The sequence below is a fragment of the Streptomyces sp. SYSU D01066-1 genome, from assembly GCF_054956795.1.
Window position 1 is genome coordinate 130538 of record NZ_JBUDHV010000004.1, and the last position, 56600, is coordinate 187137.

The 56600-nt window shown below is 72.5% G+C and carries 50 protein-coding genes and 1 tRNA gene (1 of these 51 cut by a window edge); 28 read left to right on the top strand and 23 right to left on the bottom strand.

Translation table 11 applies throughout. The annotated features are described in order from the left end of the window. Positions 1-55: 55 nt before the first annotated feature. From ACY1JF_RS05960 to ACY1JF_RS05970, 3 genes are all read right to left on the bottom strand, one after another. Positions 56-946 (bottom strand): cellulose-binding protein, encoded by an 891-nt coding sequence (locus ACY1JF_RS05960; RefSeq protein ID WP_462703912.1) that lies wholly within the window; start codon positions 944-946, stop codon positions 56-58. A gap of 98 nt (positions 947-1044) precedes the next feature. After that, complete coding sequence (locus tag ACY1JF_RS05965) at positions 1045-3441, bottom strand: SUKH-4 family immunity protein (RefSeq protein WP_462703913.1); 2397 nt, start codon at positions 3439-3441, stop codon at positions 1045-1047. Positions 3442-3448: 7 nt separating this feature from the next. After that, the gene (locus ACY1JF_RS05970; RefSeq protein ID WP_462703914.1) at positions 3449-4477 is read right to left on the bottom strand and encodes an SMI1/KNR4 family protein; all 1029 of its coding nucleotides are present in this window, start codon (positions 4475-4477) and stop codon (positions 3449-3451) included. Positions 4478-4871: 394 nt separating this feature from the next. On the opposite strand from ACY1JF_RS05970, the gene ACY1JF_RS05975 reads away from it, so the two are divergent. Further along, positions 4872-5402: a YwqJ-related putative deaminase gene (locus ACY1JF_RS05975; protein WP_462703915.1), complete on the top strand. Its 531-nt coding sequence runs from the start codon at positions 4872-4874 to the stop codon at positions 5400-5402. 40 nt (positions 5403-5442) lie between these two features. After that, positions 5443-5943: an SUKH-3 domain-containing protein gene (locus tag ACY1JF_RS05980; RefSeq protein WP_462703916.1), complete on the top strand. Its 501-nt coding sequence runs from the start codon at positions 5443-5445 to the stop codon at positions 5941-5943. Between the two features lie 7 nt (positions 5944-5950). Here the strand turns inward: ACY1JF_RS05980 and ACY1JF_RS05985 are convergent, their stop codons facing one another. Then, positions 5951-7267, bottom strand: coding sequence for a sensor histidine kinase (locus ACY1JF_RS05985; RefSeq protein ID WP_462703917.1), 1317 nt, complete (start codon positions 7265-7267; stop codon positions 5951-5953). A 168-nt stretch (positions 7268-7435) separates the two neighbouring features. On the opposite strand from ACY1JF_RS05985, the gene ACY1JF_RS05990 reads away from it, so the two are divergent. The 7 genes from ACY1JF_RS05990 to ACY1JF_RS06020 all read left to right on the top strand — a co-directional run bounded on the left by ACY1JF_RS05990 (position 7436) and on the right by ACY1JF_RS06020 (position 13221). Beyond that, positions 7436-8299, top strand: a complete 864-nt coding sequence (locus tag ACY1JF_RS05990) for a helix-turn-helix domain-containing protein (RefSeq protein ID WP_462703918.1) — start codon at positions 7436-7438, stop codon at positions 8297-8299. 14 nt (positions 8300-8313) lie between these two features. Continuing rightward, positions 8314-8390 (top strand) — tRNA-Gln (locus tag ACY1JF_RS05995). 131 nt (positions 8391-8521) lie between these two features. Next, positions 8522-9970 (top strand): bifunctional UDP-N-acetylglucosamine diphosphorylase/glucosamine-1-phosphate N-acetyltransferase GlmU, encoded by a 1449-nt coding sequence (gene glmU, locus ACY1JF_RS06000; protein ID WP_462703919.1) that lies wholly within the window; start codon positions 8522-8524, stop codon positions 9968-9970. A gap of 111 nt (positions 9971-10081) precedes the next feature. After that, a complete protein-coding gene (locus ACY1JF_RS06005; RefSeq protein ID WP_462703920.1) occupies positions 10082-11056 on the top strand; it encodes a ribose-phosphate diphosphokinase in 975 nt (324 codons plus the stop codon). Between the two features lie 193 nt (positions 11057-11249). Then, complete coding sequence (locus ACY1JF_RS06010) at positions 11250-11840, top strand: 50S ribosomal protein L25/general stress protein Ctc (RefSeq protein ID WP_462703921.1); 591 nt, start codon at positions 11250-11252, stop codon at positions 11838-11840. A gap of 182 nt (positions 11841-12022) precedes the next feature. After that, positions 12023-12625 (top strand): aminoacyl-tRNA hydrolase, encoded by a 603-nt coding sequence (gene pth, locus ACY1JF_RS06015; protein WP_462703922.1) that lies wholly within the window; start codon positions 12023-12025, stop codon positions 12623-12625. Positions 12626-12717: 92 nt separating this feature from the next. Beyond that, positions 12718-13221, top strand: a complete 504-nt coding sequence (locus ACY1JF_RS06020; RefSeq protein WP_462703923.1) for a hypothetical protein — start codon at positions 12718-12720, stop codon at positions 13219-13221. A gap of 51 nt (positions 13222-13272) precedes the next feature. On the opposite strand, the gene ppc is transcribed toward ACY1JF_RS06020, so the two are convergent. Then, the gene (ppc, locus tag ACY1JF_RS06025; protein WP_462703924.1) at positions 13273-16011 is read right to left on the bottom strand and encodes a phosphoenolpyruvate carboxylase; all 2739 of its coding nucleotides are present in this window, start codon (positions 16009-16011) and stop codon (positions 13273-13275) included. Between the two features lie 292 nt (positions 16012-16303). Between ppc and ACY1JF_RS06030 the strand changes: the two genes are divergently transcribed. Next, complete coding sequence (locus tag ACY1JF_RS06030) at positions 16304-17323, top strand: acyl-CoA desaturase (protein ID WP_462703925.1); 1020 nt, start codon at positions 16304-16306, stop codon at positions 17321-17323. Continuing rightward, positions 17320-17997, top strand: a complete 678-nt coding sequence (locus ACY1JF_RS06035; protein WP_462703926.1) for a TetR family transcriptional regulator — start codon at positions 17320-17322, stop codon at positions 17995-17997. The genes ACY1JF_RS06030 and ACY1JF_RS06035 overlap by 4 nt, the downstream gene beginning before the upstream one ends. A 568-nt stretch (positions 17998-18565) precedes the next feature. Here ACY1JF_RS06035 and ACY1JF_RS06040 read toward each other — a convergent pair. Further along, positions 18566-19381, bottom strand: coding sequence for a trans-aconitate 2-methyltransferase (locus tag ACY1JF_RS06040; protein ID WP_462703927.1), 816 nt, complete (start codon positions 19379-19381; stop codon positions 18566-18568). Positions 19382-19503: 122 nt separating this feature from the next. Between ACY1JF_RS06040 and ACY1JF_RS06045 the strand changes: the two genes are divergently transcribed. After that, complete coding sequence (locus ACY1JF_RS06045) at positions 19504-20001, top strand: MarR family winged helix-turn-helix transcriptional regulator (RefSeq protein WP_462703928.1); 498 nt, start codon at positions 19504-19506, stop codon at positions 19999-20001. Between the two features lie 123 nt (positions 20002-20124). Here ACY1JF_RS06045 and ACY1JF_RS06050 read toward each other — a convergent pair whose 3' ends face one another. Continuing rightward, a complete protein-coding gene (locus tag ACY1JF_RS06050; RefSeq protein ID WP_462703929.1) occupies positions 20125-20898 on the bottom strand; it encodes a LuxR C-terminal-related transcriptional regulator in 774 nt (257 codons plus the stop codon). A 355-nt stretch (positions 20899-21253) separates the two neighbouring features. Here ACY1JF_RS06050 and ACY1JF_RS06055 point away from each other — a divergent pair, with 355 nt between their 5' ends. Next, positions 21254-21709: a GNAT family N-acetyltransferase gene (locus ACY1JF_RS06055; protein WP_462703930.1), complete on the top strand. Its 456-nt coding sequence runs from the start codon at positions 21254-21256 to the stop codon at positions 21707-21709. A 15-nt stretch (positions 21710-21724) separates the two neighbouring features. Here ACY1JF_RS06055 and galK read toward each other — a convergent pair whose 3' ends face one another. Genes galK through galT form a run of 3 tightly spaced genes read right to left on the bottom strand, consistent with a single transcriptional unit; the run spans position 21725 to position 24937 of the window. After that, the gene (gene galK, locus ACY1JF_RS06060; RefSeq protein WP_462703931.1) at positions 21725-22888 is read right to left on the bottom strand and encodes a galactokinase; all 1164 of its coding nucleotides are present in this window, start codon (positions 22886-22888) and stop codon (positions 21725-21727) included. A 28-nt stretch (positions 22889-22916) separates the two neighbouring features. Further along, on the bottom strand, positions 22917-23879 hold the full coding sequence (galE, locus tag ACY1JF_RS06065; RefSeq protein ID WP_462703932.1) for a UDP-glucose 4-epimerase GalE: 963 nt from the start codon (positions 23877-23879) through the stop codon (positions 22917-22919). Continuing rightward, a complete protein-coding gene (galT, locus tag ACY1JF_RS06070) occupies positions 23876-24937 on the bottom strand; it encodes a galactose-1-phosphate uridylyltransferase (RefSeq protein ID WP_462703933.1) in 1062 nt (353 codons plus the stop codon). Before galT ends, galE begins: the two co-directional genes overlap by 4 nt. A 183-nt stretch (positions 24938-25120) precedes the next feature. Between galT and ACY1JF_RS06075 the strand changes: the two genes are divergently transcribed. From ACY1JF_RS06075 to ACY1JF_RS06095, 5 genes are all read left to right on the top strand, one after another. Then, positions 25121-26800, top strand: coding sequence for a sodium:solute symporter family protein (locus tag ACY1JF_RS06075; protein ID WP_462703934.1), 1680 nt, complete (start codon positions 25121-25123; stop codon positions 26798-26800). A gap of 21 nt (positions 26801-26821) precedes the next feature. Further along, on the top strand, positions 26822-27139 hold the full coding sequence (locus tag ACY1JF_RS06080; RefSeq protein WP_462703935.1) for a hypothetical protein: 318 nt from the start codon (positions 26822-26824) through the stop codon (positions 27137-27139). Between the two features lie 430 nt (positions 27140-27569). Beyond that, positions 27570-27893 (top strand): hypothetical protein, encoded by a 324-nt coding sequence (locus ACY1JF_RS06085; RefSeq protein WP_462703936.1) that lies wholly within the window; start codon positions 27570-27572, stop codon positions 27891-27893. After that, positions 27890-29032, top strand: coding sequence for a WXG100 family type VII secretion target (locus ACY1JF_RS06090; protein WP_462703937.1), 1143 nt, complete (start codon positions 27890-27892; stop codon positions 29030-29032). Before ACY1JF_RS06085 ends, ACY1JF_RS06090 begins: the two co-directional genes overlap by 4 nt. A gap of 7 nt (positions 29033-29039) precedes the next feature. After that, a complete protein-coding gene (locus tag ACY1JF_RS06095) occupies positions 29040-30458 on the top strand; it encodes a hypothetical protein (RefSeq protein ID WP_462703938.1) in 1419 nt (472 codons plus the stop codon). Between the two features lie 107 nt (positions 30459-30565). Here the strand turns inward: ACY1JF_RS06095 and ACY1JF_RS06100 are convergent, their stop codons facing one another. Beyond that, positions 30566-31246, bottom strand: a complete 681-nt coding sequence (locus ACY1JF_RS06100; protein ID WP_462703939.1) for a helix-turn-helix transcriptional regulator — start codon at positions 31244-31246, stop codon at positions 30566-30568. Between the two features lie 140 nt (positions 31247-31386). Continuing rightward, on the bottom strand, positions 31387-33195 hold the full coding sequence (locus tag ACY1JF_RS06105) for an ABC-F family ATP-binding cassette domain-containing protein (RefSeq protein WP_462703940.1): 1809 nt from the start codon (positions 33193-33195) through the stop codon (positions 31387-31389). Between the two features lie 155 nt (positions 33196-33350). On the opposite strand from ACY1JF_RS06105, the gene ACY1JF_RS06110 reads away from it, so the two are divergent. Further along, the gene (locus tag ACY1JF_RS06110) at positions 33351-33950 is read left to right on the top strand and encodes a Uma2 family endonuclease (RefSeq protein WP_462703941.1); all 600 of its coding nucleotides are present in this window, start codon (positions 33351-33353) and stop codon (positions 33948-33950) included. Between the two features lies 1 nt (position 33951). Here the strand turns inward: ACY1JF_RS06110 and ACY1JF_RS06115 are convergent, their stop codons facing one another. The 5 genes from ACY1JF_RS06115 to rsmI form a co-directional block, all read right to left on the bottom strand. Further along, positions 33952-34845, bottom strand: a complete 894-nt coding sequence (locus tag ACY1JF_RS06115; protein ID WP_462703942.1) for a 4-(cytidine 5'-diphospho)-2-C-methyl-D-erythritol kinase — start codon at positions 34843-34845, stop codon at positions 33952-33954. 124 nt (positions 34846-34969) lie between these two features. Then, positions 34970-35833 (bottom strand): 16S rRNA (adenine(1518)-N(6)/adenine(1519)-N(6))-dimethyltransferase RsmA, encoded by an 864-nt coding sequence (gene rsmA / locus ACY1JF_RS06120; RefSeq protein WP_462703943.1) that lies wholly within the window; start codon positions 35831-35833, stop codon positions 34970-34972. A 43-nt stretch (positions 35834-35876) separates the two neighbouring features. Then, positions 35877-36761, bottom strand: coding sequence for a TatD family hydrolase (locus ACY1JF_RS06125; protein WP_462703944.1), 885 nt, complete (start codon positions 36759-36761; stop codon positions 35877-35879). Positions 36762-36784: 23 nt separating this feature from the next. After that, complete coding sequence (locus tag ACY1JF_RS06130) at positions 36785-37174, bottom strand: hypothetical protein (protein WP_462703945.1); 390 nt, start codon at positions 37172-37174, stop codon at positions 36785-36787. Between the two features lie 421 nt (positions 37175-37595). After that, positions 37596-38465 carry a 16S rRNA (cytidine(1402)-2'-O)-methyltransferase gene (gene rsmI / locus ACY1JF_RS06135; RefSeq protein WP_462703946.1) on the bottom strand — a complete coding sequence of 290 codons (870 nt, stop codon included), beginning with the start codon at positions 38463-38465 and terminating at the stop codon, positions 37596-37598. A 61-nt stretch (positions 38466-38526) separates the two neighbouring features. Here rsmI and ACY1JF_RS06140 point away from each other — a divergent pair, with 61 nt between their 5' ends. From ACY1JF_RS06140 to ACY1JF_RS06150, 3 genes are all read left to right on the top strand, one after another. After that, a complete protein-coding gene (locus tag ACY1JF_RS06140; protein WP_462703947.1) occupies positions 38527-40278 on the top strand; it encodes a dolichyl-phosphate-mannose--protein mannosyltransferase in 1752 nt (583 codons plus the stop codon). Between the two features lie 142 nt (positions 40279-40420). Continuing rightward, a complete protein-coding gene (locus ACY1JF_RS06145) occupies positions 40421-42034 on the top strand; it encodes a penicillin-binding transpeptidase domain-containing protein (protein ID WP_462703948.1) in 1614 nt (537 codons plus the stop codon). A 77-nt stretch (positions 42035-42111) separates the two neighbouring features. After that, positions 42112-43782, top strand: a complete 1671-nt coding sequence (locus ACY1JF_RS06150; RefSeq protein ID WP_462703949.1) for a penicillin-binding transpeptidase domain-containing protein — start codon at positions 42112-42114, stop codon at positions 43780-43782. 4 nt (positions 43783-43786) lie between these two features. Here the strand turns inward: ACY1JF_RS06150 and ACY1JF_RS06155 are convergent, their stop codons facing one another. Continuing rightward, a complete protein-coding gene (locus ACY1JF_RS06155) occupies positions 43787-44158 on the bottom strand; it encodes an SsgA family sporulation/cell division regulator (RefSeq protein WP_462703950.1) in 372 nt (123 codons plus the stop codon). A 148-nt stretch (positions 44159-44306) separates the two neighbouring features. On the opposite strand from ACY1JF_RS06155, the gene ACY1JF_RS06160 reads away from it, so the two are divergent. The 4 genes from ACY1JF_RS06160 to ACY1JF_RS06175 all read left to right on the top strand — a co-directional run bounded on the left by ACY1JF_RS06160 (position 44307) and on the right by ACY1JF_RS06175 (position 48351). Continuing rightward, the gene (locus ACY1JF_RS06160) at positions 44307-45389 is read left to right on the top strand and encodes an energy-coupling factor ABC transporter permease (protein ID WP_462703951.1); all 1083 of its coding nucleotides are present in this window, start codon (positions 44307-44309) and stop codon (positions 45387-45389) included. Position 45390: 1 nt separating this feature from the next. After that, positions 45391-46152, top strand: coding sequence for a cobalt ECF transporter T component CbiQ (gene cbiQ / locus ACY1JF_RS06165; RefSeq protein WP_462703952.1), 762 nt, complete (start codon positions 45391-45393; stop codon positions 46150-46152). After that, positions 46140-46895, top strand: coding sequence for an energy-coupling factor ABC transporter ATP-binding protein (locus ACY1JF_RS06170; RefSeq protein ID WP_462703953.1), 756 nt, complete (start codon positions 46140-46142; stop codon positions 46893-46895). Before cbiQ ends, ACY1JF_RS06170 begins: the two co-directional genes overlap by 13 nt. 280 nt (positions 46896-47175) lie before the next feature. Then, positions 47176-48351 (top strand): serine hydrolase domain-containing protein, encoded by a 1176-nt coding sequence (locus ACY1JF_RS06175; RefSeq protein ID WP_462704054.1) that lies wholly within the window; start codon positions 47176-47178, stop codon positions 48349-48351. Positions 48352-48368: 17 nt separating this feature from the next. Here ACY1JF_RS06175 and ACY1JF_RS06180 read toward each other — a convergent pair whose 3' ends face one another. Together ACY1JF_RS06180 and ACY1JF_RS06185 are read right to left on the bottom strand one after the other, a co-directional pair. Then, a complete protein-coding gene (locus ACY1JF_RS06180; RefSeq protein ID WP_462703954.1) occupies positions 48369-48644 on the bottom strand; it encodes a DUF1876 domain-containing protein in 276 nt (91 codons plus the stop codon). A gap of 171 nt (positions 48645-48815) precedes the next feature. Then, complete coding sequence (locus tag ACY1JF_RS06185) at positions 48816-49415, bottom strand: TetR/AcrR family transcriptional regulator (protein ID WP_462703955.1); 600 nt, start codon at positions 49413-49415, stop codon at positions 48816-48818. A 195-nt stretch (positions 49416-49610) separates the two neighbouring features. On the opposite strand from ACY1JF_RS06185, the gene ACY1JF_RS06190 reads away from it, so the two are divergent. Then, entirely contained in the window at positions 49611-53081 is a 3471-nt protein-coding gene (locus ACY1JF_RS06190; RefSeq protein ID WP_462703956.1) for a S41 family peptidase, read from the top strand. Positions 53082-53158: 77 nt separating this feature from the next. Here ACY1JF_RS06190 and ACY1JF_RS06195 read toward each other — a convergent pair whose 3' ends face one another. The 3 genes from ACY1JF_RS06195 to ACY1JF_RS06205 form a co-directional block, all read right to left on the bottom strand. Beyond that, positions 53159-53341 (bottom strand): hypothetical protein, encoded by a 183-nt coding sequence (locus ACY1JF_RS06195; protein ID WP_462703957.1) that lies wholly within the window; start codon positions 53339-53341, stop codon positions 53159-53161. Positions 53342-53435: 94 nt separating this feature from the next. Next, the gene (locus ACY1JF_RS06200) at positions 53436-54320 is read right to left on the bottom strand and encodes an SDR family oxidoreductase (RefSeq protein ID WP_462703958.1); all 885 of its coding nucleotides are present in this window, start codon (positions 54318-54320) and stop codon (positions 53436-53438) included. Further along, complete coding sequence (locus ACY1JF_RS06205; RefSeq protein WP_462703959.1) at positions 54317-55861, bottom strand: flavin-containing monooxygenase; 1545 nt, start codon at positions 55859-55861, stop codon at positions 54317-54319. Before ACY1JF_RS06205 ends, ACY1JF_RS06200 begins: the two co-directional genes overlap by 4 nt. Positions 55862-55994: 133 nt before the next feature. Here ACY1JF_RS06205 and ACY1JF_RS06210 point away from each other — a divergent pair, with 133 nt between their 5' ends. Next, positions 55995-56600, top strand: the 5' portion of a protein-coding gene (locus ACY1JF_RS06210) for a MerR family transcriptional regulator (RefSeq protein WP_462703960.1). Its footprint extends 48 nt past the window's final position; only the first 606 of its 654 coding nucleotides appear in the window; its start codon is at positions 55995-55997; its stop codon lies off the right edge, out of view.

Genomic DNA, 56600 nt, shown 5'->3' on the forward strand with positions numbered 1-56600 from the left:
CGACTTACCGGGACCGGCAGGTCACACGGACCAACAGCCCGCACGGGCCGACAGGTCACCGCGCGACCCGCCCCGTCAGCGCGCTCAGGCGGCTGCGGACCCGGTCCGTCTGCGCCTGGACGTGGTCCCACCGCTCCCCGTGCTCGCGCAGCACCCGCTCCGTCTCCCGGGCGACCCGCTCCTCGTACGCACGGGCCCCGGCGAGCACCTCGGCCGCCCGGGCCCGTGCCTCCTCCGGCAGCCGCCGCGCCACCTCCTCGGCGTCGGCCAGGTCCCGTCCGGCGTCGGCCAGCAGCCGCTCGGCGCGCGCCAGCAGTTCCGCGTGGTGCGCGTCCACCGCCGCGGCGCGCTCGGCGTCCTCCCGTTCGGCCGCCGCCCACCGCTCCTCGTGCTCCCCGGCCTGTTCGGCGAGCACGCCGGCGGTGCGCCGCCGCGCCTCGCGCAGTACGCCCAGCGCCTCACCGCGCCCCGCCTTCACCTCCCGCCGGGTCCCGATCCGCACCTCGTCGGCCTCGGCCCGCGCCGCGAGCAGCCGCCGCCCGGCCCACGCGTCGGCCTCGGCGCGTACGGCGTCGGCGTGCGCCCGCGCGGACTCCGCCACGCCGGCCGCGTACGTCCGCGCCTCCTCCACCAGGCGTTCGCCGTCCCTCCGCGCCCGCTCGCGCAGGGCGTCGGCCTCTTCCCGCGCGCGCTGGAACAAGGCGTGCGCGCCCCCGCCGAGCGCCTGGTAGGTCTGCGGAGCCAGTCCGGCCACCGTTTCGCGCAGCCCGGCCAGTTCCTCCTCCATCTTCCGGGCCAGCACAGTGAGCCGGGCGGCCCTCTCCCAGGCGGCGTCACGCTCCTCGAAGAGGGCCGCGGCACACACGTCGACCTGCTCGGGCCGGTAACCGCGCCCTCGTACGGTCACGAAGCCGTGGGCCGGCGCCGATGCGCTCGCGCTGCTCATACGGAAACCCCTGTTCGCCCGACATCACATACCAAACGGACGAAAGGGACTTTAGGGATTAGAGGTAAGTATTCATAATGTGACACTCCGTGCGGGGCCTACAGCAACCCGTCCCACATCTCCTCCAGCAGCACCGACCACCAGCTCTCCGGAGAACCGAGCGCCACCGCGTCCAACGCGGCCAACTGCGCCTGGAAATCCACCGTCCAGCGGCCCGCCTGCTCCTGGTTCAACCCGTACCTCAGCCGCCACATCCGCCCCAGCAGCGCCAGACAGCGCGCGAACTCCGGCAGCCCCGTGTTCACGAACTGCGGCGGCACCGACGCACCACCCGGCCCGGCCTCCACCGGCACCGCCACGATGTTCGCCGTCCCGTACTGCACGCAGATCGCCTTGCCGAAGTCACTGCCCACGACCAGGTACGACCCGGCGTCCGGGGCCGGCCGGACCCCCCGCTCCGCCGCCAGCTCCGCCAGCGTCGGCACCGGACGGCCCGGCTGCGCCTGTGCCCAGAAGAACGGCCCCATGTCCACCGGCAGCCCGGCCACCACCAGCGTGTGCGCCACCACCGGCGGCACGCCCTGCCGGTCCACCGCCGCCTGCTCGAACCGGAACACCCCCGGCCCGAACGCCGCCGCCAGCTCCTGCCCGATCCCCTCCGGCGGCACCGGCGGGGCCGGCGGCACCGGCGGCAACGGCGCGCGCACCGGCGCCGGACGCGCCGGACCGTCCGCCACCTGGTGCAACTCGCCCTGATGGCTCAGCAGCTGGGCCATGCCCTGCTGCCGGCTCGCGTGATCCGTGCCGTACGGCGCGATCGACGTGATCCGCGCCTGCGGCCACTGCTCCCGGATCATCCGCGCGCAGTACGCGCCCGGCAGCTCACAGGACTCCAGCTCCGTGTGCAGCTCCAGCACCTGGTCCGGCGGCACGTTCATGGCCCGCAGCTCGTGGTAGATCTGCCACTCCGGGTGCGGGGTGCCCGGCGCGGACCGCCGGATCAGCTGCTGCTCGGAACCGTCCTGCGCCCGGTAGCGCAGCACCGCCTGGTAACCGGGACCGACGGTCGGCTGCCCGACGGGCCGCGGCGGATACCCGTACGCCGGCGGCGGCACGGCGGCCCCGGGCACCGGCTGGGGATGAGGCTGCGGCTGGGGCGGCGGCTGGAACTGCGGCTGCGGCTGCCCGGGCGGGGGCACGGCCCCTTGCGGATGCGGATGCGGGTGCGGCTGCGGTGGGGCAGGGGGCGGTACGGCGCCCTGCCCCACCGGCTGCGGTGCGCTCGGCGGCATGCCGGGGGCGTGCGGGGGCGGGGGCGGAGGCGGGGGTACGCCGGGGCCGCCCGGGGGCGCGGCCAGCACGGTGGGGGCGTGGTGAACACCGGCCTGCGCCCCCGCGTCACCGGGCACGCCGGGGGCGGCGGGCGGGTGCGGCACACCGGGGGAGTGCGGCGGAGCACCCGGCACCGGCGGTGCGGGCGGGCTCCCCGGCCGCGCGCCGGCCGCCGCCTGCGGAGGCAGCGGCACGCCCGGTACCGAAGGAGGCGACGGCGTACCCGACCCGGCCGCCTCCCCCGTACCCGTACCTGCCCCCGCCCCGTGCGTCCGCGGCGGTCCACCGCCCCGCGTCAGCCGTGCCGTACCGGCGTCCGCGATCGCCCCGGCGGGCTCGGCACCGTCGGCGTCGATGGCGCCGGCGGTGTCATCGTCGTTCGACTGCGACGCGAACACGGTCTCGGGCAGCGGAACGGAACGGTCCTCACCACCGTCCGCGTTGGTGTCGGTCCCGGCCCAAGGCGTGGCCCCGGGCGGCGCGACCGGCCCTCCGGCCACCCCGCCACCCACACTTCCGCCGACCCCGCCTGCCCCGCCGGTCCCACTGCCCCCACCGGGCCGACTGCCCCCGCCAGTCCCACTGGTACCACCGGCCCCGCCAATACCCCCATTCCCACTGCCCCCGCCAACACCGTCAGCACCGTCGGTACCGTCCGCGCCCCCACCCGCGACCGGCCACGCCGCCCCACTCGCCGGAGAAGCGGCCGACGAACCCACCGGACCGGACGGCTCCGCCGACTCCGCCGAGCCCGCCCCACCGGCCCCCGCCCCGCCCCCGCGCCGCCGGTCCGCGATCCCCAGCTTGTCCGCCGCCTCCTGCAACCACTCCGGCGGACTCAGCAGGAACGACGTCTGATTCAGATCCGCCCGTACCGCCGGCACCGGCCCGGCGACCACCTCCGAGCGGCCGTACTCCTCCTCGTACCGGCGGATCACCTCACCCACCGGCAACGCGGGCCACAGCGTCGCGTCCCCGCTGTCCCGGGCGATCACCAACCGCTGCGCACCGCCGTCCGCACCCGGCCCGCCCTCCCGGTCCTCACCCCACACCACGAACCCGAGCCCGAACTCCCGCACCCGCACCTCACGGTGCCGGTACGCCGGAACGTCCCCGTTGATCCACTCCTCGGCGCGCTCCTGCGCCTGCGCGAACGTCACCATCGCCAGCTCACTCTCCCGCAGCGGACGCGGCCGACACCGGCACCGCCCGCGCGAACCCGCCGTCCACCATCAGATCCGCCACCGTCTCCAACTCCGGCGGCGACCCCGCCAGCCGCGACAGGAACGCGTCGAAGTCCTCACCGCACGGCAGCAGCAACCGCTCCGCCCGCTCGGCCGGCGACCACCCCGGATCGACGTCCCGCGCGTCGTCGTACGCGCAGAACCACACCGAACCGGCCCGCTCACCCCTCACCTTCACCGCCAGCAGCCCGCCCTGCACGAACGCGACACCCAGGTAGTCCTTGGTCAGATGGTCCCGCAGACACTTGTTGACGTAGACCAGGTCATTGACCGCCGCCTCGTCCCGCACCGTGAAGAACGGCTGGTCGACCAGCAGCCCCAGCTCCGCGTCCAGCGCCGTCCCCACCGGCGCGCAGCCCCCCGCCGCCTTCAGGAACGACCGGTACGCACCCGGCAACCGGTACCCGAGGTCCTCCTCCACCCCCAGCACCTGCTGCTCCGACACCGCCACCCCCGACTTCGGCAGCCCGAAGTGCGCCGGACGCGTCTCCGCCAACGGCCGCGTCCCCCGCTTGCCCTGGTCCACCGCCGCCGTGGCGATCCCGCCGTGGTGCCGCAGCAACGCCTTCACCTCCACCGGCACCAGCTCCAGCCGCCGCGACCCCACCACGTGGTGCCACGTCCAGCCGTGCGGCGTCGCCACCGCCGGCACCGTGTCCCACAGCTCGTGCCCCGACGCGGACAACGCCGCGTTCGCCGACACGTAGTCCGTCAGCCGCAGCTCGTCGACACCGAACCCGCCCGGCGGCTCCGCGATCTCCGCTGCCGCCCGCGCGTACGGCGAGAAATCCGGGTAACCGCTCCCGTCCACCCGCACCCCCCTCGGGTGACGCGCGGCCCGCACCGGATCCGGGAAATGCACGACCTGCCCGGCATAGGCCGCGTTCGGCGGCACGACCCGTCCCTCAACCTGACGGCCGGGAGGAACCCCCAGCCCGAGCCGGCCTGTCGTCATGGCGGTTGCCCCCTGCGGCGTATGTCCGCCGGTCATCCCCGCGGACGCTGTCTCTGACTGTCTGGAGCTGATGTCGAAGTGTCTTGAACTGACCTGGAGTTGCATGGAGCTGACGTGGAGCTGTGTGAACCTGTATGGAGTTGTACGGAGCCGTCCGAAAACGCGTCCGGAACTGCCCGGATCACCGCGGCACACACGGTGGCGACAGCCTATGCGGTACGACGACACCGGTCACCGGCACCGACGGCCGATCCCCCCGCTTCCGTGACCAGCCGTCACGTACTGGTAACAGTCCGCCCATAACCGGGCGTGTCGCCACGCCCCAGCTTCCCCACCCGCCACGCCATTTGGCAGTCTGTGACCACCGGGGGAGGTTCAGGAGGGGATGACGATCATGAACGCGACACAGACGGGACACCGGACGACCACGTCCGACGACCCCCGGACCGGCGACCCCCGCATCGGCTGGAGCAGCGCCGAAACCCCCCACGCACCCATCCTGCGCCACCGCCGCGACGGCATACTCCCCACCGTCGCCGCCGCCCTCTCCGTCCGCGGCACCACCCTCACCGGCACCGCCGCCCGCGGCGACACACCCCCCGCCCTGCACCCCCTCGTACAGGACTTCCTCGACACCCTCACCAGCTCACAACGCGACCGCTTCACCGGCCGCTGCGCCGAGACCATCCTCATCTCCCGGCACCTCACCACCGCCGACGCCACCCGCAGCAAACGCGCCGCCCGCCGCCCCATGAGCAACGGCGAAGCCCGCAAAGCCCTCAAACACGCCAAACTCACCACCCGCCACATCCGCGAGGACGGCGACCCCCTGCACGGCACCTTCGCCGCACCCTGCCGCACCTGCATCGCCCTCAGCGCCCACTTCGGCGTCCGCATCGTCGACCCCACACCGACCACCGGCTGACCCCACCCGCACCCCCCGCACGGACGACGAACGAAGACCCATGCACCCCGACCGCACCAAGACCAGCACCACCCGATTCCCCGTCCCCGTCGACGCCGCCCTGCGCGACGCCGGCTGGCACCCCGGACGCTGGGACATCAAACAAGCCGAATACTGGGCCGACACCCTCCGCGGCCACACCTCACCCGCCGGCCACCGCCACACCGTCTTCCCCGCCGCCGTCGAAGCCTGGGCCGAATTCGGCGGCCTCACCCTCACCCCCACCGGACCCGGCCGCCAGATCGCCCCCGCCACCCTCCACCTCGACCCCCTGCACGGCCTCCACCTCGCCCGCACCCTCGGCGACCTCGGCCGCGCCCTCGACACCGAGGTCACCCCCCTCGGCACCGAGACCGACACCCAGGCCCTCCTCGCCATCGACACCCACGGCCGCGTCTACGCCCTCGACCACACCGGCGACTGGTACCTCGGCCCCGACATCGACCACGCCCTCGGCGCCCTCGTCACCGGCACCGCACCCACCCGCCTCAGCACCGTCTGACCCACCCCTACGCGGAAACCACCGCCGGAATCACCGCCGACACCCGAAAACCCCCCGCGTCCGTCGGCCCCGACACGAACACCCCGCCCAGCGCCGCGACCCGCTCCCTCATCCCCACCAGACCATTGCCCCCCGACGGCAGCCCCACCGCCGACGCCGACGCCGGCTCCGGCGGCGGATCGTTCTCCACCTGCATCGCGATCTCCGACGCCCGATGCGCCAGACGCACGTACGTCTTCGCACCCGCCGCGTGCTTGTGCGCGTTCGTCAACGCCTCCTGCACCACCCGGAACGCCGTCCGCTCCACCACCGGCGCATACGACCGCGACTCCCCCTGCACCGACAGGTCCACCACCATCCCGGCCGCCACCGACTGCCCCACCAACTCGCCCAGCTCCGACAACGACGGCCCCTCCCCGTCCGCCTCGGCCACCCGCGAAGCCGCCGCCGCGGCCGCCGCCCCCACCGCAGCCAACGGCACCGACGCCCGCTCCCGCGCCACCTGCCCCCCACTGCGCAGCACCCCGAGCATCTCCCGCAACTCCGTCAGCGCCTGCCGCCCCATGTCCCCCACCAACGCGGCGTTCCTCACCGCCTTCTCCGGATCCTTCCGCGCCACCGCCTGAAGCGCGGCGGCATGCACCACCATCAGACTCACCCGATGCGCGACCACGTCATGCATCTCCCGCGCGATCCGCGTCCGCTCCTCATTGCGCGCCCACTCGGCCCGCTCCTCCGCCCGCTCCGCCAGCAACTGCAGCTCCCGCTCCAGATCGTCCGCCCGCTCCCGCAGACTCTCCATCAACCGCCGCCGCGCCCCCACATACAGCCCCAGCAGCACCGGAGGCGCCGTCAGCCCGAGCGACGTCGCCACGGCGGCGAACGGCACGAACCAGTCGCCGATCCCCAACTCCCCCCGCGCCATGTCCTGCCGCACCCGCACGAACGTCACGATCAACGTCCCCAGCAGCGACATCCCCGCCAGCGACCCGATGATCCGGCGCGGCAGCTCACACGCCGCCAGCGTGTACAGACCGACGATCCCCATCAGGAAGCCCATCTGCGCCGGCGTGACGGCGATCGCCACCAGCACCACCGCGACCGGCCACTTCCGCCGCACCAGCAGCACCGAACCGGCCAGCAGACCGAACAGCACCCCCGCCGCGACCGGAATCCCCGCGTCCCACGCGAACGGAACCCCCTCCGCCGCGCACTCCAGCGCCGACACCACCGCGAGGCCCGCATCGAGCACCGCACCGCGCCGCCGCTCCCACCACCAAGGCCCACCCCGGACCGTCACCTGCATGTCCCCCGTCGTGGTCATGGCTCCAGCCTACGGGCGCACGGCGGCGCATTTCCGGGGAGTTTCGACGGATTGGGCTCCACCACGGAGGGTGACAGTACGGTAGCGATACGACGCGATATCCCTCGAACGCGTGAACCGATCACCGACCGCCCCCGGAGCCCCACATTCCGCCCGGACGGTTTTCCCATGACCACACACCCACAGGGCAAGTACGCCGACTTCGAGGGCTTGAGGGAGAAGGCGGTCGCGCTGCGCCGCGCGGGCTACAGCCTTCGGCAGATCAGGGACGAGTTGAAGGTGTTCAACAACGAGATCCTCAATCAGCTGGTGAAGGGGGAACCGCCGCCGGCCTGGACGAAGCGCCCGAACGCTAAGGACGACTTGAGGGCAAAAGCGCGTGAGCTGCGACTTCAAGGATGGACGTACGACCAGATCGAGGCGGAACTGGGATGTTCCAGGAGTTCTGTCTCGCTATGGGTCAGGGACCTCCCCCGGCCCGAGCCCCGTTACACGCCGGAGGAACAACGGGAACTCATGAACGAGGGCCTGGCCAGGCGCCGCGCGGCGGAGGACGAGGAGCGCCAGCGAACAAGAGCAGAAGCCCACCGAGAAGCAAGCGACCTGACAGACCACGAACTCTTCGTGGCGGGGGTCGCGCTCTACTGGGCCGAGGGCTCAAAGAGCAAACCGTACGACCGCCGGGAACGCGCCGTCTTCGTGAACAGCGACCCTGGAGTGATCCAGACCTACCTCGCCTGGCTGGACCTGCTCGACGTGGACCGGGAACGTCTGGGCTTCAGGCTGCTGATCCATGAGTCTGCCGACATCGACGCGGCACACAGGTTCTGGGCGGAGATCGCTGGCATCGACGCCTCGGCCTTCGCGCGGCCGACACTCAAGAAGCACAACCCGAAGACGGTCCGCAAGAACACCGGGGACGGCTACCACGGCTGCCTCGTCATCGTCGTGGCCCGCAGCGCCCAGTTGTACAACCGCATTGAGGGCTGGTGGAGCGGAATCGTGGCCCACGCACAAGGACGTCTCCGGTAAGGTCTGAAGCGCGATCCCCCGTGGTGTAACCAGGCAGCACACCAAGTTTTGGTCTTGGCAGGTCAAGGTTCGAATCCTTGCGGGGGAGCCACAGCGCACAAAACCCAAGTTCGGGCCCTGACCCTCGGCATACAGCCCCGTCAGGGCCCGCACCCATGTCCCCCACAAATCCCCCCGGTATCCTGCGGATGTCCACCCCCACCCACAGCCGAAGGGCATCCCGTGAGCGCCAACCGCCCGGCAGCCGTCGTCGTTCTCGCAGCGGGTGAGGGCACCCGTATGAAGTCGGCCACCCCGAAGGTCCTGCACGACATCTGCGGCCGTTCCCTCGTGGGCCACGTGCTCGCCGCCGCCGGCGAGCTGGACCCCGAGAACCTGGTCGTCGTCGTCGGGCACGCCCGCGAACAGGTCACCGCCCACCTCGCCGAGGTCGCCCCCGCCGTCCGCACCGCCGTCCAGGAGCAGCAGAACGGCACCGGGCACGCCGTGCGGATGGGGCTGGAGGAGCTGGGCGGCGCCGTGGAGGGGACGGTCGTGGTGGTGTGCGGGGACACCCCGCTGCTCACCGCCGGCACGCTCGCCTCGCTCGCCGCCACCCACTCCGCCGACGGCAACGCCGTGACCGTGCTGACGGCCGAGGTGCCGGACGCGACGGGGTACGGGCGGATCGTGCGGGACGAGGGCACCGGGGCCGTCACGGCGATCGTGGAGCACAAGGACGCCGACGACGCGCAGCGGGCGATCCGGGAGATCAACTCGGGGGTGTTCGCGTTCGACGGGCGGTTGCTCACGGACGCGCTCGGCAAGGTGCGGACGGACAACAGTCAGGGTGAGGAGTACCTGACGGACGTGCTGGGGATCCTGAGGGAGGCCGGTCACCGGGTCGGGGCGTGTGTCGCGGCCGATCACCGGGAGATCGCCGGGATCAACAACCGGGTGCAGCTGGCCGAGGCGCGGCGGATTCTGAACGACCGGTTGCTGACGGCGGCGATGCTGGCCGGGGTGACGGTGGTGGATCCCGCGTCGACGTGGCTGGATGTGACCGTGACCTTCGAGCGGGACGTGATCGTGCATCCGAACACGCAGTTGCACGGTGTCACGCATCTGGGTGAGGGCGCGGAGGTGGGGCCGAACTCGCGGCTGACGGACACCCGGGTGGGGGCCGGGGCGCGGGTGGACAACACGGTGGCGCAGGGCGCGGAGGTGGGCGTGCGGGCGACGGTCGGGCCGTTCGCGTATCTGCGTCCGGGGACGCGGCTCGGTGACAAGGGCAAGATCGGTACGTACGTCGAGACGAAGAACGCGTCGATCGGTGAGGGCACGAAGGTGCCGCATCTGTCGTATGTCGGGGACGCGACGATCGGTGAGTACACGAACATCGGTGCGGCGAGCGTGTTCGTGAATTACGACGGGCAGGACAAGCATCACACCACGGTCGGGTCGCACTGTCGTACGGGGTCGGACAACATGTTTGTGGCTCCTGTCACGGTCGGGGACGGTGCTTACACCGCCGCCGGCTCGGTGATCACGAAGGATGTGCCGCCCGGTTCGCTGGCCGTGGCCCGGGGCCAGCAGCGGAACATCGAGGGCTGGGTGGCTCGTAAGCGGCCGGGCAGTGCGGCGGCGCGGGCGGCCGAGGAGGCGTCCCGGGAGCCGGGCGCCGGAGAGTGACCGGAAACCGGTGCGTCGAAGTCGTCGTACCGTGATAAGTGCACACCCGCACCCTTACCAGCCGGGACGTCCGCTCCGCTCCGGCTGCGAGACCTCTGAGGAGACAGTGCTGTGACCGGGATCAAGACGACCGGCGAGAAGAAGATGATGTTCTTCTCCGGCCGCGCCCACCCCGAGCTTGCCGAGGAGGTCGCCCACGAACTGGGTGTCGGGGTCGTCCCGACGAAGGCCTTCGACTTCGCCAACGGTGAGATCTACGTGCGTTATCAGGAGTCGGCCCGCGGTGCGGACTGCTTCCTGATCCAGAGCCACACGGCTCCGATCAACAAGTGGGTCATGGAGCAGTTGATCATGATCGACGCGCTGAAGCGCGCGTCGGCCCGCTCCATCACCGTCATCGTGCCGTTCTACGGTTACGCGCGGCAGGACAAGAAGCACCGGGGTCGTGAACCGATCTCGGCGCGTCTGATCGCGGATCTGATGAAGACGGCGGGCGCGGACCGGATTCTGGCGGTGGACCTGCACACGGACCAGATCCAGGGTTTCTTCGACGGGCCGGTGGACCACCTCTTCGCGTTGCCGCTGCTGGCGGACTACGTGGGCGCGAAGGTGGACCGGGAGAAGCTGACGGTGGTGTCCCCGGACGCGGGCCGGGTGCGGGTGGCGGACCGTTGGTGCGACCGGCTGGGCGCGCCGCTGGCGATCGTGCACAAGCGTCGTGACAAGGACGTGGCGAACCAGGTGACCGTGCACGAGGTCGTGGGTGACGTGAAGGGCCGGATCTGCGTGCTGGTCGATGACATGATCGACACGGGTGGCACGATCTGTGCGGCGGCGGACGCGTTGTTCGCGCACGGTGCGGAGGACGTCATCGTGACGGCGACGCACGGGGTGCTGTCGGGTCCGGCGGCGGACCGGCTGAAGAATTCGAAGGTGAGCGAGTTCGTGCTGACGAACACGTTGCCGACGCCGGGTGAGCTGGAGCTGGACAAGATCACGGTGCTGTCGATCGCGCCGACGATCGCGCGTGCGGTGCGTGAGGTGTTCGAGGACGGTTCGGTGACGAGCCTCTTCGACGAGCAGTGATCGTCTTCGTGGGCGAGTAGATCGTTTTGGGTGTGGCCTCCCGTGCCGAGTAGACTGCTGAAGTTGCTCGGCGAGGGAGGCCGCTCCTGTTGTGTGCAGGGTTTGCGGCGGTCCGTTATCGACGCGCTCTTCGTAGCAGGCCGTTCGTGGCCGGGTGACCACGTCCGTTCTGTACTTATTGCGAGGAGTGAGCATGTCCGAGGTGAAGATCTCCGCCGAGACGCGCAGCGAGTTCGGCAAGGGTGCCGCGCGCCGTATCCGTCGTGAGGACAAGGTTCCGGGTGTTCTGTACGGGCACGGTTCGGACCCGCTGCACCTGACGCTGCCGGGTCACGAGCTGCTGCTGGCGCTGCGTACGCCGAACGTGCTGATCGCGCTGGACATCGACGGCAAGACGAACGAGCTGGCGATTCCGAAGTCGGTGCAGCGTGACCCGATCAAGGGGTTCCTGGAGCACGTCGACCTGCAGCTGGTGCAGCGTGGTGAGACGGTGAGCGTCGAGGTCTTCGTGCAGACCGAGGGTGAGCTGGCGCCGGGTGGCAACCTGCTGGAGCACGTGCTGAACGCGCTGCCGGTCGAGGCCGAGGCCACGCACATCCCCGAGTCGGTCACCGTGTCGGTGCAGGGTCTGGAGGCCGGTGCGTCGGTGCTGGCGAAGGACATCCCGCTGCCGTCCGGTACCAAGCTGGCCGTCGACGGTGAGACGGTGGTCCTGCAGGTCCTGGCCGCGCAGGCCGAGGAGTCCGAGGGCGAGGGCGCCGAGGGCGAGGGCGCGGAGGCCTGAGCTTCGCGGTCTTCGTGACCTGTGCGGGCTTCGTGGTCCGTGCGGGTCGTCGCGGGCTCGTGGTCGTCGCGGGCTCGTGGCCTTCGCGGCTCGTAGCCGTCGCAGGCTCGTAGTCGTCGTTTCGTCAGCCGCTGTTCCCCTGTTTTCCTGGGGGGCAGCGGCTGGCGCGTATCAAGGGAGACATGGACGTGACGACCGATTCCGGTGCGCCCTGGCTGATCGCGGGGCTGGGCAATCCCGGTCCGGAGTACGCGGGGAACCGGCACAACGTCGGTTTCATGGTGGTCGATCTGCTGGCGGAGCGGATGGGCGGGCGGTTCAAGCGGCACGGCAAGGCGCAGGCGCAGGTGGTGGAGGGGCGGGTGGGTCCGCCGGGGCCGGGGTCGCGGCGGGTGGTGCTGGCGAAGCCGATGTCGTTCATGAACCTGTCGGGTGGTCCGGTGACGGCGTTGCGGGACTTCTACAAGGTGCCGACGGACCGGGTGGTGGCGGTCCACGACGAGCTGGACATCGATTTCGGGGTGTTGCGGCTGAAGCTGGGCGGCGGGGACAACGGGCACAACGGTCTGAAGTCGATGACGAAGGCGATGGGGCCGGATTACCACCGGGTGCGGTGCGGGATCGGCCGGCCGCCGGGGCGGATGCAGGTGGCGGACTTCGTGCTGAAGGACTTCTCGTCGGTGGAGCGCAAGGAGCTGGACTGGTTCGTGGACCGGGCGGCGGACGCGGTGGAGTGTCTGGTGCTGGAGGGTCTGGAGCGGGCGCAGGGGTCGTACAACTCGTGACGTAGGTCGCCTGGGGTGCGGCTCCTGACGTTTCGTGTCGTGGTGCCCGCTGAGGTTGACCGGGTGTGCGGGCATGGCCAAGGATCGCGGCCATGCCTTCCGCGGTGGTCTCTTTCGGGCGGGTCGCGGTGATGGGTACGGTCGCCGTGCTGATCCTGGTCGCCGGGGTGTGGGCGTCCTGGGGCGGCGCGCAGTACGTGATGCCGACCAAGGGCCGGGAGCGCGGCACGGTCGAGGTGACGCGGTGTGCCGGCGGTGTGTGCGGTGGTCCGTACGTGCCGTCGCCGGTGGGGTCGGTGGCCCGGGACCGGGTGGTGCTGGAGGATTCGCCGGCCGTGGTGGAGGGGGAGAGGTACGCGGTCGTGCTGAAGCCGGGGTCCGGTGGTCCGCGTGAGGCGGTGCGGTCGGGGCCGGCCGGAGTGCTGTACGCGTGGGCGCCGCTGGGTGGTGCTCCCCCAGTGCCGCAAGGGCCTGGGAGGTACCCCCAGCTGCTGGCGTCGGTGGTGGCGGCGGGCGGGTTGCGGTCGTCGCGGGTGGGGTGGGTGTCGGCGGGGGCGGGCGGGGTGTTGCTGACGGCGGTGTTCGTGGCGGTATGACGATGCCCCCGGGCCGGGTGTGCGGCGCGGGGGCATGCGTGCGGTCGGGTGTCAGCCGGTGTTGCGCAGGCCGGCGGCGACTCCGTTGACGGTGAGCAGCAGGGCTCGGGCGAGCAGCGGGTCGGGGTCGGTGCCGGCGGCGGCGGTGTCGCGCTGGCGCTTGAGCAGGGCGACCTGGAGGTAGGAGATGGGGTCGAGGTAGGCGTCGCGGATGCTGAAGGTCTGCTTGAGGACGGGCTGGGCGTCGAGGAGTTCGGTCTCGCCGGTGACCTTGAGGACTTCGGTGACGGTGAGGTCGTGTTCGGCCTTGATGACGTCGAAGACGTGCTTGAGCTCGTCGGGGACGAGGGTGTCGACGTAGTGCTGGGCGATCCTGAGGTCGGTCTTGGCGAGGGTCATCTCGACGTTGGAGATGAAGTTCCGGAAGAAGTGCCACTGCTGGTGCATCTCGTCCAGGACGGTGTCGAGGCCGGCTTCGCGCAGGGCCTTGAGGCCGGAGCCGACGCCGAACCAGCCGGGGACGATCTGCCGGGACTGGGTCCAGCCGAACACCCAGGGGATGGCGCGCAGTCCGTCGAGGGAGACGCCCGAGCCGGGGCGGCGGGAGGGCCGGGAGCCCAGGTGCAGGTCGGCGAGCTGGTCGACGGGGGTGGAGGCGAGGAAGTAGGACGGCAGGTCGGGGTCCTCGACGAGTCCGCGGTAGGCGGTGTGGGCGGCGTCGGAGACGACGTCCATGGCGGCGTCCCAGCGGGCGAGGGCCTCGTCGGACTGGCGGGGGGCGGTGTGCAGGGCGGAGGCCTGGAGGGTGGCGGCGACGGTCAGCTCCAGGTTCTCCCGGGCGAGGGAGGGCACGAGGTACTTGTCGGAGATCACCTCGCCCTGTTCCGTCACCTTGATCTCGCCTTCCAGGGTGCCCCAGGGCTGGGCGAGGATGGCGTCGTGGGAGGGGCCGCCGCCGCGGCCGACGGTGCCGCCGCGGCCGTGGAAGAGGCGCAGGCGTACGCCGTAGCGGTGGGCGACGTCGCGCAGGCGGCGCTGGGCGCGGTGGATCTCCCACTGGCTGGTGGTGATGCCGCCGAACTTGGAGGAGTCCGAGTAGCCGAGCATGACTTCCTGGACGTCGCCGCGCAGGGCGACCAGGCGCCGGTAGGAGGGGTCGGAGAGCAGGTCCTCCAGGATGGTGTCGGCGGCCTTGAGTTCGTCGGTGGTCTCCAGGAGCGGGACGATGCCGATCCTGGCCCAGCCGGCGTGCAGGTCGATGAGGCCGGCTTCGCGCGCGAGGACGGCGGCGGCGAAGACGTCGTCGGCGCCCTGGCACATGGAGATGATGTAGGACTCGATGACCTCGGGGCCGAAGATCTCCAGGGCGCGCTTGACGGTCTGGAAGACGCCGAGGGTCTTCTCGCCGGCGGCGTCGACGGGGGCCGGGGTGGGGGCGAGCGGCCTGCGGCTGCGCAGTTCCTTGGCGAGCAGCTTGGTGCGGTACTCGCGGGGCATGTCGGCGTAGCGCCAGGATTCCTCGCCGAGCCGGTCGAAGAGCTGGCCGAGGGCGTGGTGGTGGGCGTCGGCGTGTTCGCGGACGTCCATGGTGGCGAGCTGGAGGCCGAAGGCGGCCAGGGTGCGGATGGTGCGGGCGAGGCGGCCGTCGGCGAAGAGGCCGCCGCGGTGTTCGCGCAGGGAGGTCTGGAGCAGGCGCAGGTCGTCGAGGAGTTCGGCGGTGCCGAGGTAGTCGTGGCCCGGCTTGTGGGGGGTGTTCTCGGCCAGCCGGGTCTTGGTGTTCTCCAGCTTCTGCCGGATGGCGGTGGCCTTGAGGCGGTAGGGCTCCTCGGCGTTGAGGCGCTTGTAGCGGGGGCTGATCTCGGGGAGGCGGTCGAGGTCGGCGGTGAGGGAGTCCAGGAGTTCCTGGGTGGCGCCGGTGTAGCGGATGGAGTTGGAGAGGAAGCCGCGCAGTTCGTCGATCATCTCCAGGGCGTCGTTGATGCCGTGTTCGTGCTGGAGGATGAGGACGTCCCAGGTGACCTGGGGGGTGACGTTGGGGTTGCCGTCGCGGTCGCCGCCGATCCAGGTGCCGAAGGTGAGGGGGCGGGTGTCGTCGGGGAGCTTGACGCCGACCCGTTCCAGCTCGGCGGTCAGGTCCTCCAGGACGTCGCCCACGGCGCCGGCGTGGAGTTCGTCGAGGTAGTAGATGGCGTTGCGGGCCTCGTCGGCCGGTTCGGGGCGGACGACGCGCAGCTCGTCGGTCTGCCAGATCAGGTCGATGTTCTCGGCGAGGCGGGTGTCCAGGCGGCGCCGGTCGGTCTCGATGACGGGGGTGTCGAGGAGGGCGGCGATGCGGCGGAGCTTGTTCAGGACGGACCGGCGGGCGGCTTCGGTGGGGTGCGCGGTGAAGACGGGGCGCACGTTGAGGTTGGCGACGGTCTCCCGCAGGTGGTCGGGGTCGGCGTCCTTCAGCCGGTCGGCCGTACGGGCGAGGAGGCCGCCTTCGGCGGCGCGCTTGGCGCGCAGTTCGCGGCCGCGGTGGACCTGTTCGGTGACGTTGGCGAGGTGGAAGTAGGTGGAGAAGGCGCGGACCAGCTTGGCCGCGGTCTGCAGTTCGGTGCCGCGCAGCAGCTCCGCGGCGGCCTCGCCGTCCTCTCGGGTGAGTCGGCGGACCTTTTCGACGAGTTCCAGCAGCTCGGGGCCCTCCTGGCGGACGAGGGTCTCGCCCAGGAGGTCGCCCAGCCGGCGGATGTCGGCGCGCAGTTCGCTGCTGGTGGTCGCCGTGGTGGTCTGGTCGTCGGCACTGCTCACAGGTGCGGCTCCTTGCAGTGTTGAAGCTCGTCTGGGAGGGAACCCGGACGGCGACTCGCGCGGCGGGTGCCGCTTACGGGGCCGGACGTCCGGGAAAGAGTCAGAGCGGACCGCGCTGTCCGACCGACTCCCAGGATAGGTGTCCACCGGGACGCGCAGGCTCTGGGGCTCTTGCCGAGCGGTTACGCGCTGCCATACTTACGTTGCCGTAGGTTACGGAACCGTAGGGACGACCGCCGGTCTCCGCGGCCCGGCATCCTGACCTCTTCCCTCGACCCCCCAGGGGACGCGCATGACCACCAGTTCCGATGCGATCCCGGACTCTCCGAAGGTGCTCGACGAATCCTCCGCCCCGGCCGCGGCCTCCGCGACGCTGGGTGGTGAGCAGAAGCGTTCGGTCGAGCAGATCACCCTGCTGCTCTTCATCACGGTTCCGTTCCTGGCGCTGGTGGCGGCGGTTCCGCTGGCCTGGGGGTGGGGCGTGAGCTGGCTGGATCTGGGTCTCCTCGTCTTCTTCTACTTCCTCGGGTGCCACGGCATCACCATCGGTTTCCACCGTCATTTCACCCACGGGTCCTTCAAGGCGAAGCGGCCGTTGCGGATCGCGCTGGCGATCGCGGGGTCGATGGCGGTGGAGGGGCCGCTGGTGCGCTGGGTCGCCGATCACCGCAAGCACCACAGGTTCTCCGACGCCGAGGGCGATCCGCATTCGCCGTGGCGGTACGGGGAGACGGTGCCGGCCCTGATCAAGGGGCTGTGGTGGGCCCACATCGCCTGGATGTTCGACGAGGAGCAGACCCCGCAGGACAAGTACGCGCCGGATCTGGTCAAGGACGGCACGCTGCGCGCGATCTCCCGCCAGTTCGTGCTGTGGACCGCGGTCTCGCTGCTGCTTCCGGCGCTGATCGGGGGCCTGGTGACGATGTCCTGGTGGGGCGCGTTCACCGCGTTCTTCTGGGGTTCACTCGTCCGGGTGGCGCTGCTGCACCACGTCACCTGGTCGATCAACTCGATCTGTCACGCGGTCGGCAAGCGCCCGTTCAAGTCGCGGGACCGCTCCGGCAACGTGTGGTGGCTGGCGGTCCTGTCCTGCGGCGAGTCCTGGCACAACCTGCACCACGCCGATCCGACCTCCGCGCGGCACGGTGTGGAGCGCGGGCAGATCGATTCCTCGGCGCGGTTCATCCGCCTGTTCGAGCTGCTCGGCTGGGCGTACGACGTGCGCTGGCCGTCACGCTCGCGTATCGATTCGCGCCGTACCACGGGCGAAGACGGCTCCCGCCGCCGGAAGGAGACGGTCGAGGCGGCATGATGGAAGCCGTGGCGACCGACTCCAGCAGCACCTCAGGCAATGAGAAGCCGCGGCGCGTGCGCCGCCCCCGGATGACCGGCGCCGAGCGCCGTCAACAGCTGCTGGAGATCGGCCGCACCCTCTTCGCCGCCAAGGGCTTCGAGGGCACGTCGGTGGAGGAGATCGCCGCGAAGGCGGGGGTGTCCAAGCCGGTGGTGTACGAGCACTTCGGCGGCAAGGAGGGGCTCTACGCGGTGGTGGTGGACCGTGAGATGCGGCGGCTGCTGGACATGGTGACGTCGTCCCTGACCGCGGGGCATCCCCGGGAGCTGTGCGAGCAGGCGGCGTTCGCCCTGCTCGACTACATCGAGGAGTACACGGACGGTTTCCGCATCCTGGTCCGGGACTCCCCCATTCCCCAGTCCACGGGTTCCTTCGCCTCGCTGATCTCGGACATCGCCACCCAGGTGGAGGACATCCTGGGGCGCGAGTTCAAGAACCGCGGCTTCGACTCCAAGCTGGCCCCGCTGTACGCGCAGGCGCTGGTCGGCATGGTCGCGCTGACCGGTCAGTGGTGGCTGGACGTGCGCAAGCCGAAGAAGGCCGAGGTCGCCGCGCACCTGGTCAATCTGGCGTGGCACGGGCTGGACGGGCTGGAGCAGAAGCCGCGGCTGATCGGGCACCGCAAGAGCTGACCGGCGGGGAACTCCCCGCGGGCCGGTGCGGGGAGCCGACCGGTGCGGGGGGCTCCCCGCGGGCCGGTGCGGGGAGCCGGCCGGTGCGGGGGCGGCCGGGCTGGGCGGTGCCGCGCCGGTGGCCGGCGCCCGGGTGATTGCCCTGGCCGAGGTGGGGGGCCGCCCGCGGTCTGCGGTCCGGGGCCGCTGGTACGAGGTGCCGGGGCCGCTGGCCCGGTACCGGTCCCGGGATTGCTGACACGAGGTGCCGGGGCCGCTGAGCCCCGTACCGGTTCCGAGGCCGCTGGTACGAGGTGCCGGGCCGCTGCCCCCGTACCGCTCCCGAAACCGCTGACGCGAAATGCCGAGGCCGCTGCCCCCGTACCGCTCCCGGGGCCGCCCCGTCCGGTCGCCGGTCCGCCCCGGGTGGAGGCGGTACCGGCACCGGGTGAGCGTGCCCGGACCGTCCGCGCGGAGCCGGGTCCGGCGGGGGCCGGTGGGCTGGTGACGGGCGGGACGGTGGGCGCAGGGGCCGGCGCGCTGGCGCGGGCGGGACGGTGCGGGCGGGGCGGTGGCGGCGGGGCCGGGGTCAGGCCGTCTTCCGGGCCACCGCGAACACGCGCCGGAACGGGAACGGCGTGCCGTGCGGCCCCGGTGGATAGGCGGCGCGCAGGGCGGTGCGGTACTCGGCGACGAACGCGTCGCGGGCGTCGGGGTCGTCGCCGAGGGCGTCGAGCACCGGACGCAGCGCGGTGCCGCGGACCCAGTCCAGCACGGGGTCCTCGCCGGTCAGCAGGTGGACGTAGGTGGTCTCCCACACGTCGGCGGTGCAGCCGAGGGCGGTGAGGGCGGTGAGGTACTCCTGGGGGGTGTGGACGGCGTCGTCGTGGCGCAGGGTGCCGGCGAGGCGGGTGCGGTGGCGCGGGGAGGCGGCGAGTTCGCGCAGCAGGCGGTGGCTGGGGGCGTCGAAGTTGCCGGGGACCTGGAAGGCGAGGGTGCCGCCGGGGGCGAGGGCGGCGATCCAGTCGGGGAAGCGTTCGCGGTGGCCGGGGACCCAGTGCAGGGTGGCGTTGCTGATGATCAGGTCGTGCGGTTCGGCGGGGGTCCAGGTGCGGGCGTCGGCGGGGGCGAAGCCGAGGTGTCCGCCGCCGCGGGTGGGGCCGGCGTGCTCGCGGGCCCGCTCCAGCATCGCGGGCGAGCTGTCGTAGCCGGTGACGCGGGCGGTGGGCCAGCGTTCGGTGAGCAGCACGGTGGTGTTGCCGGGGCCGCAGCCGAGGTCGGCGACGCGGGCGGGGGTGCGGGGCGGGTCGGGGACGCGGGCGAGGAGGTCGGTGAAGGGGCGGGCGCGGTGGCCGGCGTGGCGCAGGTATTGGGCGGGGTCCCAGGTGGGGGTGGTGGCGGGCATGTGGGCCTCCCGGGGCGGGGCTGCCGGTGGACGGGTTCCCCACTCTCGGCCCCCTCTACCTCGACGTCAAGATAGTCAACATCAAGAGACTTCACATCGACACAACCACTACACTGATCGTCATGGAGGACGAGGTCGATCGACTGGTCGCAGCGTGGCGCCGGGAGCGCCCGGACCTCGACGTGGAACCGCTTGAGGTGCTCAGCCGGGTGAGCAGGCTGGCCCGGCACCTGGACCGCGCGCGCCGCCTGGCCTTCTTCGAGCACCAGCTGGAGCCCTGGGAGTTCGACGTGCTCACCGCGCTGCGCCGCGCGGGCACCCCCTACCAGCTCTCCCCGGGGCAGCTCCTCACCCAGACCCTGGTCACCTCGGGCACGATGACCAACCGTATCGACCGGCTGGCCAAGAAGGGCCTGGTGGAGCGGCTGCCCGACCCCAGCGACCGGCGCGGTGTGCTGGTCCGGCTCACGGCCGAGGGCCGGGACCGCGCCGACCAGGCGCTGGCCGGGCTGCTGGCCCAGGAGCGGGCCATCCTCGCCGAGCTGACCGGCGCCCAGCGCGCCGAACTGGCGGAACTGCTGCGCCGGCTCACCGCCCCGTTCGACAACATCCCCGGGTGAGCCGGGCCCGCGTCCGCGGCGCGGCCCGGACGGCGGGTCGCGGGGCGGCCCGGACGGCGGGTCGCGGCGTGACCCGGACGGCGGGTCGCGGCGTGACCCGGACGGCGGGTCGCGGGGCGGGGCTCAGGCGCTGTTCGGCTCCGCCGGGCCGACCCCGTCGCCAGGGCCCAGGTCGGCCGGGCCGACGCCGGCCCGCCGGGCCAGTGCGACGGCGGCCAGCGTGGAGTGCACGCCGAGCTTGCCGAGGACGTTCTGCATGTGCGTGCGCACCGTGTGCGGGGACAGGAACAGCCGTTCGGCGACGGCCTTGCGGCCCAGTCCGGCGACCATGCACCGCAGTACTTCCCGCTCCCGCGGCGTCAGCGACTCCACCAGCCGCTCGCTCTCGGTGCGGTGTCTGCGGGCGGCGGTCAGTTCGCGCAGTACGCCGGTGAGCAGGGCGGGCGGCAGGTGGGTCTCGTCGCGCAGCACCCCGCGGATGACGGTGAGCAGCCGCGACAGCGAGCAGTCCTTCGCGACCCAGCCGGACGCCCCGGCCTGGAGGGCGAGCGCCGCCCGCCGCGGATCGTCCTTCTCGGCGAGCACGACGGTCCGTACCCCGGGCTGTGCCGCCCGTACCCCCGTGACCACCGAGATCCCGTCGACGAGACGGTCCTCCTCGGTGTCGGGCACGGGCACGGCGGGCCGCGCCCCGGGCCGGCCGCCGCCGAGGTCGGCGTCGACGAGCAGCACGTCGAACCGCCGCCCCTCGGCCGCCGCCCGCTCCAGGCAGCGCAGCGCGGCCGGGCCGCTGCCCGCCGCGGACACGTCGACGTCCGGCTCGGCGGCCAGGGCCGCGGCGAGCGACTCGGCGAAGATGCGGTGGTCGTCGACGACCAGGACTCGGATGCGAACCACGTGACCCCCTTCCCCACGCTCCGCACGGAGCGGGGGATTCCCAGTCTCGGAGGACGACATCAGCGCGGGTACGGCACCCGGAACCCGTCCGCTCCCGTATCCGCCCGTGCCCGGTGACGCCGTTGTGCTGTCGACGCGGCGGTGCCCGCCGACGCGGCGTCCGGCACCGTGCCACGAAACCGGCCGCCATCGTCGCGCGGCCGCCGCCGCACTGAGATCGCTGCCCCGCCCCGGGCGCCGTACCCGACTGTCTCGCCCCCTGATCGGCACCGGCCCCCACCGGTGCTGTCCATCAGGGTACGGGCGGGGGGCGGCAGCGGAAGGTTATTTGCAGAACTGGCGGTCCGGCGCGTTTATGGTGAGCCGCATGTTTCGCCTTGAGACAGAAGTCGACAGAGCACGACGCGACATCCTGCACACTCGTCTGAAGGAGGCGGACACGGCGGCCTCGCCCGTCCTGCGCGCCCTGCGCGCGACCCCTCACGATCGCGAAGTCCCGCTGCACGTCTGGCTCATGGACGGGGACGACCGGGTGGCCGGCGGTCTGGTCGGCCACACCTGGGCGACCTGGCTGCACGTCACGTACCTGTGGGTGGACGGCCGCCACCGGGGCACCGGGCTGGGCTCCCGGCTGCTCGCCCGGGCGGAGCGGACCGCGGCGGGCGCACGGGCCTGCCGGGCGGCCCGGGTGGAGACCTGGGACTTCCAGGCCCCGGAGTTCTACCGCCGCCGGGGCTACGACGTGGTGTGCGTGATCCCCGACTACCCGCCGGGGATCACGGAGTACACCTTGGTCAAACAGCTGGCCTGAGACGGGCCGCGCGGGCTACGCCAGCCGGCGTGCCCCCGCCGCCGGCACCGCCTCGAACGTGCGCGGCGCGGTGAGGGCGGCCCCCGCGAACGCGGCTTCCACCGCCTTGGTGACGGCCTCCACGTCGGCGGCCTCCACCAGCACGATCGCCGAGCCGCCGAACCCGCCGCCCGTCATCCGCGCTCCGAGGGCACCGGCCTCCAGGGCGGTGTCGACGACGAGGTCGAGTTCCGGGCAGGAGATCCGGAAGTCGTCCCGCAGCGAGGCGTGCCCCTCGACCAGCACCGGTCCGACGGCCCGCGGGTCGCCCGCCTCCAGCAGGGACACGACCCGCTCGACCCGCTGGTCCTCGGTGACCACGTGCCGGACCAGCCGCCGCACCTCCTCCTCGTCCCCGAGCCGCTCCAGGGCGGCGTCCAGCTCCCCGTAGGGGATGTCCCGCAGGGCGTCGACGCCCAGCAGCGCGGCGCCCTTCTCGCAGCCGGCGCGGCGCTTGCCGTACTCGCCCTCGCTGTGCGAGTGCTTGACCCGCGTGTCGACGACCAGGAGCCGCAGCCCCTCGGCCGCCAGGTCGAAGGGGATCTGCCGCTGGGACAGGTCCCGGGTGTCCAGGAACAGCGCGTGCCCGGCCTCGCAGCAGGCCGACGCCGTCTGGTCCATGATGCCGACGGGGGCGCCGACGTAGACGTTCTCCGCCCGCTGGCACAGCCGGGCCAGCTGCCAGCCGCGCAGCCCGAGTCCGAACAGGTCGTTCAGCGCCAGCGCGACCACGACCTCCAGCGCCGCCGAGGACGACAGCCCCGCGCCCGCCGGGACCGTCGACGCCAGATGGACATCGGCGCCGGTGATCTCGTGTCCGGCCTCGCGCAGCGCCCACACCACGCCCGACGGGTACGCCGTCCAGTTCCGGTCGCCCTGCGGTGCCAGGCCGTCCACCCGCAGCTCGGCGACGCCGCCCTCGACGTCCGCCGAGTGCAGCCGCAGTACGCCGTCGGTGCGCGGCGAGACGGCCGCCACCGCCGTGTGCGGCAGTGCGAACGGCATCACGAAGCCGTCGTTGTAGTCGGTGTGCTCACCGATGAGGTTGACCCGCCCGGGGGCCGCCCACACCCCCTCCGGCTCGCTCCCGTACAGCCGCGTGAACCGCTCGGCGACCTCGGCCGCCGTGTCGACGCTCATCCCCTGAATCCCTGACCTTTCCCGCGTTTCAGTTGGCGCGCTGCTGCGCGAACTCCCAGGCGTCCGCGACGATCCCCGCGAGGTCGGCGCGTGACGGCCGCCAGCCCAGCTTCTCGCGCGCGGCGGCGGCCGAGGCGACCAGCACCGCCGGGTCGCCGCCGCGCCGCGGTGCGACGACCTCGGGGATCGGGTGCCCCGTCACCCGGCGCACGGTCTCGATGACCTCGCGGACCGAGAAGCCGTTCCCGTTGCCGAGGTTGCAGATCAGGTGCTCGCCGGCGGTGGCCGCGTCCAGCGCCAGCAGGTGTGCCTGGGCCAGGTCGGCGACGTGGATGTAGTCCCGTACGCAGGTGCCGTCCGGCGTCGGGTAGTCGTCGCCGAACACCGAGACGGCGTCCCGCCGCCCCTGCGCCACCTGGAGCACCAGCGGGATCAGGTGCGACTCGGGGTCGTGCCGCTCGCCGAAGTTCCCGTAGGCGCCGGCGACGTTGAAGTACCGCAGTGACACGGCCCCCAGGCCGTGCGCCGCCGCCTCCCCGCTGATCATGTGGTCGACGGCGAGCTTGGAGGCGCCGTAGGGGTTGGTGGGCCTGGTCGGCGCGGTCTCGACGATCGGCACCTGCTCCGGCTCGCCGTACGTGGCGGCCGTGGAGGAGAAGACGAGCCGCCGCACGCCGGCCTCGCGCATGGCGCCGAGCAGGGCCATGGTCCCGCCGACGTTGTTGTCCCAGTACTTCTCGGGCTTGGCGACCGACTCGCCGACCTGTGAGGACGCGGCGAAGTGCAGCACCCCGTCGAACGAGGCGTCCAGCCACTTGCCGGCGTCGCGGATGTCCCCTTCCACGAACGCGGCCCCCTCCGGCACGCCCTCCCGGAAGCCGGTCGAGAGGTTGTCGAGGACGACGACCTCGTGCCCGGCCTCCACCAGGTGCTGGGCGACGACGCCGCCGACATATCCCGCGCCACCGGTGACCAGGTACTTCCCGCTCATGAACTCGCTACCTCTCGCAGTCGCTCGGCCGCGCGCTCCGGCGGCACGTCGTTGATGAACACGTTCATGCCGGACTCGGAGCCCGCGAGGAACTTCAGCTTGCCGGACGTACGGCGGATGGTGAAAAGCTCCAGGTGCAGCGCGAAGTCGTCGCGCGTGACGCCCTCGAACGCCTCCAGCTGCCCGAACGGCGCCTGGTGCCAGGCCGCGATGTAGGGCGTCGGAGGCTCACCCTCACCGAAGACACGGTCGAACCGCCGCAGCAGTTCCAGGTAGACCCGGGGGAACTCCGCGCGCGCCGCCTCGTCGAGTCCCAGCAGGTCGGGGACCCGCCGCTTCGGGTACAGGTGCACCTCGTAGGGCCAGTGGGCGGCGTACGGCACGAAGGCGACCCAGTGCTCGCCCTCCAGGACGACCCGCTCGCCGCCCAGCTCGTCCTCGACCACGGTGTCGAAGAGGTTCTCCCCGCCGGTCGCCTCCTTGTGGGCCGCCAGGGAGCGGAGCATCAGGGCGGTGCGGGGGGTGGTGAAGGGGTAAGCGTAGATCTGCCCGTGGGGGTGACCCAGCGTCACACCGATCTCGGCGCCGCGGTTCTCGAAACAGAAGACCTGTTCGACGGAGGGCAGATGGGACAGCTCGGAGGTGCGGTCCGTCCAGGCGTCCAGCACGAGCCGGGCCTGCTCCTCGCTCAGGTCGGCGAAGGACGAGTCGTGGTCGGAGGTGAAGCAGACCACCTCGCACCGCCCGGAGTCGCCGGCCAGCGAGGGGAAGCGGTTCTCGAAGACCACGACGTCGTACGAGGAGTCGGGGATCTCGCTCAGCCGCTCGCCCCGGGTCGGGCACAGGGGGCACTGGTCGGCGGGCGGGTGGTAGGTCCGTCCCTGGCGGTGCGACGCGATCGCGACCGCGTCGCCGAGCAGCGCGTCGCGGCGGGTCTCGGACGAGGTCACGGTCGGATCCAGCGGGCGGCGGTCCACCGCGTCGCGCACGACGTCGTCGCGCGAGTCGTAGTAGATCAGCTCGCGACCGTCGGCCAGCCGGGTCGAGGTCTTCTTCACTGCCGGACTCCTCACGCCACTCTCCACACCCAAGCACTCAACACAATCAAACATAACACTTCACAAGTCACCACCCCCATCGATCATCACGATCAAACAAAGAACACCGTGGAAAGTGTTCATCCCTGGTAAGCGGAAAGTTAGATCCCGCCCGGATCAGTTCACGCGACGAAGCGAGTACGCATGCAGACCCCCACATACCTGGCGGCGGAGCTCCGGCTCCCCACCAACTGGCTCGACTACACGATCCTCGCCCTCTACTTCGTGGTCGTCCTGGGTATCGGCCTCGCCGCCCGCCGGTCGGTCAGGACCAGCCTCGACTTCTTCCTCTCCGGCCGCTCCCTGCCCGCCTGGGTCACCGGACTCGCCTTCGTCGCGGCCAACCTGGGCGCCACCGAGATCCTCGGCATGGCCGCCAACAGCGCCCAGTACGGCGTCTACACGACCCACTGGTACTGGATCGGCGCGATCCCGGCGATGGTCTTCCTGGGCCTGGTGATGATGCCGTTCTACTACGGCAGCAAGGTCCGCTCGGTCCCGGAGTTCCTGCTGCTGCGCTTCGACCGGTCGGCGCACCTGCTCAGTTCGGTCCTGTTCGCGATCGCCGCGATCCTGATCGCGGGCGTCAACCTCTACGCCCTCGCCATCGTCGTGGAGGCCCTCCTCGGCTGGCCCCTGTGGGTCTCCATCGTCGTGGCCGGCGTCTTCGTGCTCGCCTACATCACCCTGGGCGGCCTCTCCTCCGCGATCTACAACGAGGTCCTCCAGTTCTTCGTCATCCTGGCCGCCCTGATCCCGATCACCGTCCTCGGCCTGAAGAAGGTCGGCGGCTGGGACGGCCTGTCCGACAACCTCTCCGCGCGGCACGGCGGCGACTTCATGACGTCCTGGGGCGGCACGGGCATCGGCAGCGGCAACCCGCTCGGCGCCAACTGGCTGACCATCGTCCTCGGCCTCGGCTTCGTCCTCGGCTTCGGCTACTGGACCACCAACTTCGCCGAGGTGCAGCGCGCGCTGTCCGCGAAGAACCTGTCCGCCGCCAAGCGCACCCCGCTCATCGCGGCGTTCCCGAAGATCTTCATCGTCTTCCTGGTGATGATCCCCGGCCTGGTCGCCGCCGCCCTGGTCCCCAAGATCGGCACGCCCGGCTCCGACCTCCAGTACAACGACGCGATCCCGTACCTGATGGAGCAGTTCCTGCCCAACGGCGTGCTCGGCATCGCGGTCACCGGTCTGCTGGCGGCGTTCATGGCCGGCATGGCGGCCAACGTCTCGTCCTTCAACACGGTGTTCACGACGGACATCTGGGCGAAGTACGTGAAGAAGGGGGAGACGGACGAGTACTACCTGAAGTTCGGCCGGATCATCACGGTCATCGGCGTGCTGGCGTCCATCGGCACGGCGTTCCTGGCCCAGTCCTTCTCCAACATCATGGCGTACCTCCAGACGCTGTTCTCCTTCTTCAACGTGCCGATGTTCGTCGTCTTCATCATCGGCATGTTCTGGAAGCGGGCGTCGGTCAAGTCCGGCTTCTGGGGCCTGCTGGCGGGCACCGTCGCGGCGATGGTCAACTACTTCTGGATCTACAAGCAGGGCGTCATCGGCATCCCCTCCGACCAGGGCGCCAACTTCGTCTCCGCGATCGTCGGCTTCGTCGCCGGCGCGGTGGTCATGGTCGCCGTGTCCCTGTTCACGGCCCCCAAGCCGGCCGCCGAACTCCAGGGCCTGGTCTACGGCACAAGGTCGCCCGGCATGTCCGAGGCGCCCGGCGAGGGCGACGACGCGTGGTACCGCAAGCCGGCGCTGCTGGGCTGGGGCGCGGTCGTGCTGGCGGCCGTCTGCTACGTCCCGTTCTCGTTCTGATCGCGGAAGGATTGAGAGAGCATGTCTGAGTTCCACGAGAAGGACGTCCACGAGGAGGTCTCCGAGCTGGAGACCAAGTCGGCCACGGCCGCCCGGCTGTTCGACATCCGCCGCATCATCGGCGGCCTGTTCGCCCTCTACGGCGTCATCGTCACGATCGCCGGCCTCACCGCGTCCGACGCCGACATCGACAAGGCGGAGGGCGTGAACATCAACCTGTGGACCGGGCTCGGGATGCTGGTCCTGGGGCTGTTCTTCCTGACCTGGCTGAAGCTGCGGCCGACGGCTCCGCCGGCTCCGCCGGTGGACGGCACGCCCGGCGACAAGCGGGGCGCGTAGCAGCCGCCCGGGACACGCGCGGGCCGGGGCCCACCGGACCCCGGCCCGTGCCCACGCCGAGGCCACTGCCCGACGGCCACCGGTGCCAGAGCTCACCCCCCGGTCAGCACGCCCGCCCCGCCGCGCTCCAGCTCCGCCGTCCAGCGCCTCCACCGGACGGGTCGTCGAGCGCACGGAGACCGGTGAGGAGCGGGACACTCTGCGGTGCGGGAAGTTCTTCCCTCATATGGCTGACGCAGCCGTCATGGTCCATAACGCGACGAGGGAGCACCGAGCCGGGCGCGAGAACAGGACGGCACCGCAAAGCCCTGTGCGGGAATGGTGAGCGAGCGCGGCCGCGGCCTCGGGGGGCGACGGCACTGAAGGTAACCTGCCTATGGCGCAACGTGTCCGCGCCTCAGTGCCGCGAAAGACGGGGACGGAACCGTACATGTCTGGCGACTTCTATATCGATCCGCAGGAAATCACAAAACTGGCGGATGCCTTCGATACACGGGCATACGACCTGTCCAGCGCGGTCAAGAGCTTTCAGAGCCAGACGGACGCGGAGCAGATCCACGACGGCTTCGGGCTTTTGACGGAATCCGGGGAAGTCACGACATCGTATATCGAACTGGCCTCGGATATGGCCCAGTCCCTGGGAAAACTGGCTCGTCACTTCGATGAGATCGGTCAGGCACTCAAGATCAACGCAAAGAACTCGGAGGCGTCCGACGACGCTCTCGCCGACCTGTTCAAGGGCGGCAGGAATTGAGCGACGAGGGGGCTGCCGAAAAGGTCTACGAAGCCGGTATCGAGCTGGTGAACCCGGGCGGTCGCCCAGATGTGCTGCGCGCGGCGGCCAGAGGCTGGCGCACCATGGGCGAAGAGCTGGACGAGGTGTACCACGCGCTCGACAAGAAGGTGCAGGACACCCTCGGCGTGCATTGGCGGGGTGACTCGGCCGAAGCGTTCCGGGCGCACTGGACGAAGATCGGCGAGGCGGTCGACGAGACCCTGCCGCTCTTCGAGCAGGCGGCGAAGGGCCTTGAGGAAGCGGACGACAACATCGAGGAGATCAACGACGAGATCCACAGGATCTACATCGAGATCGGTGTCTCGATCGGCGCGTCCGTCGCGCTCTCCTTCGTCACCCTCGGTTTCTCGGCGGCGGCCGGAGCCGCCAACGCCGCACGGCTGGGCGTGCAGGCCCTCAACGCCGCATCGAAGCTGGGCCGGCTGCTCAGCATGGCCGCCCGGGTGTTCCGGAGCATCCGCACGTTCGCGCAGGCGGGCAAGTGGCAGCGCCTGACCGTCGAGTTGGGGATGCAGTGGGCGGCTGGAACGGGCGCCGGAGTCGCGACGAGCTTGGCCACCGGCAAGGGTGCCGAGTTCGGCAACAACCTGACCAACGGTGCGGTGGGCGCACTCGGCGGGAAGTTCGTCGGAGGTCCGCTGGGTGCCAGGCTCGGCGGGACTCTTCTGGGAAACACCGCGGGCGGTGTGACGGCGGGTGCCGCCTCGTCGGCCGTCGGTGACACCGTCAACAACCTGCGCAACGGTGAGCGGTTCGACGCCTCGCAGATGGCGCTCGGTGCTCTGGCCGGCGGGCTCAGCGGCGGTGCCGGAAGCGCGGCTGTCCACGGGCCACTGACGGGCAGGCGTTCTCCGGTGCGCACGGTCTCGCGGGTGATCTGGCCACCAACGCGCCCATCAGCTTCGGACTCGGCACGGGCGGCAACATCTCCAAGGACATCGACGCGGCCGTCAACGGCGACCCCAACGCGGACAAGAACGAGGAGCGACCCGGTGCCGCTGCCGACGCTCGGAAGGACGCGGGTGAGGATGCCAGAGCCCTGCGGGATCGGGACCGGCCCGATACCGGTCGGTACGGAGCGTTCGGGTGAACAGTGAGTCGACCGTGAGTGAGCCCCACGACGGCGTCGGGGAGACGAGCGGTGTCCGGTGCTTCCCCCGCTGCGGGCGGTTCGTCGCCGTGGCCGCCCCGTTCGCCCTGGTGGCGCTGACCGCCGCGTGGCTCTTCCTGGGGGCCACCGCGGTGCGCGACGCCGTCATGTGGGGCTGTCTGGCGCTGCTCACCCTGTGCGTCGCGATCCTGGGGGCGGCGGTGGTACTCGGGGGCGGCCGGTCGCGCCGCGAGACCTACCAGTGGGCCGTACGGGCCGCCTCGGCGTCCCCGGGCCGCGGTGACGGCACGGTGCCGGTGCGGCTGGGCGGCGCCGGCTGGCCGTCGGCCCGCTCCTTGGGCGTACTGGTCGCCCTTCCCGCGCTGCTGGCCCTGTGGGGGACACTGGCCGCCGCCGACGCGCGGGGAACGGGCACGAGTGCCGTACTGGGCGAGGCCGGTGCGGTGATCGAGCGGCGTCCCGTCGTCAGGATCGAGAACGAGGTCGCCGAGGGCGGCAGTCCACGCGCTGCGGCCACCGCCGACTACACCGTCCTGCTTCCCTCGGCGACCGGCGGCGGCGGCGTTCCGGTGACGTTCGAGGCGTCCACCAGTCGGCGTCAGGCGGTCGGCAGCGAACTGTACGTGGCGTATGTCCCGGAGCGGCCCGAGCTGGGTGCCGTCGGTGACGATCAGCGCGAGGACGTGGAGCGCCAGCTCGCCGGGCGGGCCGTGCGGGTCAGCACGGCGTGGCTGATCGCCGGTCTGTGGTCCCTGGTGACCCTCGCCCTGGTCACCGGCTTGTGGCTGTACGGCAGTACGCGCCGCCGCGCGCGCACCGTCGGCCCCGGCTGGCAGGCCCTGCGGGTCACCGTCGCCGGGTCGGGTGAGCACGTCGACGCGCCGCCGCCCGGCGGTACGGCGGCCGATGAGCGCAAGCGGCGGGAGAACACCAGGCGGCTGAAGGGCCTGGTGCTTCAGGGGCACGGCACAAAGGTCCCCTTCCACTCCCCGATGTCCGCGGCGGCCGCCGGAGCCGCGCTCTTCGGGAAGCACGGCTGGCTGCTGTGGAATCCGCGGCGGCGCCGGGGCCGGGACGTCCTCGCCGACCTGGTGGGCGACGACGGCTGGCGGCTGCCCGGCGCGGTCCCGGTCGCGGTGGCCGAGCGGGTCGCGGAGGAGCGGCTCACGGTCCCTGCGCATCCGGACCCCGAGCGGCGGGTCCGCACGCTGGACCTCGGCGCGGGCTGGCTCGTCACGGCGTCGGTGCCGGTGGCCGTGGGGTGTGCGGTCGCGCTCGGCTGTCTGGCCGCCCTGCTGCTGGTTCCGGACGCCGGCACCTGGCCAGCGTGGACGGCCGCGGCGGGACTGCTGGCGCCCGTCCTCGGCCTCGTCGTGCAGGGGATGGCGCGCGAAGACGGCCAGGTGGGCTGAGACCCGCCCGCGGGCCCTTGGGCCCGGACGGCCGGGGCCGCTCGCAGGCCGATGCGCGGGTCCGCCCTCCGGCCGGACCCGCGCGGGCCGCCGCGGGCGCCCCCCGCTCAGCCGCCGGAGGCCCCCGTCCCCGCCCGGTCCAGCAGTCCCGTCCGGGCCGCCAGCGCGGCCGCCTCCAGCCGGGAGCCGACCCCCAGCTTCATCAGCACCCGCTGGACATGGGTGCGCGCGGTGGACGGCGCGATGCCCATCCCCGCCGCGATCAGCCGCGTGTCCTCGCCGTCGGCGACCCGCACCAGCACCTCCAGCTCCCGGGGGGTCAGCATCTGCAGCAGCCGCTGGCCCTCGTCGTCGGGCTGCGCGGCGGGATTGAGCAGCTCGGCGAACGCGCCGTGCAACAGCGCGGGTGCCACCGCCGCCTCCCCCGCCCGCGCCTTCATGATCGCCCGCTCGACGCCCTCTATCCGCTCGTCGTGCCGGACGTACCCGGACGCCCCCGACGCGAACGCCGCCGCGATCCCGCGCGGGCTCGGCACCGGTCCCAGCACCAGCACCGCCACCTGCGGCCGGTCCCGCTTGATCCGTACCACCGGGTCGAAGATGCCCGGTTCGGCCGGCGTCGCCGTCCCCATCAGGCACACCTCCGGCGCCCGGCTGATCACCAGTTCCGCCGCCCCCGCGGCCGGAGCCGCCGCGGCCAGCACCCGGTGCCCCCGCAGCTTCAGCGCCGAGGCCAACGCCTCGGCGAGCAATCGGTGGTCGTCGACCACCATCAGCCGCACTCCCACTGCAACCCCCCAGTCCCGCCCCACAGTCCCCCGGCACTCCCCCGACCTGCCCCCGGAAGCTACACGCTTGTTCGACGTCGCGCTCCCCCTACCGGCGAGAACTGCCCCGGATCACCGAAATCCCTCGCAATACGACCGAGTCAGGCGTCCTCCGCCAGTTCCAGCCAGCGCAGCTCCAGCTCGTCGCGCTGCCCGGACAGCTCCCTCAGCTCGGCGTCCAGCCCGGCCACCTTCGCGAAGTCCGTGGCGTGCTCGGCGATCCGGGCGTGCAGCTCGCTCTCCTTCTCGGAGATCTTGTCCAGCTGCCGCTCGATCTTCTGCAGCTCCTTCTTCGCGGCGCGCTGATCGGCGGCGCTCCGCTCGGTGGCGGCCTTCTCCGCCACGGGCGCGGGCGCCGACGCCGCTGCCGCCTCCTCCATCCGCTGCCGCCGCTCCAGGTACTCGTCGATGCCCCGCGGCAGCATCCGCAGCGTGCCGTCGCCGAGCAGGGCGAACACCCGGTCCGTGGTCCGCTCCACGAAGAACCGGTCGTGGGAGATGACGATCATCGACCCGGGCCAGCCGTCGAGCAGGTCCTCCAGCTGGGTCAGCGTCTCGATGTCGAGGTCGTTCGTCGGCTCGTCGAGGAACAGCACGTTCGGCTCGTCCATCAGCAGCCGCAGGATCTGCAGCCGCCGCCGCTCACCGCCCGACAGGTCCCCGACCGGCGTCCACTGCTTCTCCTTGCCGAAGCCGAACGTCTCGCACAGCTGTCCGGCGGTCATCTCGCGCCCCTTGCCCAGGTCGACGCGTTCCCGCACCCGCTGCACGGCCTCCAGCACCCGCCAGTCGGGGTCCAGCTCGGCGACCTCCTGCGACAGGTAGGCCAGCTTCACCGTCCGGCCGACCTTGATCCGCCCGCCCGCCGGCTGCCGCTCGCCCGCACTGGTGGCGGCCTCCGCGAGCGCCCGCAGCAGCGACGTCTTGCCCGCGCCGTTGACGCCGACCAGACCGACCCGGTCCCCCGGGCCGAGCTGCCAGGTCAGGTGCTTGAGCAGCACCTTGGGCCCGGCCTGGACCGTCACGTCCTCCAGGTCGAAGACCGTCTTCCCCAGCCGCGACGACGCGAACTTCATCAGCTCGCTGCTGTCCCGCGGCGGCGGCACGTCCGCGATCAGCTCGTTCGCCGCCTCCACCCGGAACCGCGGCTTCGAGGTCCGCGCGGGCGCCCCGCGCCGCAGCCACGCCAGCTCCTTGCGGACCAGGTTCTGCCGCTTGGCCTCCTCGGTCGCGGCGATCCGCTCCCGTTCCGCGCGGGCGAAGACGTAGTCCGAGTAGCCGCCCTCGTACTCGTGGACGTCACCGCGCTGCACGTCCCACATGCGGGTGCAGACCTGGTCGAGGAACCAGCGGTCGTGGGTGACGCAGACCAGCGCGGAGCGCCGTGCGCTCAGGTGCCGGGCGAGCCAGGAGATGCCCTCGACGTCGAGGTGGTTGGTCGGCTCGTCCAGGACGATCAGGTCCTGCTCGTCGATGAGCAGCTTGGCCAGCGCGATCCGCCGCCGCTCACCGCCCGACAGCGGTCCGATGACGGTGTCCAGCCCCTGCGGGAACCCGGGCAGGTCCAGCCCCCCGAACAGTCCCGTCAGCACGTCCCGGATCTTGGCGTCGCCCGCCCACTCGTGGTCGGCGAGGTCGCCGATGACCTCGTGCCGCACCGTGGCGGCGGGGTCGAGGGAGTCGTGCTGCGTCAGCACCCCGAGCCGCAGCCCGCCGGAGTGGGTGACCCGGCCGGTGTCGGCCTCCTCCAGCTTGGCGAGCATCCGGATCAGCGTGGTCTTGCCGTCACCGTTGCGGCCCACGACGCCGATGCGGTCCCCCTCGGAGACACCGAGGGACACCCCGTCCAGCAGCGCACGGGTGCCGTACACCTTGCTGACGTTCTCGACATTGACCAGGTTGACGGCCATTTCTCTCCTGACTGGGGGACGATCAGCTTTCAAGCGTAGGCCCTTCGGGAGGCGGGGTGACACGGACAAGGGCCGTCACTCTTTGTAGTGACGCATGTCAGATCGTCCGGCTACCGTGGAGGGCGGGCAGCAGGATCCCGTCCATGGGAGGAACCATGACCGCCGAGTCCGTAGAGCACCGCGGCCACCAGCGCTGGCCGATGCCGCCGCAGGACGGATACACCGTGGACGACCTGTCCACGCTGCCGGATCTCCCGCCGCACACCGAGCTGATCGACGGGAGCTTGGTTTTCGTGAGTCCGCAGCGGGATTTCCACAGCATCGTCATCGACCTGCTGGTGACCGGACTGCGCAGCACAGCACCGGCCGAACTGAGGATCCGGCGGGAGATGACCATCGTCCTCGACCAGCGCAACGGCCCCGAACCCGATGTGAGCGTCATCCGCGCAAAGGCGGTCACCGGTCCGGCCCGGACCAGCTACCAGGCCGAGGACGTCCTGCTCGCCGTCGAAGTCGTCTCCCCCGACTCCGAGTCCCGCGACCGCACGACCAAGCCCCACAAGTACGCGGCCGCCGGCATCCCGAACTTCTGGCGGGTGGAGCAGGACGGCCCGGAGGGCAAGCCCGTCATCCACGTCTACGAACTCGACCCGCTGACCAACGCGTACGTCCACATGGGCATGCACCGCGACCGCATCAAGGTCGACAAGCCCTACTCCGTCGACGTCGATCTGACCGCCGTCGACCAGCTCTGAGTCACACCACCGTCGCCCCGACCGCGGCCCCCTCCGCGACCCGCACCGCCCCACACGTGCCGGAGGCGCGCAGCACCCCGGCGATGACCGTCGCCGCGTCCGCGTCCCCCGCGAGGAACGCGGTGGTCGGGCCCGAGCCCGAGACCAGTGCCGCCAGCGCTCCGGCCGCGCGCCCCGCGGCCAGCGTGTCCGCCAGCTCCGGGAACAGCGACAGCGCGGCCGGCTGGAGGTCGTTGGAGACGGCCACCGCCAGCGCGCCGGGGTCACCGCCCGCGAGGGCGTCGAGCACCGCCTGCGAGGCCACCGGGGCGGGGACGTCCGCCCCCTCGCTCAGCCGGTCGAACTCCCGGAACACCGCCGGCGTCGACAGCCCCCGCTCCGCCATCGCGAACACCCAGTGGAAGGTGCCCCCCACCTTCAGCTCGGTCAGCCTCTCGCCCCGCCCGGTGCCCAGCGCCGCCCCGCCGACCAGGCTGAACGGCACGTCGCTGCCCAGCTCGGCGCAGATGTCCAGCAGCTCGTCACGGGACGCGCCCGTCCCCCACAGCGCGTCGCAGGCGACCAGCGCCGCCGCGCCGTCCGCGCTGCCGCCCGCCATGCCGCCGGCGACGGGGATGTCCTTGTCGATGTGCAGGTGGACGTCGGGGGCGCGGCCGTAGCGCTCGGCGAGGGCCAGGGCGGCGCGGGCGGCGAGGTTGGAGCGGTCCAGGGGCACCCGGTCCGCGCCCGGCCCCTCGCACGTGACGCGCAGCGTGTCGGCGGGGGCCGCCGTGACCTCGTCGTACAGGCCGACGGCGAGGAAGACGTTGGCCAGGTCGTGGAAGCCGTCGGGGCGGGGCGGGCCCACCGCGAGCTGGACGTTGACCTTGGCGGGGACACGTACCGTCACACTCACGTACTCGCTGCCTTCCGTCGCTTCTCGGGCTCGGCGGTCACTTCTTCTGTCCGGATGCCACTGCTCGCATCCGATGTCACTGCATCACTGCTCGCATCCGAGGATCACTGCTCGCGTCCGGATGTCACTTCTTGTGCTCGGCGATCCGCGCGAACTCCTCCACGGTCAGGGACTCCCCGCGCGCCTGCGGCGACACGCCCGCGGCGACCAGCGCCGCCTCGGCCGCCGCCGCCGACCCGGCCCACCCGGACAGGGCGGCCCGCAGGGTCTTGCGGCGCTGGGCGAAGGCCGCGTCGACGACGGCGAACACCTCGGCCCGCGACGCGGTCGTGGCCGGCGGCTTCGCACGCCGCACCAGCGACACCAGTCCGCTGTCGACGTTGGGCGCCGGCCAGAAGACGTTGCGGCCGATGGAGCCGGCCCGCTTCACCTCGGCGTACCAGTTGGCCTTCACGGACGGCACGCCGTACACCTTCGAGCCCGGCCCGGCGGCGAGCCGGTCGGCGACCTCGGCCTGGACCATGACGAGGGTGCGCTCCACGCTCGGGAAGGTCTCCAGCATGTGCAGCAGGACGGGCACGGCCACGTTGTACGGCAGGTTGGCGACGAGCGCGGTCGGGGCGGGGCCCGGCAGTCCGGTGACCCGCATGGCGTCGGAGTGGACCAGCGCGAACCGGTCGGCGCGCTCGGGCATCCGGGCGGCGACCGTGGCGGGCAGGGCCGCGGCCAGTACGTCGTCGATCTCCACGGCGGTGACCCGGTCGGCCACCTCCAGCAGGGCCAGGGTGAGCGAGCCGAGCCCCGGGCCCACCTCGACCACCACGTCGTCGGGGCGGACCTCGGCGGTGCGCACGATGCGGCGGACCGTGTTGGCGTCGATGACGAAGTTCTGGCCGCGCTGCTTGGTGGGGCGGACACCGAGGGCGGAGGCCAGTTCACGGACGTCGGCGGGGCCGAGGAGGGCGTCGGGCGGGGTGGGGCTGCTCACCCCGCAAGAGTAGCCGGGCCCGCGCGCCCGCCCGTCCCGTCGGTCAGTAGCCGAAGGCCCGCGCCGTGTTCGCCGCCAGCGCGGTCGCCAGCGCGTCCTCGTCGATGCCGCGCACGGCGGCCATCGCGCGCACCGTGACCGGGATCAGGTAGGGCGCGTTGGGCCGGCCCCGGTAGGGCGCCGGGGTCAGGAAGGGCGCGTCGGTCTCCACCAGGACCAGGTCCAGCGGGGCCACCGCGAGGGCGTCACGCAGGTTCTGGGCGTTCTTGAAGGTGACGTTGCCGGCGAAGGACATGAAGTAGCCGGCCGCGGCGCAGACCTCGGCCATCTCCGCGTCGCCGGAGTAGCAGTGGAAAACGGTCCGCTCGGGGGCGCCCTCCTCCTTGAGCACGCGCAGGACGTCGGCGTGGGCGTCGCGGTCGTGGATGACCAGCGCCTTGCCGTGCCGCTTGGCGATCTCGATGTGGGCGCGGAAGGAGCGCTCCTGCGCCTCCCTGCCCTCCTCGCCGGTGCGGAAGTGGTCCAGTCCGGTCTCCCCGACGGCCTTGACCTGCTCCAGCGCGGCCAGCCGGTCGATCTCCGCGAGCGCGTCGTCGAGGGCGGCGTCCCCGCCGGGCATCCGCGCGCCCTGCCGCGACCAGCCATCAGGGTCCCCGTGGACGATGCGCGGGGCTTCGTTGGGGTGCAGGGCGACGGCGGCGTGGACGTTCTCGTACGCCGCCGCCGTCTCGGCCGCCCAGCGGGAGCCGGCGAGGTCGCAGCCGACCTGGACGACCGTGGTCACGCCCACGGACGCGGCCTTCGCGAGGCCCTCCTCGACCGTGCCGGACTGCATGTCGAGGTGGGTGTGCGAGTCGGCGACCGGCACCCGCAGGGGCTCGGGCGGCGGGGGCGCCGCGTTCTTGTCGGCCGGGGCGTTGGAAGGCATGTCCCCGATCCTACAAACGCCGGTCAGCCCGCCTTGCGGTGCAGGTGCAGGTGCAGGTGCAGGGAGTGCAGCAGGTCGGCGACGTGCCGGTGCCGCCGCTCGGCCGCGCCCTGCGCCACCGGCGCCTCGGCCGGTCCGGCCTGCCGGGGCACGGCGGCGTACGGCCCGTGCGCGGCCGCCTTCCGCGCCGAGGCGACCCTCCCCGGCCGCATGATCCGTACGACGTGCCCGTCGCAGTTGTGGCAGGTGGGCCGGGAGAGCGGGGAGGGCACGATCCGCCCGTCGGCCAGGTACACCACGGACGTGTGGCCCTGGGCGTCCGTGTGGTGCTCTATCTCGTAGGACTGCTCCCAGCCGCTGCCGCAGCGCATGCAGGCGAAGGAGTACGACTCGTGCACCGTGGTCTCGCTCATACCGGCTCCCTGGGTCCGCGAGGATGGGGCGTGGACGCGTCCCGTTCCTCCAGTGGATGCCCGGAACGGTCCGGAATCCCCAGGGATGCCAAGTGTTGGCGGCGATTTGGCGGTCCTTTGCCGAACGGCCGTCCGGCGCGGCGCGGGGCTTTGCCTTGCCGACCGCCCGTTTACCGGCCCATGGGGCGCGCGCCCCCGCGCGCACCGGCCTCACGCCCGCCGGCCACCCCGGCACCCCCGCCTCACGCCCGCCGGCCACCCCGGCCTCACGCCCGCCGACCGCCCCGGCGCCCCGGCACCCCGGCCTCACGCCCGCCGACCGCCCCGGCGCCCCGGCACCCCGGCCTCACGCCCGCCGACCGCCCCGACGGCCGCTCCAGCGCCCCGCCTCACGCCCGCCGACCGCCCCGGCACCCCTGCCTCACACCCCGCCGGCCGCCCCCGCGTTCTTCGCCGCGACCACGGCGTCGAAGACGTCCCGCTTCGGTACGCCCGCCTCGACGGCCACCGCCGCGATGGCCTCCTTGCGCCGCTCCCCCGCCTCCTCGCGCACCCGCACCCGGCGCACCAGCTCCTCGGCGCCGATCTCCTCGTCGCCCTTCTCCGGGGCGCCCTCGACGACCACGGTGATCTCGCCGCGCACGCCCTCGGCCGCCCACTGCGCCAGCTCCCCGAGCGGGCCCCGCTTGATCTCCTCGTACGTCTTGGTCAGCTCCCGGCAGACGGCCGCGCGCCGCTCGCCGCCGAAGACCCCGGCCATCGCGGCGAGGGTGTCGGCGACGCGGTGCGGGGACTCGAACCAGACGAGGGTGCGGCGCTCGCCCGCGACCTCCCGCAGCCGGGTCAGCCGCTCGCCCGCCTTGCGCGGCGGGAACCCCTCGAAGCAGAACCGGTCCACCGGCAGCCCGGACAGCGCCAGCGCGGTCAGCACGGCGGACGGTCCGGGCACGGCGGTGACCTTGACGTCCCGTTCGACGGCCGCCGCGACCAGCCGGTAGCCGGGGTCGGAGACGGACGGCATCCCGGCGTCGGTCACCAGCAGCACCCGTGCGCCGTTCAGCAGTTCCTCGACCAGCTCCGGCGTGCGCGCCGTCTCGTTGCCCTCGAAGTACGACACCACGCGCCCCTTGGGCGTCACGCCGAGCCCCTGGGCGAGCCGGCGCAGCCGACGGGTGTCCTCCGCGGCGACGACGTCGGCGGCCGTCAGCTCCTCGGCGAGCCGGGGCGGGGCGTCGGCGAGGTCGCCGATGGGGGTGCCGGCGAGGACCAGGGTTCCGGTTGCGACTGTCACGTTTCCATCCTCGCAGGGGCAAGCGCGGGACTCGCACAGACCGGTTCCCTACGATGGCGCGGTGACCAGTACAGCGTCGTCCACGGACTCCACGGACACCCGACAGGACCAGGCGCCGCACGAGCGGCGACCGCCGTGGCAGCGGCGGCTGCGCCGCTTCGGCTACACGGCCCCGGCGCGAAGCGACGTCCGCGAGCGGCTGGTGCCGCCGTACACGCGGCCCGGCCCCCGGCTGTGGGGTGTCCTCGGTGTGTCCGAGAAGGCCGCCGACCGGCTGGTGCGCTGGTCGGGCTGGGGCGGTCCGCTGCTGGTCACGCTGGTGGCGGGGGTGCTGCGGTTCTGGAACCTGGGCAGCCCGAAGGCGGTGATATTCGACGAGACGTACTACGCCAAGGACGCGTGGGCGCTGATCAACCGCGGCTTCGAGGTCAACTGGGACAAGAACGCCAACGACCTGGTCCTCGGCTCCGGCGGGGACGTCACGGTCCCCTCGGACGCGTCGTACGTCGTCCATCCGCCGGTCGGCAAGTTCGTGATCGGCGTCGGCGAGTGGCTGTTCGGGTTCGATCCGTTCGGCTGGCGTTTCATGACGGCGCTGCTCGGCACCCTCTCGGTCCTGCTGCTGTGCCGGATCGGCCGCCGTCTGTTCCGCTCGACGTTCCTGGGCTGCCTGGCGGGCGCGCTGCTGGCGCTGGACGGGCTGGCCTTCGTGATGAGCCGGACCGCGCTGCTCGACAGTGTGCTGGTCTTCTTCGTGCTGGCCGCCTTCGGCTGCCTGCTGGTCGACCGGGACCGGGCGCGGGCGAGACTGGCCGCCGCGCTGCCGGTGGACGCCGACGGCCGGGTCCGCCCGGACGCGCGCGTCGCGGAGACCACCCGGATCGGGTGGCGGCCGTGGCGCTGGGCGGCGGGGCTGATGCTGGGCCTGGCCATCGGCACCAAGTGGAACGGCCTGTACATCCTGGTCGCGTTCTGCGTGATGGCGGTGCTGTGGGACGTGGGCGCCCGCCGGGTGGCCGGCGCGGTGCGCCCGCGCACGGCGGTGCTCAGGCACGACCTGGGTCTGGCGTTCCTCGCCACCGTCCCGGTGGCGCTCGTCACCTACCTGGTCTCCTGGACGGCCTGGATCCTCTCCCCGAGCGACGGCACGGGCGGCTACTACCGCAACTGGGCGGCGACCGACGGGAAGGACAGCGACTGGTCGTGGCTGTTCCCGGACTGGTGGCGCAGCCTGTGGCACTACGAGTCGCAGGTCTACGAGTTCCACACCCACCTGACCTCGCCGCACACGTACCAGTCCAACCCGTGGAGCTGGATCGTCCTGGGCCGCCCGGTCTCCTACTTCTACGAGTCGCCCTCGCCCGGCACGGACGGCTGCCCGGCGGACGCGGGCGAGAAGTGCGCCCGCGAGGTGCTGGCGCTGGGCACGCCGGTGCTGTGGTGGCTGGGCTGCTTCGCGGTCCTGTACGTGCTGTGGCGCTGGGCGCTGCGCCGGGACTGGCGCGCGGGCGCCATCGCCTGCGGCGTCGCGGCCGGCTACCTGCCCTGGTTCCTGTACCAGGAGCGCACGATCTTCCTCTTCTACGCCGTGGTCTTCCTGCCGTTCCTGTGCCTGGCGGTGGCGATGCTGCTGGGGGCGGTGATCGGCCGGCCGGGGGCGAGCGAGGCGCGGCGGGTGGGCGGCGTGGTGGCCGCCGGTGTCCTGTTCCTCCTCGTCGCGTGGAACTTCATCTACTTCTGGCCCCTCTACACCGGCACGGCGATCCCGATGGAGGACTGGCGGGCGCGGATGTGGCTGGACACCTGGGTGTGACCGGGACCGCCGTGTCTCCGTTCGGCCACCAAACGGAAACAGGCGTACCGCAAGTCACTTGCGGCACATAGAGTGCCAGTGTGACCACTTTCTGAACGCGTTCAACGGCGCGTCCGGGAGTTCGATGGGGAGGTAACTGCCGATGGGCAGGGGGATGAAGGCCGCCGTCATCGGCGGAGCGTTCGCCGTGATGGTCGCAGGGGCCGGATACGGCGCGTACAACGTGGTCTCCGCGCTGGGCGGCGGGGACGAGGTGAAGACCGGGCCGCCCAGCGGCGACGAGGTCGAGGAGACGACCGGGAAGTTCTTCGCGGCCTGGGAGGACGGCGACGCCGACACGGCGGCCTCGTACACCAACGACGACGCCTCCGCCCTGAAGCTGCTGACGGCGTACGCCGAGGACGCCCACATCAGCGGCGTCACCATCACCCCGGGCACGGTGACCGGCACCAAGGTGCCGTTCACCGTGAAGGCGGAGGTGTCCTACGGGGGCAGGACCAAGCCGCTGACGTACGAGAGCCGGCTGAGCGTGGTGCGCGGGCGGACCACCGGGCGGGCGCTGGTCGACTGGGAGCCGTCCGTCGTCCATCCGGAGCTGTCGGCCGACGGGGACACGCTGGTCACCGCCAAGGCGTCCAGCCCGCCGATCGAGGCCGTCGACCGGGACGGCGAGGTGCTGACCAAGGAGAAGTACCCCTCGCTCGGCCCGGTCCTGGACACCCTGCGGGAGAAGTACGGCGACCGGGCGGGCGGCGAGCCCGGCGTCGAGCTGATGGTCCGGCACGCCTCCCAGGAGGTGGCGGACACCCCGCTGGTGACCCTCACCGAGGGTGAGCCCGGCAAGCTGGAGACGACGCTGAGCGCAAACGTGCAGGCGGCGGCGGAGAAGGCGGTGGAGGGGTTCGACGAGTCGTCGGTGGTGGCCCTCAAGCCCAGCACCGGTGAGGTGCTGGCGGTCGCCAACCACCGCGCGGACGGCTTCAACGCGGCCTTCCAGGGCCGGGTCGCGCCCGGCTCCACGATGAAGATCATCACTGCGGCGATGCTCATAGACAACGGCGTGACCTCGATGAACGGCGCCGCGCCCTGCCCCGACAAGGCGATCTGGCAGGGGCAGGTCTTCAAGAACCTCACCGGCATGGAGCCCGACGAGTCCGCCACGCTGGCCAACAGCTTCCAGCGGTCCTGCAACACCGCCTTCATCAAGCTCATCGACGAGAAGCCGCTCACCGACTCCTCGCTGACGCAGGAGGCCCAGGAGCGGTTCGGTCTCGGCAAGGACAACTGGAAGACCGGCATCGTCTCCTTCGACGGCAGCGTGCCCGCCTCCACCGGCCCGGACCGCGCGGCCAACGCCATCGGCCAGGGCCAGGTCCAGATGAACCCGCTCAACATGGCCTCGGTGACGGCCACCGCGATCACCGGCACGTTCCGCCAGCCCTATCTGGTCTCCCCCGAGCTGGACGACCGCGAGACGGCCACCGCCAAGGGCCTGTCGTCCGAGACGTCGTCCCAGCTCAAGCAGATGATGCGGCTCACCGCCACGCAGGGCACCGCGAAGGAGGCGATGTCCGGGCTCGGCGGCGACATCGGCGCCAAGACCGGGTCGGCGGAGGTCGACGGGCAGACGGTGTCCAACAGCTGGTTCACCGGTTTCCGCGACGACATCGCCGCGGCGGCCATGACGGAGGAGGGCGGCCACGGCGGGGACGCGGCCGGGCCGATCGTCGCGGACGTCCTGCGGGCCGGTGGCTGACCTCACCCCCACGGGGCGGGACTGAAGAGCGTGTGCCGTCGTTGGAAGCGTGACGGCACCGAGGGAAACGGAAAGCAGTGGGCAACAGAAGGCGTGTCGCCGAGCGACGCAACAGCAGGCGGCCCGTCGTGATCGGCGGGGTGATCGCCGCGGTCGTCGCCGGGGCCGGGGTGGGCGCCTGGGCGCTGTCCGCCGGTGGCACGGACGCCACGGACGACGCGCGCACCACGGCGGCCGGGAAGAACGTGAAGACCGGTCCCCTGTCGGCCGCCGAGGTCACCTCGGCCGCCGAGCGGTTCCTCACCGCCTGGCAGCGGGGCGAGGTCGCCGAGGCCGCCGCCGCCACCGACGCCACCGCCGCGGCGAAGGCGCTGCTCACCTCCTACGCGAAGGACGCCCGTATCGAGGACGTCACCCTCACCCCGGGCACCCGCAGCGGCGACAAGGTCCCGTTCTCCGTCAAGGCGACGGTGGTGTACGAGGACGTCCGCAAGGCGCTGGCGTACGACAGTTCCCTGACCGTCGTGCGCCGCGACGGCGACGGTGAGCCCCGGGTCGGCTTCACCCCCGCCGTCGTCCACCCCGACCTCGGTGAGGGCGACAAGCTGGTCACCGGGGAGGCCGGGACGCCGCCGGTGAAGGCGGTGGACCGGGACGGCGGCGAGATCACCACCGCGAGGTACCCGTCGCTGGGCACGGTCCTGGACGGGCTGCGCGAGAAGTACGGCGAGAAGGCCGGCGGGCGGGCCGGGATCGAGCTGCGCGTGGTGCGCGGCAAGGAGTCGAAGGCGAAGAAGCTCTCCGACAAGACCCTGCTCGAACTGAGCGAGGGCACGCCGGGCACGGTGAAGACCACCCTCGACCCCGAGCTCCAGGCCCTCGCCGAGGAGCAGGTGGCCGCGGCCGAGAAGGCGTCGGTGGTGCTGACCCGCGCCTCCACCGGCGAGATCCTCGCCGTCGCCAACAGCGGCCACGGCTTCAACACCGCCTTCCAGGGCTCGCTGGCCCCCGGCTCCACGATGAAGGTCGTCACCTCCTCGCTGCTGATCGAGAAGGGCCTGGCCGCCGCCGACGAGGCGCACCCCTGCCCGAAGTACTTCACCTACGGCGGCTGGAAGTTCCAGAACGACGACAAGTTCTCCATCAAGGGCGGCACCTTCAAGGCGAGCTTCGCCCGCTCCTGCAACACCGCCTTCATCAGCCAGGCCGGCAAGCTGTCCGACGACGCCCTGACCCGGCAGGCCCAGGAGGTCTTCGGCCTGGGGATGGACAACTGGGCGATCGGGGTGCCCACCTTCGACGGCTCGGTCCCCGTGCAGAGCGACGCCCAGAAGGCGGCGTCCCTCATCGGGCAGGGCGGGGTGCGGATGAACCCGCTGAACATGGCGTCCGTGGCGGCGACCGTGAAGTCCGGCACCTTCCACCAGCCGTACCTGGTCGCCCCGTCGGTGGACGACCGCACGCTCGCCACGGCCTCCCGCACGATGTCCGCCGGCACCCTCTCCCAGCTGCGCGAGCTGATGGCCTACACGGCCGACTACGGCACGGCGGCGGAGGCGATGGCGGGGGTCGGCGGGGACACCGGCGCGAAGACCGGGTCGGCGGAGGTCGACGGGCAGAAGAAGCCGAACGGCTGGTTCACCGCCTACCGGGACGATCTCGCCGCGGCGGGCGTGGTGCAGGCCGGCGGCCACGGCGGCGAGACGGCCGGACCGATCGTGGCGGCGCTGCTCAAGGCGGGCGGCTGAGGTCTCAGCGCGGGACGGGCCGGGCCACCGCCGGGTGGGCCGCGTACGTCCTGCGCAGGAAGCGCAGCAGGTCGTCCGTGTCGAACTGGACCACCGAGCAGCCGCCCCGCCCCGGGTGGAACTCGACCACGGCCCGCACCCGCCCGCACGGCCACACCCGTACCTCTCCGGTCCCGGCCGGCGCCCGCAGTCCCCGTTCGAGCAGGTCGCGCGCGAAGCCGAACCAGCGCGGGCCGGGCAGCCCTATCCGTACCGACCGGGGGTCGGCCCCGGGGTCGTAGCGCAGCACCGCCGGTACGCGGCGGCCGTCGTCCTCGTCCGGTACGTCCGCGTCGGTGGGCACTTGGACCCGTGCGTACTGTTCGATCACCGACATCGACCGGCTCCTCACTCTCGGTGTCCGCGGCCCCCACTCCAATGTGCCACGTTTTCCCGATCGCGCCCTCCGGGGGGATACGCCCCGCGCGGCGGGCCTCCGCCTCGCTCTTGCACAGGACTTGCAACTACTCCCTTATCATCGAGGCGTGCACGTACCTGACGGATTCATCAACGCCCCGGTCTCCGCGGTCACCGGGATCGTCGCCGCCGGCGCCGTGGCGGTCAGCCTGCGCGGCGCGCGCCGCGAACTGGGGGGCGCCTCCGGCGCGGGCGGGGCCGAGCACGGGGGAGAGCGCGCGGCCCCGCTGGCCGGCCTCGTCGCGGCGTTCGTCTTCGCCGTGCAGATGCTGAACTTCCCGGTCGCCGCGGGAACCAGCGGACACCTCCTGGGCGGGGCCCTGGCCGCGATACTCGTCGGCCCCTGCACCGGCGTCCTCTGCGTCTCCGTCGTCCTCCTCATGCAGGGCGTCCTGTTCGCGGACGGCGGCCTGACCGCGCTCGGCGTCAACATCACCGACATGGCGATCGTCACGACGGTCGTCGCCTACGCCGTCTTCCGGGGCCTGGTGAAGGTGCTGCCGCGCACCCGGCGCTCGGTGACCGCCGCCTCGTTCGTGGCGGCGCTGCTCTCCGTCCCGGCCGCCGCCGTCGCCTTCACCCTCCTCTACTGGATCGGCGGCACCACCGACGTCTCGATCGGCAAGGTCGCCACCGCGATGGTCGGCGTGCACGTCCTGATCGGCGTCGGCGAGGCCGTCATCACCGCGCTGACCGTCGGCGCCGTCATCGCCGTCCGCCCGGACCTGGTGTACGGGGCGCGCGGGCTCCGGCAGCGGCTGAAGCTGCGGGTCGGCGGCGAACTGGTCGACGTGCCCGCCGCCGCGCCGGCCCCGGCCGCGGCCACCGGCTCCCGCCGCGGGGTCTGGCTCACCGGCCTGGCCGTCTGCGTCGTCCTCGCCGGGTTCGTCAGCTTCTACGCCTCCTCCTCCCCCGACGGCCTGGAGAAGGTCGCCGCCGACCAGGGCATCGACGCCAAGGCCGAGGAGCACGCCGCCGCCGGTTCCCCGCTCGCCGACTACGGCGTCGAGGACGTCACCGACGCCCGGCTCTCCGGCGGCCTGGCGGGCGTGATCGGCGTGGGCGTCACGGTCGTCGCGGGCAGCACGGTGTTCTGGGCGGTCCGCCGCCGCAGCAGCGAGGACACCTCGCCGACCGGCACGAGCGTCTGAGGTGGGCGCGGGCCACGCCCACCGGCTCTACCGGCACGGACACTCCCCCGTGCACGCCCTGCCGCCGCACACCAAGCTCGTCGCGGCCCTCGGCTTCGTGGTCGTCGTGGTGTCGACGCCCCGCGAGGCGATGTGGGCGTTCGGGCTCTACGCGCTGCTGCTCGCGGCGGTCGCGCACGCGGCCCGCGTCCCGGCCGGCTTCCTGCTGAAGCGGCTGCTGATCGAGGTGCCGTTCGTCGCGTTCGCGCTGCTCATGCCGTTCGTGGCCGAGGGCGACCGGGTCGGCGTGCTGGGCCTGTCCCTGAGCGTGGACGGCCTGTGGGGCGCCTGGAACGTCCTGGCCAAGGGCACCCTGGGCGTCGCCACCTCCGTGCTCCTGGCCTCCACCACCGAACTGCGCGAGCTCCTGCTGGGCCTCCAGCGCCTGAGGCTGCCGCCCCTCCTCGTCCAGATCACGTCCTTCATGATCCGCTACGGCGACGTCATCACCGACGAGATGCGGCGGATGCGGATCGCCCGGGAGTCGCGCGGCTTCGAGGCGAGCGGGGTACGGCACTGGAGAGTGCTGGCACAGTCCGCCGGGGCGTTGTTCATCCGCTCGTACGAGCGCGGTGAACGGGTCCACCTGGCGATGCTCAGCCGCGGCTACACCGGTTCGATGCCGGTCATCGACGAGGTGACCGCCTCCCGGGCGCAGTGGTCGTACGCGCTGGCCCTCCCGTGCGCCGCGCTGCTGGTCTGTCTGCTGGGATGGGTGCTGTGACTGCTTCCCTCGAGGTCTCCGGCCTCGCCTTCGCCTACCCCGACGGGCACCAGGCCCTCTTCGGCGTCGACTTCTCGATCGCGCGCGGCGAACGGGTCGCGCTGCTCGGCCCGAACGGCGCCGGCAAGACGACCCTCGTGCTCCACCTCAACGGCATCCTGACCGGCGGCGCGGGCACGGTGACCGTGGCCGGGCTGCCCGTGGGCGAGAAGCACATGGCCGAGATCCGGCGCCGGGTCGGCATCGTCTTCCAGGACCCCGACGACCAGCTCTTCATGCCCACGGTCCGTCAGGACGTGGCGTTCGGACCGGCGGCGGCCGGGGTGAAGGGGGCCGAGCTGGAGGAACGGGTGGAGCGGGCGCTGGCCCGGGTCGGCATGGCCGGCTTCCAGGACCGCCCCCCGCACCACCTCTCCTTCGGGCAGCGGCGCCGGGTCGCGGTCGCGACCGTCCTCGCCATGGAACCGGAGATCCTCGTCCTGGACGAACCCTCCTCCAACCTCGACCCGGCCTCCCGCCGCGAACTCGCCGACATCCTGCTCTCCCTGGACGTGACCGTCCTGATGGTCACCCACGACCTGCCCTACGCCCTCCAGCTCTGCCCGCGCGCCCTGATCCTCAGCGACGGCGTGATCGCGGCGGACGGCCCGACCGCCGGCCTGCTCGCCGACGACGCCCTGATGCGCGCGCACCGCCTGGAACTCCCCTTCGGCTTCGACCCGCGCTCCGCGACGACGGCGTGACGGCGGTTCCGGCGGCGGCGTGACGGCGGTCCTACGGTGGTCCGGCGGCGGCGTGACGGCGGTCCTACGGTGGTCCGGCGGCGGCGTGACGGCGGTCCGGTGACGGTCTGACGGCAGCGTGACGGCGGTCCGGTGACGGTCTGACGGCGGCCAGGCGGCCGTCCGGCGGCGGCGTGACAACGGCCACACGAGGAATCGTCCGTGAACGGTGTGTGTTGCACGCACTGTTGTGGGCCAGTGGCGGCGGAAGGGGACGACGGACGTGGGCGTGGACGTGGATGTGGCCGTACGCGGCACGGTGGCCGAGGGGTTCGAACCGGTCAGGGACGCGTTCGTACGGAACTTCACCGCCCTCGGCGACCGGGGCGCCGCCGTCGCCGTCTACCGCGACGGCCGCAAGGTCGTCGACCTGTGGGCCGGCACCCGCGACCTCGACGGCACCGAGCCCTGGCAGCGGGGCACCGCCCAGGTGGTCCGCTCGGCCACCAAGGGCGTCGCCGCCGCCGTACCGCTGCTGCTGCACCAGCGCGGCGAACTGGACCTGGACGCCCCGGTGCACACGTACTGGCCCGAGTTCAAGGCGAACGGCAAGGAGGACGTCCTGGTGCGGCACATCCTCGGCCACCGGGCCGGCCTCCCCGTCCTCGACCGTCCCCTCACCCCCGCCCAGGCGCTCGATCCGCTGCCCGGGATCGATGCGGTCGCCGCCCAGGCCCCCGTCTGGGAACCCGGCACCGACCACGGCTACCACGCGCTCACCTACGGCTGGCTGCTGGACGGGCTGGTGCGCCGGGTGACCGGCCGCGGCACCGGCGAGTGGATCGCCGACGAGATCGCCGGCCCCCTCGGCCTGGACCTGTGGCTCGGCCTCCCGGCGGACGAGGAGACGGCCGGCCGCGCGGGCCGGTCAGGACGGATCGAGGACGTGCAGCCGCCGTCCGGGGGCCTGCGCGTGCGTCCCAAGCGCTCCGTCACCGCCGCCTACGACGATCCGGACTCCCTCACCCGCCGCGCCTTCGGCGCGATCACGCCGTTCCCCGACCAGAACGACCCGGCGTACCGGGCGGCGGCGCTGCCCGCCACCAACGGCATCGCGACGGCCGACGCGCTGGCCCGCTTCTACGCCGCGCTGACCGGTGAGGTCGACGGCGTCCGGCTCTTCGACGCGCGGACGCTGGCGGCGGCCCGGACGCAGGAGTCGGCGGGCCCCGACCGGGTCCTCGTCGTCGGCACCCGGTTCGGCCTGGGCTTCATGCTGCACGGCGGCGCGTCCCCGTTCCTCGCCCCCGGCTCCTTCGGGCACCCGGGACGCGGCGGCGCCCTCGGCTTCGCCGACCCGGAGTCGGGCATCGCCTTCGGCTACGTCACCAACGGCTTTCGCACGACCGTGACGGCGGACCCGCGGGCGCAGGCCCTGATCCGGGCGGTACGGACGGCGCTGGACGCCGGCCGCTGACCCCCGGATCCGGGCGCTCAGACGTGGATCGGGTGGGACACCCTCCCCGACGCCTCGTCGATCTCCCCGTGCGCCTTGTCGAGCAGCCGCATCGCCAGCTCGTTCAGCGCCCGTGCCGCGGCGACCTCCTCACCGACGCGGGGCTGGCGGGCGTCGGCACGGTGCCGGCTGGCATGCCCGTGCGCCCGTATCTCCGTGCCGTCGGACAGCCGCACCATCGCGACCGCCCGGGTATGCCGGTCGTCCTCCGTGAACTCGACCTCCACATGCCATCCGACCGGTGTGGGCATCATGACGTTCACCTCCTCGGGCCCCTGATTCCAGGGTGCTACCGGCAGGAGTGGTCGCGCACGTCCATGAGGGTCGCTGCGGCGTGGGCGACGAGGTCTCGCGGGGGCGGGGCGGGGCGGTCCGCCCGGCGGCGTGGGCGGTGGCGTCGGGTGGGACGTGCCGGAGGGGAGGGGTCAGGAGGCGCGGACGCCGAGGGCGGGGAGGACCACGGCGTCGATGTAGGAGGCGAGGAACGCCTGCGTCGGCGGCTGTTCGTCCAGCAGTACGGTCATGGCGTAGCCGCCGGCCATCATGGGCACGAGGAAGTCCAGGGCCGGGCAGTCCGGCCGGATCTCCCCGCGGTCGACGGCGCGTTGCAGCACGCGTCGGAGCTCGGCCGTCTCCGGTTCGATCAGCTGGTCCCGGAACGCCTGGCGCAGGTCCGGGTTGCGGTGCAGGGCCATGGCCACTCCCCGCATCAGCGCGGAGTTCCGTTCCCTGGTGCGGTCGTCCTCACGGGTCAGCAGGGCGTGCAGGTCGCCGCGGAGGGACCCGGTGTCGACATCGGCGGTCTTCCCCGGCTTGCCGTGCCGGATGGCCTTGACGACCAGTTCCGCCTTGCCGCCCCACTGGCGGTAGAGCGTCGCCTTGCTGGACCGGGTGCGGCCGGCCACGGCGTCCATGGTGAGGGCGTCGTAGCCGACCTCACGGAGCAGGTCGAGCACGGCCCCGTACAGCTCGGCCTCGCGCTCGGGAGTGAGCCGGCTGCGGCGTGCCGGCGCGGCCCCGGTCATCCCCCTCATCCCCTCCCCGTGACGATCGCGGTCATACGCTCAGGAACAACACGCTGCGCTCGTGTGTCGAAGATAACTCATCCTCGATGATGAACGAAACGGTTTCGTACGGTCCCTCGGTCGTGGGCGTCGGTTCTCCGCGGGGTCCTTTCGCGCGCCCGTCACGAGTTGCTGCGCCCCGGTCCCCGGAAAAGCATGGACAGGGTGAGCTATCTGCGTTTTCCGCACCTCCACGGCGGCCTGCTGTGCTTCGTGGCCGAGGACGACCTCTGGCTGGCGTCCCCGGCGGACCCGGGCCGCGCCCGGCGGCTCACCGTCGACCGCGCCAAGGTCTCCCACCCCCGCTTCTCGCCCGACGGCCGCCACATCGCGTACACGAGCTGGCGCAGCCTCCTCCCGGAGGTGCACCTGGTGCCCGTGACGGGCGGCCCGGGGCGGCAGCTCACCCACTGGGGATCGCTGGACACCCGGGTCTGCGGCTGGGCGCCACCGGACGGGGACGGGCGGTCCGCCGTGCTCGCCGTCACCTCGCAGGGTGAGCCGTTCTCCCATCTGACCTGGGCGTACAAGATCTCCTGCGACGGCGATCCCGGCCGCAAGCTGCCCTGGGGGCCGGTCTCCGACCTCCAGGCCGCCGAGGTCGACGGCGAGCGCAGGACCCTCCTCCTCACCGGCACCCCGCCGCACGAACCCGCCGCCTGGAAGCGCTACCGGGGCGGCGCCACCGGCCGTCTCTGGCTGCACGGGCAGCGGCTGCTGGAGGGTCTGGAGGGCCATCTGCACTCCCCCCTGTTCGTCGGCGGCCGGATCGCCTTCCTCTCCGACCACGAGGGCGTCGGCAACCTGTACTCGTGCGCGTACGACGGCTCCGGCCTGCGCCGCCACACCGACCACGACGCCTTCTACGCCCGGCACGCGGCGAGCGACGGCACCCGCGTGGTCTACCAGTGCGCGGGCGAGCTGTGGATCGTCGACGACCTCGCGCCCGGCTCGGTGCCGCGCCGGCTCGACGTGCGGCTGGGCGGGGCGCGGGCGGGACGGCGTACGTACCAGGTGCCCGCCGCCCAGCACGTGGCCGGTGTCTCCGTCGACGAGACGGGACGGGCCAGCGCGGTGGTGGTGCGCGGCAGCCTGTACTGGCTCACCCACCGGGACGGTCCGGCCCGCACCCTCGCCGACACCCCGGGGGTGCGGGTGCGGCTGCCGGAGATGCTCGGCGCCAGCGGACGGGTCGCCTACGTCACGGACGCCGGAGGCGAGGACGCCGTCGAGATCGCCCACCTGCCGCGCGCCACCGGAGGCCGGGCGCCCAGGCGGCTGGCCTCCGGCAAGCTCGGCCGGGTCCTGGAGACGGTGTCCGACCCCCGGGGCGAACGACTGGCCCTCGCCACGCACGACGGGCGGCTTCTGCTGCTCGATGTCTCGGACGTGGAGACGGGGGTGGAGACGGACGTGGAGACGGGGGTGGAGGCTGGAACTGGGGCGGAGGCGGAATCCAGTAGGGAGTCCGGCGCGGGGGTCGAAGCCGAGACCGGTGCGGGGCCGGGGGCGGGGGCCGGTGCGGGGCCGGGGGCGGGGGCCGGTGCGGGAAACGGCGCGGGAGCCGGCGCGGGAGCCGGCGCGGGAGCCGGTGCGGAGCCCGTCGGCCTCACCGAGCTGGTCCGGTCCGTCAACGGGCCCGTGCGCGACCTCGCCTTCTCCCCGGACGGGTGCTGGCTGACCTGGTCCCACCCCGGCATCGGCCGCACCCTGAGGCAGATCAAGATGGCCCGGATCGGCGGCCGGGCGGACGGCCCGGCCGTCGTCGACGTCACCGACGGCCGCTTCGAGGACGAGAACCCCGTCTTCACCCGCGACGGCCGCTACCTCGCCTTCCTGTCCTGGCGCGGCTTCGACCCGGTGTACGACGTGCACACCGGCGACCTCTCCTTCCCGCTGGGCTGCCGCCCCTACCTGGTCCCGCTGTCCTCGGCCACCCCGTCCCCCTTCGCGCTGAACCCGGAGGGCCGCCCCGCCGCCGGCGGGCTGGACCCCGTCGAGGAGGATCCCGGCGAGGGCGGTGCGGTGACCGTCGAGGTGGAGGGGCTGGCCAGCCGGGTGACGCCGTTCCCGGTCACCGCGTCCAAGTACTCGGCGCTGCACCCGGTCGCCGACGGCGGACTGGTCTGGCTGCGCTGGCCGATCTCCGGCGCGCTCGGCGAGACCTTCGCCAACCCCAACGACCCCAGCGAGCGGCCCACCCTGGAGCACTTCAGCCTCGCCAAGGCGCGCAAGTCCGAACTCGTCGACCACCTGGACTGGTTCTCGGTCAGCGGCGACGGCACCCGGCTCGTCGTCCTCGACGAGGGCGACCTGCGGGCCGTACCCGCCACCGAGCCCGGCGACGGCGACTCGACCACCTGGATCGACGCCCGCCGCATCCTGCACCAGGTGGACCCGGGCGCCGAGTGGCGGCAGGCGTACGCGGAGGCCGGGCGGCTGACCCGCGCCTTCTTCTGGGAACCGGGCATGTGCGGCATCGACTGGGACGCGGTGCTGGCCCAGTACCGCCCGCTGGTGGACGAGGTCGCCACCCCGGACGACTTCGCCGACCTGCTGCGCGAGGTCCTGGGCGAGCTGGGCACCTCGCACGCCTATGTCGCCGCCGCCCGCCGCAACGAGGGCCCGGCCCCCTACCAGCGCCTCCAGGGCCTGCTGGGCGCCGACTTCACCTGCCGGGACGGCCGCTGGACCGTGCGGCGGGTGCTGCCCGGCGACTCCTCCGACTCCAAGGCCCGCTCCCCGCTGGCCGGCACCGGCATCCGCGAGGGCGCGGCCCTCACCCATGTCGACGGCCGCCCCGTGGACCCGGCCACGGGGCCGTTCCCCCTGCTGGCGGGGGCGGGCGGGACGACGGTGGAGCTGACCTTCGCACCCGCCGAGGACGGCCCGGCCCGCCGGGTAGCCGTCGTCCCCCTCGTCGACGACCGGCCGCTGCGCTACCAGGACTGGGTGGTCAAACGCCGTGAGGTGGTACGGGAGTTGAGCGGCGGGCGGTGCGGCTATCTGCACATCCCCGACATGGGCGGCTCGGGCTGGGCGCAGTTCAACCGCGACCTGCGCATGGAGGTGTCCCGGCCCGCGCTCATCGTGGACGTGCGCGGCAACGCGGGCGGACACATCAGCGAACTGGTGGTGGAGACGCTGAGCCGCACCATCCTGGGCTGGGACCTGACGAGGAACGCCCAGCCGGTGTCGTACGCCTCCAACGCGCCGCGCGGGCCGGTCGTCGCGCTGGCGGACGAGGCGACCTCCTCCGACGGCGACATGATCACGGCGGCGTTCAGGCTGCTGGGGCTGGGGCCGGTGGTCGGGCAGCGCACCTGGGGCGGGGTGGTCGGCATGACCGGCCGGCACCGCCTCGGCGACGGCACGGTGATCACGGTGCCGATGAACGCGGCTTGGTTCGACGCGTACGGCTGGTCGGTGGAGAACCGGGGCGTCGACCCCGACGTGCCGGCCCTGCGCACCCCGCTGGACTGGGCCGAGGGCCGCTGCCCGGTGCTGGACGAGGCGGTCCGGCTGGCCCTGCGGCTGCTGGAGGACACCCCGCCCGCCACCCCGCCCGGCCTGCACGGCGTACCGGACCGCTCCCGTCCGCCGCTGCCGCCCCGGAACCGGACATGAGACCGGACGGGAGACCGGACCGCGAAGGGGGCGCCCCCCGGTGAACGGGGGGCGCCCCTGCGGCCGTCAGCGGCGCGTCAGACGTCGTGCTCCCGGCGGGAACGCTCCGACGGCTCCTGGTGCAGCGGCTGGTCCACGCCCTCGTCGTCGTCCCGACGACCCGCACGGTCCTGCATCCGGTCGCGGGCCTGTTCGGCCTTCTGCCGGCCCTGCTGCTGCATCCGCTCGGCCTTCTCCTGGAACTGGTCCTTCATACCCATGTGGGTTCACTCCTGGGTGAGATCGGTTCCGGCCGACGACGGTGCCGGCCGGGCTCGATCAGATTCACACGGGCGGTGACCGTGCGCATGTCGATCAGTCACGGAGCGTGGCGCGCTGCTGCTCGTCGGCCGCCCCACCCGCTCCGACCAGGCCTTTTCCGACGCCGGAGAGCCGGTCGCCGAACCGCCGCATCTCCCGCTGCCCGACCGTGCCGACGAGCCCGGGCAGACAGCCGCGCACCCCCTGCATGCCGCGCAGCCACCACTGCCCGTAGACGTGGGTCCGCCGCCGTTCGATGCCCTCGACGAGCCGGTCGACCGCCGGGCCCAGCGGGTACGTCTTGTTCGACGGCCAGGGCAGCCGCTGCCGCAGCTCCCGCATCACCTCGTCCTGGTCGGCGCCGCGCACCATGTCGGTGTCGGTCCAGGAGAGGTAGCCGACGCCGACCTTCACGCCCCGGTGCCCCACCTCGGCGCGCAGGGCGTGCGCGTACGCCTCCACGCCCGACTTGGAGGCGCAGTACGCGGACATCATCGGGGCGGGCGTGAGCGCGGCCAGCGAGGCGATCTGGAGCAGGTAGCCCCGGGTTTCCAGGAGCGCCGGCAGGAAGGCGCGGCCGGTCACCGCCGAGCCGATCAGGTTGACCTCGACGACCCGCCGCCAGGAGACCGGGTCGGAGTCCACGAAGGGGCCGCCGGTGGCGACACCGGCGTTGGCGACGACGATGTCGACGCGGCCGAACCGTTGCCTCACCTCACCGGCGACCCGGGCCATCACCTCGTGGTCGGTGACGTCGGCGTGCCAGGTCCCGCTCTCCCCGTGCAGCCGGGCGGCGACCTGCTTCAGCCCGTCCGGCTCCAGCCCGACCAGCGCCACCCGCACCCCGCGCACCGACAGCTTGCGGGCCAGCAGTTCCCCGACGCCGCGCGCCGCGCCGGTGACGACGGCGACCCGTCCCTCCAGGCTCACGCCGCTCACGCGCCCACCTCCACGCGCTCCTCGGCCGGCGTCCCGCTCACGGCGGGGCGCAGGACGTCGTACTCCGCCAGGTCCACGCGCCGGGTCGCGCGCCGGAACTCGGTGGTCGTGCCGGGCCAGATGGTGGTGTTGCGGCCGCCGGCGTCGAGGTACCAGCTCGTGCAGCCGCCGGTGTTCCACACGGTCCGCCTCATCCGCTCCTGCACCCGCCGGTTCCAGGCGTCGACGGCGGCGGGCCGGGCGTCGAGGGCGACCCGTCCGCCGAGCACGCGCAACTGCCGCAGGTAGTCGGCCAGGTAGTTCAGCTGGGACTCGATCATGAGGATCATGGACGTGTTGGCGAGGCCGGTGTTGGGCCCGATGACCGTGACGAAGTTCGGGAACCCGGCCGCCGAGGTGCCGCGCAGCGCCTCCATGCCGCCCTTCCAGCTCTGGGCGAGGGTGCGCCCGCCGGCTCCGACGACGCGCTCGGCGATCGGCATGTCGGTGACGTGGAAGCCGGTCCCGAAGACGATGGCGTCGGCCTCGGCCGTGGTGCCGTCGGCGGCGACGAGGGTGGAGCCGCGCACCTCGCTCAGTGCGCCGGCGACGACGTCCGTGTTGGGCCGGGCGAGCGCCGGATAGTAGTCGTCGGACAGCAGGATGCGCTTGCAGCCGATGCGGTAGTCGGGGGTCAGCTTGGCACGCAGGGCCGGGTCCTTGACCGCGCGGGCCATGTTCCACTTGGCGATCCGCTCGACGAACCCGAGTTCCCCGGGGTGCTTGGTGAACGCCTGCACCTGGAGTTCCCGGACGCCCCACAGCAGGCCCCGGCGCAACTGGGTGGTGAAGGGGAGCGTCCGGTGCAGGAAGCGCTCGGCGCCGCTGATCGGCCGGTCCATGCGGGGCATGACCCAGGCGGGGGTGCGCTGGAACAGCGTCAGCCGGGCGGCCTTCGGCTGGATGGCGGGCACGAACTGGACGGCGGAGGCGCCGGTGCCGATCACGGCGACGCGCTTGCCCGTGAGGTCGTAGTCGTGGTCCCAGCGGGCGGAGTGGAAGACCTTGCCGGGGAAGGAGTCCAGCCCCGGGACGTCCGGGATCCTCGGGTCGGACAGCGGGCCGGTGGCGGAGACGACGACGTCGGCGGTGAGGTCCCCGCCCGCCGTCTCGATCTCCCACCGCAGCTCCCTGGCGTCCCACGTCATCCGCTTCACCTCCGAGTCGAAGCGGATGTGCGGGCGCAGCCCGAAGGTGTCGGTGACGTGTTCCAGGTAGGCGCGGATGTGGGGCTGTCCGGAGAAGGCGCGCGGCCAGTCCGGGTTGGGCGCGAAGGAGAACGAGTAGAGGTGTGACGGCACGTCACACGCGCACCCCGGATAGCTGTTGTCCCGCCAGGCCCCTCCGACGCTGCTCGCCCGCTCCAGGACCACGAAGTCCGTGATCCCCTCCCGGCGCAGCCGTACGGCGGCGCCCAGCCCGCCGAACCCCGACCCGACCACCGCGACCCGTACATGCTCCTGCCGTACACGCTCGTGCCGTACATGCTCGTGCTCGGCCATTCCGACGCCTCCACGCACCGCCGTCGACTCTGCCAGTGAACACTGGCGCAATGGGGAGCGTAGAGCAGGCCCCTACCGATGGGTAGGGGGCGGGGAAAAGAAAGTTACCGGCGGTACGCCGTAAGGTCGGGACGTGACGGACAAGCGCGAGTACCGCATGGAGGAGCTGGCCCGGCTGGCCGGCATCACAGTGCGCACCCTGCGCTTCTACCGCGAACGCAGACTGCTCCCGCCGCCCCGCCGCGAGGGCCGCGTCGCCTGGTACGACGACCACCACCTGGCCCGCCTGCGCACGATCTCGGCGCTGCTGGAACGCGGCCACACCCTCAACGGCATCGCGGAACTGGCCGACGCCTTCGACCACGGCCGCGACGTCGGCGACCTGCTCGGCCTCGGCGAGCCGACCGAGGAGACCCCGGTCCGCCTCACCCCCGAGGAACTCGCCGACCGCTTCCAGGGCCAGGACACCCCGGAGAACCTCGCCGCCGCGATGGACCTCGGCTACCTGGGCGCCGACGGCGACGAGATCGTCCACATCAGCCGGAGCCTGCTGGAGGCGTCCACCGCCCTGGTCCGCGAGGGCGTGCCGCTCGCCGAGGTCCTGGACGCCGGCCGCCGCGTCCGCACCCACACCGAGGCCCTGGCCGACCTCTTCGCCGACCTGGTCCTGCGCCACGCCTCCGAGGACGCCCTGCCCCGCCTGCGCCCGCTGGCGCGGAGCGTGGTGGAGGCGGAACTG

Coding starts and splice junctions, on each gene's coding strand:
- ACY1JF_RS05960 (WP_462703912.1), bottom strand. CDS start 946: ATGAGCAGCGCGAGCGCATCGGCGCCGGCCCACGGCTTCGTGACCGTA.
- ACY1JF_RS05965 (WP_462703913.1), bottom strand. CDS start 3,441: ATGGTGACGTTCGCGCAGGCGCAGGAGCGCGCCGAGGAGTGGATCAAC.
- ACY1JF_RS05970 (WP_462703914.1), bottom strand. CDS start 4,477: ATGACGACAGGCCGGCTCGGGCTGGGGGTTCCTCCCGGCCGTCAGGTT.
- ACY1JF_RS05975 (WP_462703915.1), top strand. CDS start 4,872: ATGAACGCGACACAGACGGGACACCGGACGACCACGTCCGACGACCCC.
- ACY1JF_RS05980 (WP_462703916.1), top strand. CDS start 5,443: ATGCACCCCGACCGCACCAAGACCAGCACCACCCGATTCCCCGTCCCC.
- ACY1JF_RS05985 (WP_462703917.1), bottom strand. CDS start 7,267: ATGACCACGACGGGGGACATGCAGGTGACGGTCCGGGGTGGGCCTTGG.
- ACY1JF_RS05990 (WP_462703918.1), top strand. CDS start 7,436: ATGACCACACACCCACAGGGCAAGTACGCCGACTTCGAGGGCTTGAGG.
- ACY1JF_RS06010 (WP_462703921.1), top strand. CDS start 11,250: ATGTCCGAGGTGAAGATCTCCGCCGAGACGCGCAGCGAGTTCGGCAAG.
- pth (WP_462703922.1), top strand. CDS start 12,023: ATGGACGTGACGACCGATTCCGGTGCGCCCTGGCTGATCGCGGGGCTG.
- ACY1JF_RS06020 (WP_462703923.1), top strand. CDS start 12,718: ATGCCTTCCGCGGTGGTCTCTTTCGGGCGGGTCGCGGTGATGGGTACG.
- ACY1JF_RS06030 (WP_462703925.1), top strand. CDS start 16,304: ATGACCACCAGTTCCGATGCGATCCCGGACTCTCCGAAGGTGCTCGAC.
- ACY1JF_RS06035 (WP_462703926.1), top strand. CDS start 17,320: ATGATGGAAGCCGTGGCGACCGACTCCAGCAGCACCTCAGGCAATGAG.
- ACY1JF_RS06040 (WP_462703927.1), bottom strand. CDS start 19,381: ATGCCCGCCACCACCCCCACCTGGGACCCCGCCCAATACCTGCGCCAC.
- ACY1JF_RS06045 (WP_462703928.1), top strand. CDS start 19,504: ATGGAGGACGAGGTCGATCGACTGGTCGCAGCGTGGCGCCGGGAGCGC.
- ACY1JF_RS06055 (WP_462703930.1), top strand. CDS start 21,254: ATGGTGAGCCGCATGTTTCGCCTTGAGACAGAAGTCGACAGAGCACGA.
- galK (WP_462703931.1), bottom strand. CDS start 22,888: ATGAGCGTCGACACGGCGGCCGAGGTCGCCGAGCGGTTCACGCGGCTG.
- galE (WP_462703932.1), bottom strand. CDS start 23,879: ATGAGCGGGAAGTACCTGGTCACCGGTGGCGCGGGATATGTCGGCGGC.
- ACY1JF_RS06075 (WP_462703934.1), top strand. CDS start 25,121: ATGCAGACCCCCACATACCTGGCGGCGGAGCTCCGGCTCCCCACCAAC.
- ACY1JF_RS06080 (WP_462703935.1), top strand. CDS start 26,822: ATGTCTGAGTTCCACGAGAAGGACGTCCACGAGGAGGTCTCCGAGCTG.
- ACY1JF_RS06085 (WP_462703936.1), top strand. CDS start 27,570: ATGTCTGGCGACTTCTATATCGATCCGCAGGAAATCACAAAACTGGCG.
- ACY1JF_RS06105 (WP_462703940.1), bottom strand. CDS start 33,195: ATGGCCGTCAACCTGGTCAATGTCGAGAACGTCAGCAAGGTGTACGGC.
- ACY1JF_RS06110 (WP_462703941.1), top strand. CDS start 33,351: ATGACCGCCGAGTCCGTAGAGCACCGCGGCCACCAGCGCTGGCCGATG.
- ACY1JF_RS06125 (WP_462703944.1), bottom strand. CDS start 36,761: ATGCCTTCCAACGCCCCGGCCGACAAGAACGCGGCGCCCCCGCCGCCC.
- ACY1JF_RS06130 (WP_462703945.1), bottom strand. CDS start 37,174: ATGAGCGAGACCACGGTGCACGAGTCGTACTCCTTCGCCTGCATGCGC.
- ACY1JF_RS06145 (WP_462703948.1), top strand. CDS start 40,421: ATGGGCAGGGGGATGAAGGCCGCCGTCATCGGCGGAGCGTTCGCCGTG.
- ACY1JF_RS06155 (WP_462703950.1), bottom strand. CDS start 44,158: ATGTCGGTGATCGAACAGTACGCACGGGTCCAAGTGCCCACCGACGCG.
- ACY1JF_RS06170 (WP_462703953.1), top strand. CDS start 46,140: ATGGGTGCTGTGACTGCTTCCCTCGAGGTCTCCGGCCTCGCCTTCGCC.
- ACY1JF_RS06180 (WP_462703954.1), bottom strand. CDS start 48,644: ATGATGCCCACACCGGTCGGATGGCATGTGGAGGTCGAGTTCACGGAG.
- ACY1JF_RS06185 (WP_462703955.1), bottom strand. CDS start 49,415: ATGACCGGGGCCGCGCCGGCACGCCGCAGCCGGCTCACTCCCGAGCGC.
- ACY1JF_RS06190 (WP_462703956.1), top strand. CDS start 49,611: ATGGACAGGGTGAGCTATCTGCGTTTTCCGCACCTCCACGGCGGCCTG.
- ACY1JF_RS06195 (WP_462703957.1), bottom strand. CDS start 53,341: ATGGGTATGAAGGACCAGTTCCAGGAGAAGGCCGAGCGGATGCAGCAG.
- ACY1JF_RS06205 (WP_462703959.1), bottom strand. CDS start 55,861: ATGGCCGAGCACGAGCATGTACGGCACGAGCGTGTACGGCAGGAGCAT.